We start from the raw sequence: 57444 nt of genomic DNA, 5'->3' as shown, positions 1-57444 counted from the left end.
GACTACCCCCTTGGTGACAATCCTTGATGACGAACCGGCCATCCGCACGATGCTGGAGGATGCCCTGCAGGACGCGGGTTTTCGCACAATGAGTTTTGGCCGCGCGCAGGCCTTTACCGCCGCGCTGGCGCAACAGACGCCGGATGTCTGTCTGGTGGATCTTTCGCTGCCCGATACGGATGGTTTGACGCTGGTACACAAGCTGGCGCTGGAGCAAGGGGCGATCGTGATCATCATCTCCGGGCGGGCGCTGGTGCAGGACAAGGTCACCGGGCTGGAGTTGGGTGCCGATGACTACATCATCAAACCGTTTGATCCCGCAGAGGTGGTCGCCCGCGTCCGCGCACGGTTGCGCACCTCCAAGCCCACACAGACAACAGGTCTGGTCGCGGATTTCGCCGGATGGACAGTGCACTTTGATCAATATGTCCTGGAAGATGACGCAGGTCAGCAGATCCCCTTTTCCCACGCCGAGGGCGAAGTGCTGCGCCTGTTTCTGGAAAACCCCAAGCGGTTGATCAGCCGGGCCCAGATGCAGGATCATCTGGGCGGGGCAGCCAGTGAGAGCTTTGACCGTGCCATGGACGTGCGCATTTCGCGGCTGCGCACCAAGCTGCGCGAAGACCCGAAAAACCCGCAGCTGATCAAGACAATCTACGGCGCTGGTTACATTTTTCTGGGGGATGTCGTCTGGCAATGAGGCCTGCGGCGCGCCTTACGACAGATCGGCCACCGCCTGCGCCAACACCCTCAGGCCACAGACCAAATCGGCCTCGTCGGTGTCTTCCTCAAACGCATGGCTGATCCCGTTGATGGACGGCACAAAGAGCATTGCAACGGGCATCAGCGCCGACACATTTGTCGCGTCATGCAAGGCACCCGATGGCATCTGACGCCACTGGCCCGACACAATCTGCTCTGATGCGGCACGTAATGCGCCCTGCAGGCGCGCGTCCATCGCGACCGGCTCAAACCCAAGCAGAGGGCCGTAGGACAGGGTCATCCCCCGTGCCTCGGCAATTTCCGCCGCGGTTGTCCTGATCACGGTCTCGATCCGCCCAAGCCGCGCCGCATCGGCATCGCGCCATTGCATCGAAAACACCGCCCGGCCCGGCACGATAGAGGATGCGTTCGGGTGCAAACCGACATGGCCAATGGTCCAGACGGTCTGCGGCGTGACCACGTTCTGCAGCCGGTCGTTCATCAGCGCATTGAACGCCGACACGGCTTGAAACGCATCGCGGCGCAGATGCATTGGCGTGGTGCCCGCGTGGTTTTGTTGGCCATCAAAGGTGATCTTCATGTCGCGGATGCCGACGATATCAGTCACAACACCAATTTTTTCCCCCGTTGCATCCAGGGTCGGGCCCTGCTCGATGTGCATTTCGATAAACCCGGTAAACTGCGCGGGATCGACCGGACCTGTCACCATCTCTGCCATGCGGGACCGCGCTGTTGCCAGCGCAACACCGGCATGATCGGTCAGCCCATCCGCGTCCTTTTGGCTGAGGTGACCAGACCAGACCGCGCTGCCCGTGGTGACGCCGAACCGCCCTTCTTCATCCTGAAAAGAGACCACCGATAGGGACGGCCCGCCGGTTTCCTGTGCCGCGCGCGCAATCTCCAGCGCCGCAATGACGCCAAGCGCGCCATCAAGCCATCCCCCTTCGGGCTGGCTGTCGCTGTGGGAACCCAGCAGCAGCGACTTGCCCTCGGCCAGACCGAAAAGATTGCCCATGGGGTCAATTTCAACACGCAATCCGGCATCTGCCATTTGCTGCGCCAGCCATTTGCGCGCCGCGATATCCGCCTCACCATAGGCCGGACGCACGACACCTTTGCCGACACCCGACGCGCCAAAGCTGCGCAGCTTATGCAAATTCGCCAGAAAGCGGTCAGGATCAACCACGCAATTCACCTCCATCGACCCGTCAAAGCCTAAGCTCTGGCCTCAAGAATGAGAAGACAGCAGTTACTCTGCCGCAACGGCCTCTTCGGCTTTTTCAACACGTACCGCGGAGAACTTGAACTCGGGGATCTTGCCGTAAGGGTCGATGGCCGGGTTGGTCAAAATGTTCGCCGCCGCTTCGACATAGGCAAAGGGCACAAACACCATGTCCGGCGCGACGGCACGGTCTTCGCGCGCCATGATCGAAATGCTGCCGCGTTTGGTGGTCAGCTGCACATGCTCTCCGGGCACCACGCCCAGTTTGCGCAGGGTAGAGGGATGCAGCGAACAATTCGCCTCCGGCTCCAGCCCGTCCAGCACGGTGGACCGCCGGGTCATCGACCCGGTGTGCCAGTGCTCCAGCTGTCGACCCGTTGTCAGGATCATCGGGAAATCTTCGTCCGGCACATCATCTGGCGCGATCACGCTGGCAGGGGTAAACCGCGCACGACCTTCAGGGCGCGGGAAACCCTCACCAAAGACAATTGCCTGGCCCGGATCTTCGGGGCTGAGCGAGGGGTAGGTGACCGCGTTCTGTTCGGCCAGCCGGTCCCAGGTGATGTTTTCAAGGCTACGCATGTTCTGCTTCATCTCGGCAAACACATCTGCGGGGCTTCCGTAGGTCCACCCAAGGCCCAGCCGCTTGGCCAGTTCGACCTCGATCCACCAATCCTCGCGCGCATCGCCGGGGGGTGGGACAGCGGGGCGGCCCATTTGCACCTGCCGGTTGGTGTTGGTCACCGTCCCGGATTTTTCGGCAAAGGCACTCGCCGGTAGGATCACGTCAGCGTAATTCGCCGTCTCAGTGATGAAGATATCCTGCACCACGAGATGATCGAGTTTGGCCAATGCGGCCCGCGCGTGCTCCACATCCGGATCCGACATCGCCGGATTCTCGCCCAGCACATACATGCCCTTGATCTTGTCTTCATGCACGGCGTCCATGATCTCCGTCACGGTCAAACCGCGCTCGTTGGAGAAATCGGCGGAGCCCCAGACCTTGGTGAAGGCCGAGCGCACACCGTCATCTGTAACCGGCTGATAGTCTGGCAGGAACATCGGAATGAGCCCCGCATCCGACGCGCCCTGCACGTTGTTCTGACCCCGCAGCGGGTGCAGGCCGGAGCCCGGACGCCCAACCTGACCGGTCATCAAGGCCAGGGAGATCAGGCAGCGCGAGTTATCCGTCCCATGAATGTGCTGGCTGACGCCCATGCCCCAGAAAATCATCGCCGCCTTGGCGCCCGCAAAGGTGCGCGCCACATCGCGCAGCACCTCTGGCTCGATCCCGCAGATCGGCGCCATGGCTTCGGGCGAGAAATCCGCCAGATGCGCTTTCTCCGCCTCCCAGTTCTCAGTGTAGGCGTCGATATACTGCTGATCGTAGAGCCCTTCCTCCACAATGGTGTGCATGATCGCGTTCAGCATCGACACATCGGCGCCGGGGCGGAATTGCAGCATATGGCTGGCGAAGCGTTTCAGGGCCTGACCGCGCGGGTCCATGACAATCAGCTTGCCACCACGCTTGGTGAACTGCTTGAAGAAGGTCGCGGCTACGGGATGGTTTTCAATCGGATTGCACCCGATGGCGATCGCGACATCGGCGTTCTCGATCTCGTTGAAGGTCGCGGTCACAGCGCCCGACCCCACATTCTCCATCAGCGCTGCCACAGAGGACGCATGGCAGAGCCGCGTGCAGTGGTCGACATTGTTGTGGCCAAAGCCCTGGCGGATCATCTTCTGGAACAGATAGGCTTCTTCGTTGGTGCATTTGGCGGAGCCGAAACCAGCGATCTCGCGCCCCCGGCCCTTCATGCCAGCGGCGGCAAAATCCAGCGCCTCGTCCCATGTGGCTTCACGGAAATGCGTCTGCCAATTGCCGGGGTCCACGTTCAGCCCCTTTTCAGGCGCATCTTCACGGCGGATCAGCGGTTTGGTCAGCCGGTGCGGGTGGTGGATATAGTCAAACCCGAAGCGACCCTTGACGCAGAGCCGCCCCTCATTCGCCGGGCCATTGATCCCGTCAACATATTTCACCTTGCCGTCTTTGACTTTAAGCGAGACCTGACAGCCGACGCCGCAGAACGGGCAGATACTTTCGACGGCCTCGTCGAAATCGGCGCTGTCACCGACCTGATTTTCATCCACGACCGTGGCGGGCATCAAGGCTCCCGTCGGGCAGGCCTGCACGCATTCACCGCAGGCCACACAGGTGCTCTCGCCCATCGGGTCGGCCATATCGAACGTCGGGTAGCTGTCATGCCCGCGCCCCGACATGCCGATCACATCATTGACCTGCACCTCACGGCAGGCCCGCACGCAGAGCCCACACTGAATGCAAGCATCCAGGTTCACCGACATCGCCACATGGCTGTCATCCAGAAGCGGAATGCGGCCCTCTTCCAGTTTGGGAAAGCGGCTCTCCTCCACACCATTCAGCGCTGCCATCTCCCACAGATGGCTTGATTTATCATGTGACACGTCCTGCTCCGGCTGATCGGCCAGCAGCATCTCAACCACCATCTTGCGCGCGCCTTCCGCCCGGGCGGAATTGGTCGTGACCACCATGCCTTCGCTGGGTTCGCGGATGCAGGAGGCGGCAAGTGTCCGCTCGCCCTCGATCTCCACCATGCAGGCACGGCAATTTCCGTCCGGACGATAACCAGGGGCCGGTTTGTGGCACAGATGCGGGATCACGAGCCCCCGGCCATTGGCCACTTCCCAGATGGTCATACCGGCATCGGCCTGAACTTCTTGACCGTCCATTGTGAAGGTAATTTTGTCAGACATGCCGGTGCGTCTCCTCAGATTCTCGCGTTACTATAGGCTGCGCGGGGGACTCTCAGGACCCTAATCCCGACACATCGCGCCGGATTTCCGCCAGATATGTTTCCCATTGGAAAGCAGCGTCGCGCATCTACTGCCGCGACCAAATACCGATGATCCGACATGCGCCCGCCCTTTTCTCCGACACGGTGCTCGCCTACTAAGGGGCAAAGCAATCGAAAGCAGCCATGTCTCACATCACTCTCATCCGTCACGGCCAGGCCAATTCCGGTGCCCAGGACGAAGCCAGCTATGACAAGCTGAGCGCGCTTGGCCAGCAGCAATCTGCGTGGCTGGGTGCCCATTTACGCACGCAAAACCAACACCATACACGTCTCTATACCGGCACGCTGAAACGGCACATTGAAACCGCGCATGCGATGGAGACGGAGCTGGAACCGGTCAGAGACGCGCGCCTGAACGAGCTGGAATATCTGACGCTGGCGCGCGCATTGGAGCAGGAACATGGCGTGCCCTTCCCGCATGATCAGGCGGCCTTCACCAGCCATCTGCCGCAGGTTTTTGCGGCATGGCAAAGGGATGAGATAGCAGGCGCGCCGGAACGTTTCGCCGATTTCGAGGCGCGCGTCTGGGATGCCCTGACGGAGATTGCAGCAGGCGATGGCCCCGCCCTCGTGGTGACATCGGGCGGGTTGATCTCGATGGCGATGCGGCACGTGCTGCGGCTTGATATTCAGGCCATGGCGCAGATGGCACTGGCGATTTACAACACGTCGCAACACCGGCTCTTTCCCATTGGCGGCACGCTCTCGCCCACGATGTTCAACGCCATTCCCCATCTGGAAGATCCGGACCGGCACTACGCCCAGACCCACGTTTGAAAGGACACTGACATGCGCCTCTATTATGCTCCGCGCACGATTTCCATCGCCGTTGTGATCGCGCTCGAGGAGGCTGGCTTGCCCTACGACCCGGTCCGGGTTGATTTCCAATCCGGCGAGCAAACCAGCGAAACCTATCTGGCCATCAACCCCAAGGGACGCGTCCCCGCATTGCAGGTGTCTGACGGAACCGTGCTGACAGAAACCGGCGCTCTGCTGGAATACATCGCAACCCAGGCGCCCGAGGCCGGGCTGGTGCCCGAAGATCCGATCAAGGCGGCGCAGATGCGCAGCGTGATGTATTACCTTGCGGCCACGATGCATGTGAACCATGCACATAAAATGCGGGGGCACCGCTGGGCGGATCAGCAGTCGAGCTTTGACGACATGACTGCCAAGGTGCCACAGACTATGACCGCCAGCGCGCAGTATTTCACCGAAAACTGTCTGCAGGGGGATTATGTGCTGGGCGATGCGTTTTCAATGGCCGATCCGCATGCTTACATGATCTGCTCCTGGTTGGCTGGTGATGGCGTCGACCTTGGCGACTTCCCTGAAATTCAGGCGTATCTGGCGCGCATGAACGAACGCGCCTCTGTCAAATCAGCCATCGCCCAGGGGATGCTTTAGGCATGGTCCATATTTGGTTGCGGGCAGAGCAGCGGGATAATGAAACCCGCGTTGGGTTAACCCCCAATGGCGCTGCGGAGTTAATGGCCGCGGGCATGCGCGTCAGCGTCGAAGCGTCACCAACCCGCGTGATCCCTGATGCAGCGTACCAGCAGGCGGGATGCACGATGGTGCCAAGTCACTCCTGGCCCGATGCCCCAAAGGACGCCATCATCTTTGGCCTAAAGGAATTGCCGGAGCACGGCACGCCCCTGCCGCACCGCCACATCATGTTTGGTCACGCGTTCAAGGGCCAGCCCGCCGGTCTGCGCTTGTTGCGTCGGTTCAAGGCCGGGGGTGGCACCTTGCTGGACCTTGAATATCTGACCGATGACAATGGTCGCAGGCTGGCCGCGTTCGGCTATTGGGCCGGATATGCCGGAGCCGCCGTGGCCCTGAAATGCTGGGCGGCACAGCAACATGGCGGGATCGCTAGGCCGATCAGCGCGTATGAAAGCTCCACCCATCTGCTGGCGGACCTGCAATCCGACCTGGTCGCCACGGGCAGCCACCGGCCCGATGCCTTGATCATCGGCGCATTGGGTCGTGTGGGCTCAGGCGTTGCGGATCTGTGCACCGCGATGGGGGTCGCAACCACCAAATGGGACATGGCGGAGACGTCCAGTGGCGGACCTTTTCCGGAAGTTCTGGCGCATGCGCTTTTCTTCAACTGCGTGCTGGCGCGTCCGGGGACGCCGGTCTTTGTGCCCGGCGATACAGGCACACGGGATCGCAGGCTCAGCGTGATCGCCGACATCGCCTGCGACCCGGATAGCGATTTTTCCCCCATCAAGGTCTACGACCAGACCACAACCTGGGAAACGCCTGCCCTGCGTGTGCATGACACCCCCGCTTTGGACGTCACAGCCATCGACAATCTGCCGTCCATGCTGCCGCTGGAAAGCAGCGAGGACTATGCGGAACAGCTCTTGCCAGTGCTGGCGTCGCTGTCCAAACCGGACGCAAGCGTATGGTCTCGTGCGACCGCAATCTATGCGCAGCACATCGCGCGGCTTTAGGAGAAGATGCGGTAATAGAGCCAATCGGGAAGGAACTGGCTGCCACGGAAGACCCAGGAAAACACCCGAGGAAAGCTGACCTTGAACTTGTCGGTGTTCATCTGCTTGAACATCTCTTCGGCGGCCTCTTCCGGGGTCATGATAAAGGGCATCTTGAAGTCATTCTTTTCCGTCAACTGGGTCTTGATGAACCCCGGATTTGACACCTGAACCTGCACGCCGGAGCCGCGCAAATCGGCATACATGCATTCCGCCAGCGACATGGTCCCCGCCTTGGACGCGGTATATCCGATCGAGCCCGGCAACCCGCGAAACCCGCTGAGGCTGCCGGTGATCACGATATGGCCCGCATCGCGCCCCACCATGCCCGGCACAACAGCGCCCATGACCCGCACAAGCCCGGTGAAATTGATGTCCGCCATGGCCGTCGCGTGCTCCGCATGCCATTCCTGCGCCCCGAAGGGCCAATAAACACCCGCCAGGAACACCACACCGTCCAAAGGGCCAATCGCCTCAACGGCGTCCTTGACGCTTTGATCGTCTGACACATCGACGGTTTGATAGGATCCCTCATGCGGCAGGCTCTCCACAAGCGCCTTCAGCTTATCCTCGGACCGGGCGGATACGATCACATGCGCGCCTGCCTGGCTCAGCCTTTTGGCCAGAGCAGCGCCCAGACCGTCACCCGCCCCGACCAGCCAATAGCGCTTTGCCGTCCAGTCTTTCATGCTCCGTCCTTCGGCCGCATCGTCGCCACCAGCTCAGCGACCTTGATCCCGAACTTTCGGAATTGAGAGCGGTTCATGATCGTGCCATTAGGTGCCAGGTACATCCAGTCCACCGTGTTGAGCACATGCCCCCCCGACGCCTCCGGCAGTTTGATCCGGTATTTCAATTGCACCGTCGGTCCGGTCTGTTGCCCAATTCCTGCGCCAATGACATCCCCAGCGGTCGCCCGAATGCGGCCATTCTCGGAGAGCGTCAGGTGCCACTCGCGGTCTTGCGTGCTGCCGTCGTCATAGACGAACCGTTCCTTCAACGACCCGTTGGTGCCATCCCAGTTCCCTTCGAAATCAGCAACAAACCGGCTGCTGACCCGTCCGAATGGCCCGTAGATGACGCCTTCGCATAGGAGCGGTCCATTCAGATGATGACGGACGTCAAATTCCGGTGTCGCATCTTCGTAATCCTCGGGTTTCTGCGCAACGAAACCCATCGACTGCCTCACTACCCACACCACAAGAAGCCCGAGCGCCGCGCCAAGAACGATGTATATCCAAGCATTCATTCGTTCAGACCTCCCTCAGGTTGGTCATCGCCAGAAGGGCGATGGCTATCAGTTTCAGACCGCAGGGCACCGCGGCATAGAGAAACGCGAGCAATCCCAGCGCCTCCGCGGAGTTGTTGGCCGCGGCACCGCTTTCAAACCCCGCACGCTCGAGCAATGGCAGCAAACTGACCGCCGCAAAAGCGAGCGTCAGCTTCGACACAAATGACCACAGGCCAAATCCTTCCGCCGCCGATGGCGAGATGCGCGCCATGCGATTGGCAAAGATGGCGGGCAGCAAGGTTAGATCCGCCCCCAGCGTCGCACCCGAGGCCACGCATATGATAGCAAAGAGCACCCAATCCCCCGGACCAAGGGTTAACGTAAGCCCAAAGGCGCAAATGGCCAAGATCATTGCCAGTATGAGCACGTCTTTGGGTCCGATCCGCTCCGCCAGCTTGCTCCAGAATGGTGCTGCAACGGCTGCCGACAGGAAGAAGAGCAAAAGCAATGGGCCCTCAAAGCCGGGCATGGCCAACCGGCTTTCGACAAAGAACAGGAACAGGGTCGAACTGACGGCAACCGGGGCGGCATTGATCAATGCAATCAGCAGCAGGCGCCGGGCGAGCGGGTCTTTGAGCACCACCCCGAACCCACTTGCGGGTGGCAGACCCACCGTGCTCCACTCACTGCGCATCGCCACCGCTGCGGCGACCGCCAGTATGCAAAACCCAAACGCAAAACCGGCAAAAGGCGCGGAAAACAAAGCCGCAAGTGCCACCGGGGCAACAGCCGCCGCACAGACCCCCAACAATGCGCCGCTTTCCCGCCAGCGCGCCAGTCGCAGGTGGCCCTGGCCAGACATTTGCGTGCCTTTCATGACCCCCTGCGCGTAGAAATTGATGGTCAGAAAGCTGAAGGCGGAAAACACCAGCGTCAGGGTCACTCCGAACCAGATCAAGGGCGGCAGAAGCGGCGGGATGGCAAAAAGACCGAACATGGCCACCGCGATCACGGCGCAGCCGACCGCCACCGCAGTGCTGCGATGGTCCCGCAGGCGTTCAGACAGTTTGCCCAAAAGCGGGTCCTGCACGACATCCAACAAGCGCAGCCCAAAAAGCACGGCCCCTAGTGCGGCCAGCGAGACGCCATATTCGTCGACGTAGAATTTCGGCGCGTGAATGTAGATCGGCAGCCCGGCAGCAGCCAGGAGTGCCGCAAACAGAGAATAGGCCGGAAGACGCTCCGTATTTTGCGTCACCGCGAGACCTCTTTTTTCGGCGGATTGGGGCGTGCGCGGTAGCTGGCACCTTTGAACCACAGCTTGAGGGCCTGCCAGTGGATCAAGGCCAAAACGCGGCGCGCACCAAGGGGCCGGCGCATCGCAGAATTCAGGATGGCCCGGTTTGTCAGCGGTTGGCGTTTGCCCGTCAGGGTCGCGATCAATCCGCCGTCGCCGCGCGCATAGTCGATCCAGATGCCGATGCGCGTGTCCGAGATGTCAAAGCGAAAGGTGTATCCGCCTTCGACGGGCTGGAACGGCGAAACATGGAAAATCTTGGCAGCCTTCAACGTGTCGGTGGGCGCAATCGGACGCAGGTCGGGATGGTGGCACAGATAGCTGTGGCGGTCGCCAAATGTGTTGCTCACCTCGGCGATGACGGTGATCAACGCGCCATCAACACGCCGACAGAGCCAGAAACTGACCGGATTGAAAACATGCCCAAGCATGCGTGGCTGTGCCAGCAGTTCAACCTGATCGACACCGGTGATCTGATGGTGCTCGAGCACATCGCGCACCCAGGGAGCGCCGCGCCCCGCCCCCGGGGCACCGCCGTGATCAGCGTCGTGCAGCGAGGTCAGCCCGCGCCTGTTGCGGCCAAACAACCCGGGGGTTTGCACATCTGCTTCCGCGTCCAGCAGAACGTAGTCGACCGAATAGCGAAACGCATTCTCAACAGACCCCTTGCGCCAGTGATAGGTTTGTCCGGCGATATGATCGACGCGGGGGCTCATTCGGCTGCAACTCTCTCCTGCTCGACGCTGCGAAGGGCACGCACCACGTCAACCGCGCTGCTCAACCCGTCCTCATGAAATCCATTTTTCATCCAGGCGCCGCAGAACCAGGTGTTTTGCGCGCCGTTGAACGATTGGACGTCCTTTTGCGCCTCCAGCGCTGCCAGATCGTAGACCGGATGCCGCAGGGTCACACTGTCATAGATCAACTCTTCCCGGATCCTGCGCTTTGTGTTCAGGGTGACGAAGTGCAGGTCATCCTTGGGGATCGGCTGCAGCGAGTTCATCCAATAGGTCAGGTCGATGCGATCTGACTTTGCATCCTTGTCTTCGGTGTAGACCCAACTGGCCCAGGTCTTGCGCCTTTTGGGCATGAGGGACGTATCGCAGTGTAAGACGATGTCGTTGGGTTGATAGGCAATGGCGCCCAATGCCTTTTTTTCCTGCTCGGATGGGTCGGTCAGCAAGCGCAGGGAATCATCTGAATGCGTGGCAAAGACCACGTGGTCAAAGACCTCCGGCGCGCCGCCCCAGGTGCGTACAGTGACCTGGCCCGGACCACGCGTCACGGAGTGTACCGCAGCACCCGTTCTCAGCTCCGTGCCAGCGGCCCGCAACGCCGTTTCAAGCCGGTCCACATATTGCCGCGACCCACCCTGAACCGTGTGCCATTGATGCTGCCCGTGCACGCCCAGCAGCGCGTGGTTTTTGAAAAACTGCACCATCGCGTGGGCCGGAAAATCCATGATTTTCTCTGTTGGCGTCGACCAGATCGCCCCGGAAAGTGGGAGCATGTAATAGTCGCGAAACCAATCACCGGTGCCCAGCCGCTGCAGAAAAGCGCCCAAACTCAGGCTCCGGTCCTCCGCAACCTTCACCGCGTTTTTGTTGAACCGCAAAATGTCCCGTACCATGCCCAGAAATGCCGGGGTCACGGCATTGCGCCGCTGTGCAAAAAGCGCATCAAGAGAGGTCAGCGCATATTCCAGGCGCCCCCCATCAATGGATGCCCCAAAGCTCATATTCGATTTGACGGTCGGCACATTCAACTGATCGAACAGCGCCGACATGTAGGGGTAGTTTTCGTGATTGAAAACGATGAAGCCGGTGTCCACCGGCTGATTACCGTTCTTGCCCGCCATCACCGTGCGCGCGTGACCGCCCAGTTTGGGTTCGGATTCAAAAAGCGTCACCTGATGGGTTTTGCCCAGCATATAAGCCGCACCCATGCCCGAAATCCCCCCGCCAATCACGGCGATTTTTTGAGTATTTCTGGGAAGCGGGTAGGATGAGAAGGTGCCTGTTGTCAGAGCGTCGAAGGGCATAAAATGCGGATCCAATCTTGGGCGTCGTGATGCGGTGTATACGCTGCGTGCCATAAAATGGATGCATTAGAGCAGAAACAAAGTTTTTTTGATCCGTCTTTGCAGCTGCAGCGTAACTTATTCATGTTAGCGGGTGTTGAAAGCGAGATACAAACGACAAACGTGATGAAGGTCACGTGCGCAGTTCCTGCGCGCCCGCAACGGACGATGAAGGCTAGGCAAGAGCAAGTGAGCGTGAATACCAGTCCTGCAAGGCTGCTTTGGGTGGAGCATGTGAACCGTATCAGGGATCACAAGGACACTCAGGCATTCGCTGAGCTTTTCGATCACTTCGCCCCGCGCGTGAAGGGTTTTTTAATCAAGTCGGGTGCGGACCCGTCACTTGCCGAAGAATGCTCGCAGGATGTGATGGCTGCTTTGTGGCACAAGGCACATCAGTTCGACCCGACGCGGGCCTCCGTCGCAACGTGGATTTTCACGATTGCGCGGAACCGAAAAATTGACCTTCTGCGCCGACAGCGCAGACCAGAGCCAGAGGACCTCACCTGGGGTCCGGAAGAAGAACCAGATCAGACGGATGTTCTGACGCTGCAACAAGAAACGGAAATTCTGGGTGCGGCGCTTGCCAAATTGCCGCCCGCCCAAAGGGAGTTGATCGAAAAGGCGTATTTCGGGGATCTGACCCACAGCGAAATCGCCGCGGAAACCGGTCTGCCACTTGGCACGATCAAGTCTAGAATACGATTGGCGCTGGAACGCTTGCGCCACGCAATGAAGTGAACATCGAGATGACCGAGACAATCAAACACCACCTGAATGACGCCGTGTTGATGGCCTATTCTGCCGGTACCCTGCCGGAGGCTTTCAACCTGATGGTCGCATCCCACCTGTCGCTTTGCGACACCTGCCGCGCGCAGGCCGAAAGCTTTGACGCCCTTGGGGGCGAAGTCCTTGAGCAGATGCACGAGGCCGATGCGGTTGCCCTGCGTCCGGAATGCTTTGGAGCGACGCTTGCATTGATCGCGGGCGGCCCGGTTACGACGCCGAAAGATGTTTCCTCGCAATGCGCCGTCTTGCCAAAGCCGTTGCGTGACTATGTCGGCGGTGATCTGGAAGCGATCCGCTGGAAGCCCATCGGTATGGGCGTCAAACAAGCGATCCTGCCAACATCAAAGGATGCCTCTGCCCGCCTGTTGTTCATTCCCGCTGGCACCGCGATGCCGGATCATGGTCACGAAGGCACGGAAATGACCATGGTGCTGAAGGGCGCATTTCAGGATGAGGACGATTATTTCGCACGGGGTGACGTGGAAATTGCGGACAGCGACATGCACCACACGCCCGTCGCGGACATCCACGAAGATTGCATTTGCCTGGCCGTGGCAGACGCGCCGCTGCGCTTTGACAGCCTGATCCCGAAGATCGCCCAGCGCTTTCTGCGCATCTGAGCGCCGATAGTGTTTCGCGGCTTGTCTGAAAACAGGGCGTTTGCCTTAAGGCGTTGAACCCGGTGGTTTCAGGCGTTTTGATTTGGCGCGGATTTTCAGGACAACGCCTTAGAGACTTACCTCAAAGGGCGTGAGGCTGGGCCAATCAAAGGTCACGCCAATTCCGGGATCGTCAGGTGCGACTGCGTGATGATCCCGGATGACCAACGGGCGTTTGGTGTAACGGTCAATCGGGAAACTGTGCACCTCCAGCCACCCACCATGCGGTTGCGCAGAGACCAGACTGACGTGCAGCTCCTGCATCCCATGACTGCAGACCGGCACCGCGGTGTTGCGGGTGAGGTCGGCGACCTGCAACCACCCGGTGATGCCACCACAATTGGAGGCGTCCGGCTGGACAAAGCCAAGGTCGCATTGCGCCATCGCCATCTCGAATTCGTGGATGGTATGCAGGTTCTCACCCTGCGCGACCGCCATGCCCGTTGCCCGCGTGATCTCGGCATATCCCGCGTAGTGATCGGGCAGGATCGGCTCCTCGAACCACATGATATTCTGGTCCTTCACGGCCTTTGCCAGCGATATCGCCTGCGCCACGGTCATCGAATAATTCGCATCGATCATGAAACCGGCGTCCGGGCCGATCTGTTTGCGGACGGCCCGAATGCGCGCGACGTCCTCTTCTTGCGTCGGTTGGCCGATCTTGATCTTCACCGCGTTCAGCCCGGCATCCAGATAGCCTTGGACATGCGCCAAGAGTTTCGGCAACGGGTAGGCCAGATCGATTCCGCCGCCATAGGCTTTGCAGGTTTTGCCCGCGCCGCCCGCCATTTGCCACAGCGGCTGGCCCGCCGCCTTGCAGCGCAGATCCCACAAAGCGATGTCCACAGCCGAGATGGCAAAACTGACGATCCCGCCGCGCCCGACGTAATGCATATGCCATTGCATCGCGTCGTAGAGCGCTTCGATGTCCTCGCAGTCCCGCCCCACCAGAAAGGGGGCGAGATCATGATTGATCATTGCCGCCGTTGCATGGCCCCCGCGACCACCATTGTAGGTGTATCCGGTTGCCTCACGACCATCTTCCAGCGTCACCGTCGCGGTGATCAGATGGAAATGGCTGTGCTGCCCGTGTTTTGCATCCACCAGCACTTCGTCCAGTGGCACATTGAACAGGCGCGCATGGACGGCGGCAATCCTGGTCATCGCGTCACATATCTGCGCATTCAGGCACCGGACTGATGACCGTGCCATTCTCCAAATGCTGTAGCAGATTGTCGACGGTCAAAGCGCCCATTGCCGCCCGCGTTTCATGTGTCCCGCTGCCGACATGCGGCAACAGCACAACATTGCTCAACTGACGCAGCGCTTCGGGTACCTTTGGTTCCTCTTCGAAGACATCCAGACCGGCCCACCCCAAACGCCCGTCCTGCAGCGCTGAGATCATCGCTGCTTCATCCACAACCGACCCGCGGCTGACGTTGATCAGCGTGCCTTGCGGCCCCAGCGCGTCCATGACCTCACGGTTCACGATCTTGTTGGTCGAGGGTCCCCCGGGCGTGATGCAAATCAGGGTGTCCACCTCTCGCGCCATATCCGTCAGATTGTCATAGTATTTGTAATCGACGTCTTTCTTGCTGCGCGAATGATAAACGATGGTCGTTCCGAAGGGGGCCAGTTTGTCCGCGATGGCCTGACCGATGCGGCCCAGACCCAAAATGCCCACGGTTTGCCCATCCGCCGAGCGCGTGAGAGGCGCGTTGCCTTCGACCTCCCAACGCCCGGAGCGCACATAGGCATCGTCCCGCAACACTTCGCGGTAACAGGCCAGCATGAGCAACACCGCCGTTGTCGCAACCTCGGCGTTCAGAACATTGGGTGTGTGGGTCACAACCACCCCTTTGGCCTTTGCCGCAGTGGTGTCGATGGCGTCATAGCCAACCCCATAACAGCTGATCGCCTTGAGGTTCGGCATCGCCTCCATAAAGGCGGGTTTTACACCGTCATGACCGTTGGTTGCGACATGCGTGATGCTCGCACCATGCTCCGCCAGCCAAGCTTGCGGATCTTCCATGTCCTTGGCTTTGTGGATGGTGAATTTGGCGCCCAGCCGCTCCAGCATGATGTCCGTCGCGCCACCGATTAGAAAAAGTTCAGCCATTTATGCGTCCTCCGTGACGGTTTGGCGCTGATGTCCCAGGCCATCGATGGTCAATTCGATCACATCGCCTTTGTTCAGGTAAATCGGGTGCGGCTTCATGCCCATGCCCACGCCCGGCGGGGTGCCGGTGCTGATCACATCACCGGGCTGCAACGTCATCAGAGACGACAGATGCTCGATGATTTCGGCTACGGTGAAAATCATGGTCTCGGTGTTGCCGGTCTGCATGCGCTTGCCGTTCACATCGAGGCTCATCGACAGGTTTTGCGGATCGCCGACCTCATCCCGCGTCACCAGCCAGGGACCCGTCGGCCCAAAAGTGTCACAGGACTTCCCCTTGGTCCAATTGCCCGACAGGTGGTTCTGGAAATGCCGCTCCGACACGTCGTTGATCACACAATATCCGGCCACATGATCCAGCGCGTTTTCCTTGCTGACGTATTTGGCGGGCTTGCCGATCACCACGCCCAATTCGACCTCCCAATCGGTATTGGTCGAGCCGCGCGGCATGGAGACGTCATCGTTTGGGCCAACCACGGCCGAGGTGGCCTTCATGAACAGAACCGGGTGATCCGGGAACGGGTTGCCGGTTTCAATCGCGTGATCCTTGTAGTTCAGGCCGATGCACATGAACTTGCCGATGTTCCCGACGCAAGCGCCGATGCGCGGGCTTCCCTCCACCGCTGGCAGGCTCGCAGGATCGATGGCACGCAGCTTGTCCAGCCCCGCGTCCGACAGAACGTCGCCCGCAATATCCGTGACATGCGCCGATAAATCGCGCAGCGTACCACTTGCATCCAGCATTCCGGGTTTTTCAGCGCCCGCAGCACCGTATCGTACCAGTTTCATAAATCTTCCTTTAGTAAATTGTCGCGCCAAAGGCGCGCAGTCAGTTGGTATCGCGCCACAGGCGCGTCGTCAGTGGTTGTCGCGCGGCATGAAGCGACGCGCGATGTCTTGGTATTTGTCGGCATCTTCAAGAATCATGCCTTGATCAAAGCGGCCAACTTTCTCGCGGAAATACTGTTGCCAGGGCGATTGGCTTTCGGGCGCGTCATAGCCGCCATTGGCCTCAAAGGCGCGGGCACGTTCGGCCAAAGTGTCCAATGGCACCAGCATATCCGCGGTGCATTTGTTCAGATCGATGCGCACCCGGTCGCCGTTTTGCAGCAACGCAAGGCCACCGCCTGCCGCCGCTTCGGGCGAGGCGTTCAGGATCGACGGACTGCCCGACGTGCCGGATTGACGACCGTCGCCGATGCAAGGCAGTGCCTCTACGCCCTTCTTCAGCAGGTATGACGGCGGGCGCATGTTCACCACTTCCGCCCCGCCGGGATAACCCTTGGGCCCGGCCCCCCGCATGAAGAGCACGCAGTCTTCATCTATGTTCTCTGCCGGATCGTCGATCCGGTGGTGAAAATCTTCCGGCCCGTCGAAGACAACCGCACGCCCTTCAAAGGCATTCATATCCTCCGGGTTGGACAGGTATTTGGCGCGAAAGGCTTTGCTGATCACACTGGTTTTCATGATCGCGCTGTCAAAAAGGTTACCCGTCAGATTGATGAAACCAGCCTGCGCTTTGAGCGGGTCGGATACAGGTCGGATCACTTTGGTGTCCTCACTGCGCAGATGGCCACAATTCTCCGCCATGGTTTTACCGTTTGCGGTGATCACATCCGGATGCGGCAACAGACCCGCCGCAATCAATTCGCCTACAACCGCCGGCACCCCGCCCGCATGCTGATAATCCTCGCCCAGATATTCGCCCGCCGGCTGCAGGTTCACCAGAAGCGGCACATGATGGCCAACCTTCTGCCAGTCATCATTGTCCAGCGGCACATTCAGATGCCGGGCAACGCCGTTGAGATGAATTGGCGCATTGGTCGATCCACCAATCGCTGAATTGATCACGATGGCATTTTCAAAGGCCTCGCGCGTCATGATGTCGGAGGGCCGCAGATCCTCCCAGACCATATCAACGATCCGCCGCCCCGTCTCATAGCTGATCTGCCCCCGCTCGCGATAGGGTGCGGGGATCGCCGCCGCACCCGGCAGTTGCATGCCCAGCGCTTCGGCCAGCGAATTCATCGTCGTCGCCGTTCCCATCGTGTTGCAATACCCAACGGAGGGCGCAGACGAGGCCACCAGTTCCATGAACCCATCGTCATCGATTTCACCCGCCGCCAGCATCTCGCGCGCTTTCCAAACAATGGTGCCAGACCCGGTGCGCTCCCCGCGGAACCACCCGTTCAGCATCGGACCGACCGACAGCGCCACCGCCGGAATGTTCACGGTCGCCGCCGCCATCAGCAGCGCGGGCGTGGTCTTGTCGCAGCCAATGTTCAGGACAATGCCATCCAGCGGATAGCCAAAGAGTGTTTCGACCAGCGACAGATAGGCAAGGTTCCGGTCGAGCATCGCCGTGGGTCGTTTGCCGGTCTCCTGAATGGGGTGCACAGGCACCTCGATACAGGTACCGCCAGCGGCAATGATGCCATCACGCACCCGTTTGGTCAGTTCCAGATGGTGCCGGTTGCAGGGCGACAGGTCACTGCCCGTTTGCGCGATCCCGATGATCGGTTTGCCGGACTGCAGCTCTTCGCGCGTGAGCCCGTAGTTCAGATAGCGCTCCAGATAGAGCGCCGTCATCTCCGGATTGTCCGGGTTCATGAACCATTTGCGTGATCGCAGATCGCTAATGTCGATTTTCTTGGTCATTGGCCTGACCACCCCCCGTCAATGATATGTGGATGCCCGGTGGTGAAACCGCTTTCGTCGCTTGCAAGATACACCACAAGCGCTGCGATCTCTTCTGCCGACGCCACGCGCCCCATCGGCTGACGTGACACGAATTGCTTCATCGCTTCGTCTTTGCTGCCAAGTTGTTCGCCAAGCGCATCGACACGGTCGTGCCAGCTGGGGCTCTCCACGGTGCCCGGGCAAATGGCGTTGCACCTGATGCCTTTGGCGACGTAATCCACCGCAACAGATTTCGTCAGACCAATCACCGCGGCCTTGGTTGTGCCGTAGATAAACCGATTGGGCGCACCAATCACCGACGAGCACGCAGACGACATGTTGATGATCGATCCGCCGCCACGTTCCAGCATGCCCGGCAACGCGGCGCGGATGGTGCGCACCATCGATCGGATGTTCAGGTTCATCGCAAAGTCCCATTCCTCATCGGTCGCATCAAGCACAGACCCATGGTGCACGAAGCCCGCGCAATTGAACAAAACGTCCGGCTGGGCCGCTGCAACACCCGCTTTGACGCTATCATCGTCCAACGCATTTAACTCGAAAATTTCGATATTTTCGTGATTCGCATCCCGAATCGTGGAAAGCGCATCCATGTTAATGTCGGTCGCGAAGACCTCAGCGCCCTCTTTTGCCAGGGCGAGCGCACTCGCACGACCAATCCCCTGACCGGCGGCCGTGACCAACGCCCGCTTACCCTTAAGTCTTTGCCCTGACATAATATTCTCCCCACTCACCAGCGTCCGCTTTCACCGTTGGCCGCAAGCTGAACCAACCAAGGAAGTGCATCAAAATCGCTGACTTCATCAAAAAACCACCGGACGGGCTGGTCCAATGGCTCGTTTTCGTTAGCGTATGACAGGAGCCAGGCTTTGGCTACTGCTTTGAAAACAGAAATCATGGGGCACCGCAGACAATGACACAATCGCGCAAGGTTACGCTGATCGGGACCGGGTTGATGGGGGTTCCCATGTCTCGAAATTTGCTGAAGGCTGGCCACCAGCTAACCGTCTGGAACAGGACCATCGCGCGGGCCGAACCCCTGGCCGAGGATGGCGCGCGGATTGCCACCAGCGAAGTGGATGCTGTCAGCGGCGCCGAGTTCGTGATCACCATGCTGTCTGATGGCTTCGCGTCGGGGGCGTTGATTGAAGACCGCGACATTCAGGCGGCGCTATCGTCTGGGGCGGTCTGGATCGATATGTCGAGCGCCAAGCCTGAACACGCGCGCCAGCAATCGGAGCTGCTAAAGGGTCTGGGCTTTGGGCATCTTGATGCGCCGGTCTCGGGCGGCACCAAAGGGGCGGAAGCCGCATCCCTGGCGATCATGGTGGGCGGCGATGCCGCTGTCTTCGATGCCGCGCGCTCCGTTTTTGAGGCGATGGGGCGACCGGTACATGTCGGACCCTCTGGCGCCGGACAGCTCTCCAAGCTCGCCAATCAAACCATCGTTGCGGTGACCATTTCGGCTGTTGCCGAGGCGATGCTACTTGCAGAACAAGGCGGCGCAAATCCGGCGGCCGTGCGCGCGGCGCTGAAGGGTGGCTTCGCGGATAGCGTGATTTTGCAACAGCACGGCGAACGTATGACCACGGGTAATTTTGAACCCGGCGGATTGACCAAGTTCCAGGTCAAGGACCTCAACAACACGCTGGATGAAGCGGCAGCATTGGGATTGAAACTGCCCGCGACCGAAAGCGTCCGAGACCGGTTTCAGCATTTCATTGACGCGATGGATGGCGGCGAGAAAGACCATTCCGGGCTCTATCTGGAACTCAAGGCACGAAACGGATTACCGGTATGACCAAAATTCTCATCATCGGTGGCGGGGGCATGGTTGGCCAAAAGCTGGCCGCCCGTCTGATCGAAAAGGGCCTGCCGGGCCATGCAGATCTGGACATCACCCTTTTTGACGTAGCCTTCCCGCCAAAGGGCGTCAGTGGCCCGAAACAGAAAACCGGCAACCTGTCGACAGATGGTGTTGCACAAGACCTCGTCGCCAACAAACCGGACATCGTTTTCCACCTTGCGGCCATCGTGTCCGGCGAGGCGGAAACGGATTTTTCCAAAGGCTGGGATGTCAACATGATGTCGATGTGGCACCTCCTCGAGGCATTTCGTAATGCATACGATGCATCGGGCGGCGGATATGTCCCGCGTCTGGTTTTCACCTCCTCCATCGCTGTTTTTGGCGGCCCTTTTCCAGAAAAGATCGACGATGAGTTCCTCTCGGCGCCGCAAACCAGCTACGGCGCGCAGAAAGCGATCAGCGAATTGATGCTCTCCGACTTCAGCCGCAAAGGTTTCCTCGACGGGGTATCGTTGCGGTTGCCCACGATCTGCGTCCGGCCCGGGAAAGCAAACCTGGCGGCATCCTCCTTCTTTTCCGGCATCATCCGCGAACCCCTAAACGGTCAGGAAGCGATCCTGCCGGTCGCGGACAGCGTACGACATTGGCACGCCTCCCCCCGCGCCGCAGCCGGATTTTTGGCGCATGCGGCCACCTTGGATACCAAGTTGCTAGAAGGGCGTCGCGCGCTCAATCTCCCCGGGCTGAGCTGTACTGTCGCAGAACAGATTGAAGCATTGCGGCGTATTGCCGGTCAGGATGCAGTGGATCTGATCAAAGTCGCGCCCGATCCAGCAGTCATCAAGATCGTCGAGGGATGGCCCCGCAATTTCAACCCGAGCCGCGCCATCGCCCTGGGGTTCAAAGCTGAAACCACGTTTGATGAGATCATCCAGACCTATATTGCCGAGGATTTACCCAAAGCGTCCGTGTGATGTTTTTGCGGTAAGGGCCGTATCAGATTGCGCGCCAGATGGTCGTTCACGGTGACCCGCATCAGGTCCTCATTTCGCTCAAGCGCGGCATCCAGAATCGCCTGATGCTCGCGAATGTTTTCCGGGAAATAGCCGTAATTTGTTTCCGCCGAGACGAGCTGCTGCCTGAATTGTTCGTAAATTACTTTATGCGTGCGCTTCAACAGACCGGAACCGCAGGCGTCGATGAGGGTCTCATGAAATTCCTGCTCCGCCCGGCTCCATAGACCCAGAAGTGGAATCACATCGCCGGATGATCGCACGCGGGTTTCGATATGAGAGAGCTTGTGATGCGCGGCGGACAAGCGCGATTCCCACTCGACGCCGCCCAATCGAATGGACAGGCAAGCGCCCTCGGTTTCGAGCAATATCCGCATGTGGGTCAGCTCGTGCTGACGCTCAACTGACTGAAAAGGTGATCTAAATCCGCGCTGCTCCTGAAAGTCGACAAGTCCGACCGTCGACAGGCGGAACAGCACTTCCCGCACTGTGCTGGCGGAACAATTATAATCTTGGCGTAGCTTTTCCGCCCGCAGCTTGCTACCATATCCAAACTCGCCGGTAATCAGGCGGTGCCGCATGTCATCAAAGATGTCGGCGTCTTGAGCAGCCATTTCAGATCTCCCACAGTGTTTCTAGCGATACGCGCATAATTTCGAAAATCAAACAAAATATCGAAATTCGGGAAAAATAAAATATTTTCTTGCTTGAGCAGTCACCATCGGCCTAACGTTTCGGCAGCGTAATCACGAACGGGATATTTCAACCCGACCCATTTGTGCGCTCAACGTCTGGGAGGACAAAATGAAAATCATCAAAAAGGCGGCTTCGGTCGCCGCAGTTGCAGCCCTCGCGGCATCGACGGCGTTCACCGCCGCGGCCGAGACAAGCAATCTGCGCATTCAAACGCACTACGCACCTGAAACGGTGTCCGGCAAGCTCGCCGCACAATATATGCAAGACATTCAGGACATGTCCAACGGCGAGATCGTCGTTGAGATGTTCTATTCGTCGTCGGTTGTGAAATCGGTCGAGACGTTTGACGCCGCATCCACCGGTATTCTGGATTGCGACATGACAGGCGGCGGCTACCAGACCGGTAAGAACTCCGCGTTCCAATTCGTGGGCGACATCATGGGCGGCTATGACACGCCGTACCAACAGCTCAGCTGGCTCTACTTCGGTGGCGGTCGTGAAGCGGCAGCACCGCTCTACAACAAATACGGCATGGAGCTGATCGGCTGGTGGGTTTACGGTCAGGAGAGCTTCGCCTCTTCCAAGCCCATCGCCAAGGTCGAAGACTTCAAGGACTGGAAATTCCGGTCCCCCCCCGGCATGGAGACCAAGATCTTCGAAAAACTGGGTGCCTCGCCCATCGTGATGGATTTCACCGAGATCTTTACCGCGCTGGAAACCGGCATCATCGATGGGGCGGATGCCTCGGGCCTCGCGAACAACGTGGGCCTCGGTCTCTATGACATCGTGAAATATGCCAACTTCCCTGGCTTCCACTCCATGCCGTCGGATCACCTGGCGTGCAACAAGGCCGTGTTTGACGCGATGCCTGCGCACCACCAGAAGATCATGAAGGTGGCGATGGAAGCGCTGGCGCTGCGCACGGCTCTGACGTTCGAGAAGAAGAACGCCGAAGCCGCCGCACAGCTGCGCGAGCAGGGCGTAACCCTGTCGCAGTGGGCACCAGAAGAGCTGGCCAAGTTCCGCGCTGCAGCTCAGGCCACATGGCCTGAATTCGCTGACACGCCGGAAGCTAAGGCGCTGGTTGAGAGCCACCTGGCCTACCTGGAACAGCTTGGCCTCAAGCAATAAGCTGACCTGAAAACTGACCCCGCCGACACCCGGCGGGGTCTTTTTGTCTCGGGCCGGGGCAATCCATAACAATCGGCCACCGTGGTTGGGGAGAGATCATGCAGGAAAAATCCGGAAGCCCTATCGAATGGCTCATACCGCTTGCTTTCATCGTCTGCGCGGCTTGGTTGACCTGGCATCTGCCCGCCTTCACGCTCTCATGGTTCCCGCCCGAAGACCCCTCACAATATGACAAGCTCAGCGCGCTTTTTGGGCGCATCGACGTGACCCCCGGGATGGGTGGGCTGTTTGGCGGATATGCTGACATGGTCGACTGGGGTGCCCTGCTTTTGCTGCCGATCTTTGGCTACATCGGTGTGCGCACGGTCCGCCGCGCCCCCATGGAATTCGAAAGCTGGAAACCGCTGGACCGGTTGGCCGTCTTCATCGGTCGGCTGACCATGATGCTGATCGTCCTGCTCTGCTGCGTGATGATCTACGAGGTGATCCTGCGCTATGTCTTCGAGGCGCCGACGTTATGGGCCAATGAACTCTCGCTCTGGCTGGCGGGCTTTGTGTTCCTCTGCGCCGGGCTTTACGCGATGCAGCAACGCAGCCACATCCGCATTTTCCTGCTCTACGACATGCTGCCCCGCGTGCTGCAGCGCACCTGCGACTGTATTTCAACACTGCTCATCGTCACCTTTGCCTTCTTTCTGGTCTATGGCGGATATGGTGAGGCCTTCGACAAATTTTACCGCTGGGAAACCTTCGGCACTGCTTTCGACCCACCGATCCCCGCGACGCTCAAGCCCATGGTGTTGCTGGTGATCGTGCTGGTGGCCTTTCAGGCGGTGGTCAATCTGGTGTCAGACTGGCACGCCGAACCCGTCATTCACTCCGCTGCCGATGACATCGACCCCGACGAGCTGGAGCGCATCAAGGCCGCCGTAGGATCCGACGGGACCGGCGACCTGGACGTCACACGCGGCAGCATTCAATCAAATACCCCGAGGAACAGCTGATGGATATCGGTACAATTTCGCTGGTCCTGATGCTGGGCCTGATCCTGCTGCTGGCCATCGGCATGCCGCTGGGGTTTGCCTCGGCCATCCTCGCGGTGCTGGTGCTGGTGATGAAGTTCGAGCCAACGCTGCTGATGAACCCGCTCACATTCGGCGATGGCATCCTGACCGGCAGGCCGGGATCGGGGCCGCTGAACATCCTGGCGCAAAAGATATACGGGCTCTTAACGGATTATGTCCTCATATCCATCCCGCTCTTTATTTTCATGGCGGCCCTTCTGGAACGGTCCGGCATCGCCAAGGATATGTATTCCTCGCTGAACGTCTGGCTCAACCGGACCCGCGGCGGCATCGCCATCGTCACCTCGATCATGGCCGTCATTATGGCGGCGATGTCCGGCATCATTGGCGGTGAGGTCGTGTTGCTGGGCCTGATCGCGCTGCCGCAAATGCTGCGACTGGGCTACAGTCAGAACCTCGCCATCGGTACGATCTGCGCCTCCGGCTCGCTGGGCACCATGATCCCGCCCTCCATCGTGCTGATCATCTACGGGCTGATCACCGAGACCTCGATCAAGGCGCTCTTCACCGCCTCCTTCCTGCCGGGTTTCATGCTGGCGAGTTTCATCATCCTCTACATCATCATCCGCACGCAGCTGCGCCCGCAGGACGCGCCGCTGCCCGATCCGGTTGAAGGTGAACCCTACGGCATGGAAAAGGCCAAACTCTTTCTCGCCTTTCTCTGCGTCCTGATAGCAGGCTTCGGCACGGCGCTGTTCCTGCGCGCGCTGTTTTTCGAACTGTCCGGCCAGAATGCGTCGAACACCGGGGCGGCCATCGCCTATGGCACCGCCGACTGGCTGCCATGGTTCGGCGGCGCGGTGCTGCTGTCCTTCGGCATGATGTTCGGCGTCCTGGGCCGTGAGCGCACCGCAACGGGCTGGTCCATGGGCAAGGGCCTCGTCCCGCCCATCGTCGTCATTGGCGTTGTCATGGGATCAATCTATGGCGGCATCACCGGCATTACCGAGGCTGCAGGTATGGGCGCGCTCGCCGTGCTGGTCATCGCCATCTGCCGTGGCGAGGCCTCTTTCGATCTGGTCTGGGACAGCCTGATGCGCACCCTGAAATCCACCGGCACAATCATCTGGGTGACCATCGGGGCCGCGGCCCTCGCAGGCGCCTACACCATCGCAGGTGGCCCGGTTTACGTCGCCGATTTCATCGTGGGGTCAGACCTGCCAACCATGGGAATCATCCTTGCGATGATGCTGATCCTGCTCTTCATGGGCGCCTTCATGGATTGGGTGGGTATCGTTCTGCTGATTATCCCGGTGTTCCTGCCGATCGTGCAGCGCCTGCCGATCGAGGAAATCGGTGTGTTTGGTGAACTCAATCCGCGCCACGTGGCGATCTGGTTCGGGGTGGTCTTCTGTATGAACATGCAGGTGAGTTTCCTCAGCCCGCCCTTTGGACCCGCCGCGTTTTATCTGAAGTCCGTGGCACCGCCGCACATCAGCCTGACCGATATTTTCAAAGGGTTCCTGCCCTTCATCGGCATCCAGCTTTGTGCTCTGTCGGTCTTGCTGATCTGGCCACCCATCGTTTCATTGCTTCTGCCCTAACCACTGGGAATGCCCCATGCTCAGCGCTGCGCAAATCGCCTCTTTCGAACGTCAGGGTTTCCTTGTCGTCGAAGACGTGGTGCCGTCTGAGCTGCGCGCGCAAATCGCAGAGGAATACGAAGCGCTGTTGAACAGTCTCTATGCGACATGGGCCAAACAGGGGCTGTTGCCCGCGCCTGATGACACCATGGATTTCTGGCAAAAATTGCGGTGCGCCTATGAGGCCGGGTGCGATTGGTTTCAGCCGATGGATATTTCGCTGCCGGGCGATATCATCCACGCAGATACGCCGATGCACTTCGGCCCAGCGGTTTTTGATCTGGTCACCTGTCCGCAGATACTGGATGTGGTGCAAAGCCTGATTGGCCCCGAGATCACCTCGAACCCGATCCAGCATCTTCGGATCAAACCCCCCGCGCCCGCATTGAAAGACAATGAGATCCGCGCTCACATCACCCAGACGGATTGGCATCAGGATCGCGGCGTTGGCCATGAGGATGCCGACAGAACCGATATGATCACCGTCTGGATCGCAATGACCGACGCAACCCTTGAAAACGGCTGTTTGCAAGTAGTCCCCAAAGCGCATGATCAGATGCTGCCGCATTGTCCCAAAACACAAACAGCCATCGCCGATGATTTCATTGATGCGGCGCGGGCGAGGCCGCTGCCCGTTCGTGCAGGTGGCATTTTACTTTTACACCCGCTGACCCCGCATGCCTCGCTGCCCAATGGCACAGATGATTTCCGCTGGTCTTTCGATCTGCGCTACAACGTGACGGGCCAGCCTACCGGGCGGGCGCATTTCCCTGAATTCGTGGCGCGCAGCACGGATGATCCCGGCGCGGTCTTGACCGACTGGCGTCTTTGGCGGCAGATGTGGCATGACGCGCGCAACACGCTTGCGCGGCAACCCCATATTCCCATTCATCGCTGGCAAAGCGATGCGCCGTTCTGCGCCTGAGGAGAGACCATGGACACCGTGCGCCTAGACCCCGTCGACAATGTCGTCACCGCCACCCGTGCGCTTGAGGTTGGTGTCGAGATCGAAGAAGCCACCACCCGCGCGCTGATCCCCTCCGGTCACAAGATCGCAACCTGCGCCATCGCGCGCGGCCAACCCATCCGCAAATATGCGCAGATCATCGGATATGCGGCCCAGGACATTGCGGCGGGTGACCATGTGCACACGCAAAACGTTGAATTCCGCAATACGCAAGCCGACTACGAATTCTCCACCGACCTGCGCCCCGTGGCACCCGTGCCAGAGGCGGCACATGATACCTTTATGGGATACCGCCGCGAGAATGGGCAGGTTGGTACCCGTAACTACATTGCCATCGTCACCTCGGTGAACTGTTCGGCCACGGCGGCACGGATGATCGCCAGCCACTTCACACCTGAAGTGCTCGCCGACTATCCGAATGTGGATGGTATCGCGGCCTTTGTGCATGGCACCGGCTGCGGCATGGCCGACAGCGGCGACGGGTTTGAGGCCTTGCAACGGGTCATGTGGGGCTACGCGCGCCATCCCAACCACGCGGGCGTCCTGATGGTGGGTTTGGGCTGCGAAATGAACCAGATCGACTGGCTGCTGGAGGCCTATGGGCTCAGCCAGGGCCCTACGTTTCAGGTGATGAACATCCAGTCCGTCGCCGGTCTGCGCAAAACCGTTGCATTGGGGATCAAGAAGATCGAGGCCATGTTGCCCATCGCCAATGCCGCAACGCGCACGCCCTGCCCGGCCTCGGAATTGAAGGTTGCGCTGCAGTGTGGGGGCTCTGACGCGTGGTCCGGCATCACCGCCAACCCGGCCCTTGGATATGCCTGTGACCTGCTCGCGGCCCAGGGCGGCACCGGTGTTCTGGCCGAAACGCCCGAGATTTATGGCGCGGAACATCTGCTGACACGGCGCGCGACCGATCAGGTCACAGGCGAAAAGCTGGTGGGTCTGATCAGGTGGTGGGAGGATTACACCGCCCGCAACAAGGGATCGATGGACAACAATCCCTCCCCCGGAAACAAGACGGGTGGCCTGACCACCATTCTGGAAAAATCGCTGGGGGCCGCGGCCAAGGGCGGCACCAGCCCGTTGATGGGTGTCTACAAATACGCCGAGCCTGTGACGGCCCGCGGATTCACCTTCATGGACAGCCCCGGCTATGACCCCGCCAGCGTAACGGGGCAGATCGCGGGCGGCTGCAATCTGGTCTGTTTTACCACCGGGCGCGGCTCGGCTTTTGGGTCAAAACCAAGCCCCACGATCAAAGTGGCCACCAATTCGGCCATGGCCAAACGCATGCATGAGGATATGGACGTCGACGCGGGCACGATCCTGACCGAAGGCGTGAGTGTCGAAGAGAAAGGGCGCGAAATCTACGACATGTTCCTGCGCGTCGCCAGCGGTGCTGCCACCAAATCCGAGGCGCAGGGCTTGGGCGATTATGAATTCGTGCCCTGGCAAATCGGGGCGGTGATGTGAAACGCATTCTGGTTGTCGGCGGCGGGCTGATCGGCATCCGCCATGTTGCGGCCATTCAGGCCCATCCGGGCTGCGAACTCGCTGGCCTGGTCGATCCCGATATGTCGATTGCGCCCGATCTGACCCGCTACCGGGACATGTCGGAGGTCGCAGGCGACGTGGATGGGGTGATCATCGCAACGCCAACGGGGCTGCACGCGCAACATGGGATTTATGCGGCGGAACGCGGGTGGCACATGCTGATTGAAAAGCCGGTCGCGACTGATCTCGCTGGTGCCCGCGCGCTTGGTGCCGCGATTGCCAATTCGGGGGTCGGCTCGCTTGTCGGCCATCACCGGCGCTATCACCGCCCGGTCCAGCAGTTGAAAAAACTGATCTCTGACGGTGGCATCGGCACGCCCGTCTGCGCCAATCTGATCTGGGCCATGCGCAAGCCGGATACCTATTTCGAGGGCAATTGGCGCACCGCGGGCGGCAGCCCGGTGATGATCAATCTGGTGCATGACATCGATCTCTTGCGCTTTGTAATCGGAGAGATTGCCACGACAACAGCACTGCGTGGCAGTGGTCTGCGTGGCACCGCGCGGATCGAAAGCGGTGCGATCGCGCTGGCATTTGCCAATGGGGCCACCGGAACCATCAGTTTTGCCGACACCTCCCCCAGCCCCTGGGGATTTGAAGCAGGCACCGGGGAGAACCCCAACATCGGGACCACGCATCAGGACATGATGTGGATCATAGGCACAAAAGGCGCGATCAGCTTTCCCTCCATGACGCTCTGGCAGGGCGAGGATTGGGCGCGACCCGCAGTGCCGATGCCGCTCGACATCCTCGAAAATGACAGGGCACCGCTGGACGCGCAGTTGGATCACTTTATCGACGTGATGGACGGGGCCACCCCGCTGATCGACGTCGCCGATGCGACCCGGACACTGGCCACCGCATTGGAGATCGAAGCGCAGCTGACCCCGCAATTGGAAGGCGTGGCCAATGCCTGAAACGCTCTCAGCAGACCAGATCGCACGCTATGAGGAGCAAGGCTACCTGGTGCTGGAAAACCAGGTGCCTGCGGAATGGCTGTCGCGTATCCACGCGGAAATCGCCCGATTCGAACAGGAAGCGCGCGGCATGACCGCAAGCAATGACCGCCTCGACCTCGAAGACAGCCACACCCCTGATGCGCCACGCCTGCGGCGGATCAAACTGCCGCACACCACGTCGGATGTCATGCGGGAGCTGATGTATTCAGATCACATCCTGGCGCCCGCGCGCGATCTGATCGGGCTGGATTTGCGCCTGCACACAACCAAACTCAACATGAAGTCAGCAGGCTACGGCGCTGCCGTCGAATGGCATCAGGACTACGCGTTTTACCCACATACCAACGACGACATCCTCGCCATCGGCGTTTTGATTGACGATATGGCGGCGGAGAATGGTCCGCTGATGGTCTATCCCGGCTCGCACAGGGGCCCGGTGTTCGATCACCACGTGGATGGTGTGTTTGCCGGTGCCATGCTGCCGGAAGAAAACGGGCTGAACCCGGCGGATGCGGTGCAGCTGACCGGACCGGCGGGATCGATCAGCATCCACCACGGGCGCATCGTGCACGGCTCCGCGCTCAACACTTCCGACCGGCCACGGCGCATTCTGTTTTATGAGATGATGGCGGCGGATGCTTTCCCGATCATGGGGTCGATGACAAAATGGGACGGGATCAAGGACTATGACACGCGGATGCTCTGCGGCAAAAGCACCCTGAACCCGCGCCTCAAAGATATCCCGGTGCGCATTCCACAGCCGCAACCGGACGTGCCGATCTCCATCTATGAAATTCAAAAGGGCCTGAAGAAACGGGCCTTCGATACCATCACATAACCGCGCAGGCGAAAAGGACAGCAAATGACACACCCCACAATCGGATTTATCGGCCTCGGCCTGATGGGCGCAGCCATGGTTGGGCGCCTGCAGGACAAGGGTTACGCGCTGACGGTCACGGCGAACCGCTCGCGCCCGAACGTTGATGCCGCCGTGGCGCGCGGCGCGACCGAAGTGGCCACCGCCCGTGATGTGGCCGCCGCCAGCGATATCGTCATGCTGTGTATGGACACCAGCGACAGCGTCGAGGGACGCATGCGCGGCCCGGACGGCCTCATTGCCGGGCTGCGCGACGGGGCCACGGTCATTGATTTCGGCACCTCCCTGCCCGGCAGCACCCGCAGCCTGAGCGAAGAGGTTGCCGCAGCGGGCGGCAGTTATCTGGATGCGCCCCTGGGCCGCACGCCCTCACACGCCAAGGACGGGCTACTCAACATCATGGCGGCGGGGGACAAAGCCGCCTTTGACGCGGTTGAGCCGGTGCTCAAGGATCTGGGCGAAAACGTCTTTCACCTCGGGGCCTCCGGGTCCGGGCATACTATCAAGCTAATCAACAACTTCTTCGGGATGACCGTTGCAAACGCCATGGCCGAGGCCTTTGCCATGGCGGATGTGGCCGGCATCGACCGCAAACAGCTTTACGATGTGATGTCCGCAGGTCCTCTGCATTCGGGCATGATGGATTTCGTCAAAGGCTACGGGCTGGACGGCGACCCCAACCAATTGGCTTTTGCTATCCGAAACGCGGCAAAGGACGTGGGATACTATGCCCGCATGGCAGATGAGGCAGGCGTCGAAAGCATCATGTCCAAATGCGCGCTCTCTGCCCTGCGCGAAGCAACGGACACTGGGTTCGGCGATCACATGGTCAGCCAGATGATCGATTTCTACGTCCAGAAAATGGGCAAGTAGCATGGCCGTCAGCGCGGGCCTGTTAGAGGACCGCCCTCATTTCGGCATCATGCTCATGCTGGGGGCGTGGCTGCTCTTTGCCTTCGTTGACACCAGTGCAAAATGGCTGGTGATCCTGGGATTTCCGGCCTTCCAACTGGCCTTCATACGCTATGCCGGGCACTTCGTGATCTCGGTCGCCGTGATCGCCAAGGGGGGCATCGCGCGGGATCGCTTTCAGACCGTGCATATGTGGCAGGTGCTGAGCCGTGCGATGCTGCTGGTGATGGCCACACTGTCGAATTTCTATGCGCTGAACTTCCTGCCGCTGACGGTCACAGCCGCCATCATGTTTTCCAGCCCCGTGATCGTCTGCGCGCTGTCCGGGCCGCTGCTGGGCGAGCATGTCGGCCCATGGCGCTGGTTTGCCATTCTGTTGGGGTTTGCCGGTGTGCTCGTCGTGATCCGCCCTTTTGGCGAAGCCTTTCATATCGCGATGATCCTGCCGCTTCTGAACTCGCTGAGCCTCGCGCTCTATTCGATCATGACGCGCAGGCTGGCTGGTGTCGTCGCCACCGAGACAATGCAGTTTTACATGGGTGCGCTGGGGACGGCGGTGATGTTGCCGCTGGCGCTTTGGGCCTGGAAATGGCCGGACACCCCGATGGATTGGATGATCCTGATCGGGCTTGGCGTCTTTGGCTGGGCCGGTCACCAACTGCTGACGAATGCGCATCGGTTCGGCTCGGCCAACACCCTGATGCCTTACACCTATTCATTCATGATTTACCTGTCTGTCCTGAGCTATCTGGTCTTTCAACACCTGCCGGATCAGTGGACGGTCATCGGGGCAATGATCATCGTCATCTCGGGCCTGATCATCTGGAAAAGGGAGCAACGATAATGCGTGTGGCCTGTGTTGGCGAAGCGATGATAGAGCTGTCCATGCAAGGGACAGCGGCGCAAATTGGCGTGGCGGGCGATACGCTCAATACCGCGATTTATCTCAAGCGTGCTGCCCCGGAATTGATGGTCGATTATGTCACCTGCGTCGGCGATGATCCCTTCTCTGCACAGATCACGGAGTTCATCGCGGCGCAGAATATTGGGTGCGGGAACATCAAAGCCATCGCCGGGAAATCACCGGGTCTTTATGCGATCACGACAAATGACACAGGTGAGCGCGCCTTTACTTATTGGCGGAGCGCTTCGGCGGCACGCCAGATGTTTCAGGTGGATGGCACATTCGATTTCTCCCCTCTGGCGGACTACGACGTGGTTTACCTCTCCGGCATCACCATGGCGATCCTGCCCCAGGCGGTGCGGCTGGCGCTGATCGACTGGTTGGCACAGAAAAAGGCGCAGGTGGCATATGACAGCAACTATCGCCCGCGACTTTGGGAAGACGTGCAAGTGGCGCAGGAGGTGACCCGCAGGCTCTGGAGCCAGGCGAATATTGCCCTGCCATCCATCGACGACGAAATGGATCTCTTTGGGGAAACCGAGGATCAGGTTGCAGCCCGTTTTCTGGCACTTTCCACGCAAGGCGCGTTGAAACGCGGTGCGCAGGGGCCATTGTCGCTCGGCGAAGCCGTCGATCAGGCCTACAACCCTGCCGCAAAAGTCGTCGACACAACGGCGGCAGGCGACAGTTTCAACGGCGGATATCTCGGCGCGCTACTGTCTGGCCAATCGCAAGCTGATGCACTGCGCGCGGGTCACGATTGTGCGGCCAGAGTTGTACAGCATCGCGGTGCGATTATTCCAGAATAGGCGTTGCGAGATCCTGCGCGCCCATCAACGCCAACAGCGCGTCGTCCGCGGCGCCTGCGCCAATGATATGGGCAACCTTGTCCCCCATCGGGTCTTGCAACAGACGGCCCGCACCCACCTCATGGCGGCAAAACCGGATCCAGGACCGTACGCCGTCCGACAGGACGGGCGCAGGCTGGCCCATGGATTTCAGGGCGCGAATACTGTCCAGCATCCGGTAGGGCAGCTTTTGCGTCCCATCCATCGCGATCTGCCGCAGGCTGTGGTTGATGTGCGGATTGTCGAAACGCGCAATCAGCGCATCCGCATAATCGGGCGCAATCTCCTGCATTTCCGGTGTCAGCGTTTGCGCGGCTTCCATCATCAGCGCCCGCGCATTTTCGCGCAAGCCGGGATCGACGACCGCCTCATGCACATAGGTGTGACCGGCCAAGGTGCCAGCATAGGCCAGCATCGAATGCGCCGCGTTCAGCATCCTGAGCTTGCGCGTCTCATGCGGGGCCACATCCTGCGCGAACTGCACGTCCGGCCAATCAGGGCGCGGCGCGGCAAAGCGATCCTCGATCACCCATTCGCGAAAGGGCTCCGTGGGCACGGCCATCGCGTCACCCGTCAACGCGCGCAAATCCTGCGTTGTCGCGGGTGTGATACGGTCCACCATGCTGTTGGGAAAGGTGATCTGGGACAGATCCAACGGCAGCCCTGCAGCCTGAGCAAACGCCACGACCGCGGCCTCCAACACATCGCCGTTTGACACGCGATTGTCGCAACTCAAAACAGTCACCGGGGTGTGCCGTGCCGCCAACCCATAGGCCAGAAAGCCAATGACCGTGCGCAGTGTTTTTCCGGCCAGATCGCTTGCAATCAACGGGTCCGCAACGTCAAGTTGGTTGTCCGCCGTGAGATGATAGCCTTTTTCGGTCACCGTGATCGAAATGAGGTAAACATCAGGGGAGGCAATCTGCTTCAAAACCGCCTGCGGGTCTTCGGGAGCCACCAGAACCTCATCAAAGACGGTGATCGGCTTGACGCCCTGGCCCTGGATCGCAAGGCCGTAGTCATAGTGCTGCGCCCGCAACCCATTGCGCACGCCAGCCGACCGCAAGCTGACCCCGGTCACGGACCAGCCGCCCGCATCCTGCGTGTAGTCCGCCAGATGCGCGCGGCAGAAATTGCCAACACCGATGTGCAAAATGCGATGGTTCATGATCCCAACCTATAGGCTTTGCGTGCAAGGTCCGTGGCCAACAAAGGGGCGAGCGTCCGCGCATCCGACAGATCGAAAACACCGCGCCTGACCTGCTGTTCCAGGTGCAGCGCGACCCCACGGCGCCACATATCATGCCGCGCCGGGATAGACAAAAACGCCCGCGTGTCATCGTTGAAACCGGCAAGATTGTGGTACCCTGCCGTCTCCACGACCTGATCGAAATAGCGCGCAATGCCTGCGGCGCTGTCATGAAACCACCAGGGCGGTCCGATGCGCAGACACGGCCAGTGCCCGGCCATCGGGGCCAGTTCGCGCGCATAGGTCGTCTCGTCCAGCGTAAACAGCAAAAGCGTGAAGTCCGGTGTGTTCCCGACCCGGTTCAGCAGCGCTTCCAGCCCGCGCACCCAATCCACCGCAATCGGAATATCGGCCCCTTTGTCGCGACCGAATGCCTCCAGCACCGCGTGATTTGTGTTGCGCCTGCTGCCACCGTGGATCTGCATGACCAGCCCGTCCTCGACGGACATCTGCGCCATTTCGATCAACATGTGCCCGTAAAACGCCTTCGCATCCGCCGGTGATCCCGTGCCCCGTTGCAACCGCTGGAACATCGTGTCGGGATCGTCCAGCCATTCGGTATGGATCTCTTCGATGGCGTGATCTGTCGCCGTCGCCCCCATGGCTTTGAAAAACGCACGGCGCTGGCGCAGGGCGCTCAGGTACCCCGGAAAGCTGCCGGTATCCGTCCCGGTCAGGACGCCGAGTGTCTCGACATTGCGCAGAAAAGCGGGATCGGCAGGGTCAAGCACACCATCTGGCCGGAAGGTTGGAATGACCCGTCCGGACCAATCGCCATCGGCAATGGCTTGATGATGCGCTAGATCATCCAGCGCACCATCTGTTGTCGCCAGAACCTCGATGCCAAAGCGGTCAAACAGGGCTCGGGGGCGAAACGCGGGCTGCGCCAGCTTTTCCGCGATCTGGTCATAGACCCGATCCGCTGTCGCTTCGGACAATTTCGTGTTGATTCCCAATGTCTGTGTGAGCACATAGCGCATCCAGAAATGCGACGGCGTGCCCAGAAACAGATGCCAATGCCGCGCGAAAAGTCGAAAAATGCCGCGCGGCTCGGCAATCTGTCCCGGGACCCCAATGCCCAGATCCGCAAGGGATACGCCCTGCGAGTAGAGCATCCGAAAGACATAGTGATCGGGCACAACCAACAACGCCGCGGGATCCGGAAAAGCGGCATCCGTCGCGAACCAGGCCGGATCACAATGACCATGTGGTGATACGATGGGCAAATCGCGGATGTCGTCGTAAAGCGACCCCGCCGCTCCGGTTAACTCATGCACGGCGACCACTCCTGAATGCCCCTGTTTTGCGGGACGATATCATGATTTTCAAGGCGCGCATCTTTTGCTTGGCCTGACGTGCGTTTCCTGTAAATCTCCGCCCAAATTGGGGGTGGATATGAAAATTGCATTGATCGGTTTGGGCATGGTTGCGGATACGCATCTTGCGGCGATCAAACACTCCGAAATGGGTCTGCACCTGGCCGGTGTGATGGGCCGGGATCGGCAGCGTACCGCCGAATTCGCCGCCAAGGCGTCGGATATGATGGGGCATCGCGTACCCGTTTTCGCCTCAGTCGAAGAGATCGCCGCAAAGGATGATATTGATTTCGCCCTCATCGCGACGCCACCCGATGCACGGAAATCGCTGGTAGATGTTCTGACGGCAGCAAAGAAGCCGATCCTGATGGAAAAACCCATCGAACGAACCCTGCCCGCCGCCCGCGCAATTGTTGAACAATGCGCCGCGCGTGACGTCCCCCTGGGCATCGTTTTTCAGCACCGCGTCCGAGAAGCCTCCCGCGCGCTGAAAAAGGTGTTGAATGCCGAAGCGCTCGGGCAAATCGCAACGGTGGAGATTCGCGTGCCGTGGTGGCGCGACCAGTCCTACTACGCGGCACCCGGACGCGGCACCTATGCGCGCGATGGTGGCGGTGTGATGATCAATCAAGCCATACATACGTTGGATCTTGCCCTCTGGCTGTTGGGACCGATTCGAACGGTTCAGGCGATGATGCGCACGACCCCACTGCACCAGTTGGAAGCCGAAGACTGGACCGGTGCGGTGTTTGAAATGGAAAACGGCGCGGTGGGCACGCTGATGGCAACCACCGCGGCCTTTCCCGGAGACGCTGAAAGCATCAGCATCCAAGGCAGCCAAGCCGCCGTCCATCTGGCATCCGGTGTTCTGACACTCACCCATCTGGACGGGCGGGCCGAGACCTTTGGCGCAACGGCCAGCACCGGCGGCGGAGCCGACCCGATGGCCTTCACCCATGAATGGCATCAGTCGGTGATCGAGGATTTCGCACAAGCACTCACAACCAATCGCCCGCCGCTCGCAACCGGGGCCAGCGCCCTGATGGCGCATTGCGTGATCGATGCCATGGAACGCGCCAATAGATCCGGTTCCGCAACACAGGTAGCCTCCGCATGACCCTCTCTTTTGTCGCCCTCGGCCTCGATCACCGACACATCTATGGCATGACGCAGAACATGCTGGACACCGGCGCGACATGTCTGGGTTACTGGACCGATGGCACGCCGGAAACGCTGGCGGGATTCGCCAAGCGCTTTCCCGGCCTTAAACGCTTTGACCGTCTGGAAGATGCACTGGCCTGCGGTGCGCGGCTCGCGCTTGTCTCTGCTATCCCGGCGGACCGCGCCGATCTCGCGACCCGCGCCATGCGGCAAGGCATGGACGTCATGACTGACAAACCCGGCTGCACCACCCGCACGCAACTGGAGGAAATCAAACGCTGCGTGGCGGACACCGGGCGGATCTGGTCAATCAACTTCTCCGAAAGGTTCGAGGTGCCAGCGGTCACGCGCGCGTCCGATCTGGTGGCCGATGGTGCCATTGGCCGGGTCGTACACACCGCCGGGTTGGGCCCCCATCGTCTGAACCGGGAGACAAGGCCCAAGTGGTTTTTTGAACGGGAACGGTATGGCGGCATTCTGACCGACATCGCGTCGCACCAGATTGACCAGTTCCTGCATTTCACGGGGTCGGACACTGCGGATGTCACCAACGCCTTTGTGGCCAATCACGCGAACCCGCAGGATATGGGGCTGCAGGATTTCGGCGAATTGTCCCTGCGCAGCGCCCAGGCTACGGGCTATATCCGGGTCGATTGGTACACACCGGATGGCCTGCCGACCTGGGGCGATGGGCGCCTGACAATCCTCGGGACCGAAGGATATATCGAGCTGCGTAAATACGTGGATGTGGGCGGGGCGGCGGGCACCGACCATCTGGTGCTGGTCAACGGCGACAGATGCGAGAAGATCGACGCGAGCGATGCGGGCCTGCCCTACTTTGAGCGGCTCGCTTATGACATCGAGCATCGGGCGGAGACCGCGATGACGCAGGAACACTGCTTCACCGTGATGGGGCTGGCTTTGCGGGCACAAGAGATCGCAGAACAGGGTGCTGCATGATCCGCGTGGCGATCCTGGGCGCAGGGATCGGGCGCGAGCATCTTGCTGCGTATCGCAGGCTGCCAGATGCGTTCCAAGTCGCCATGATCGTGGATCAGGATCGCACGCGTGCCGAAAATCTGCGCGACACAGATGACTTTGTGGTTGCGCCGGACGTGCAGGCGGCGCTGGACAACCCGGAAATCGATATCATCGATATCTGCCTGCCACCGCATCTGCACGTGCCAGTGACGCTCGAGGCGCTAGCAGCGGGCAAACATGTGATTTGCGAAAAACCACTCGCCACGTCGATGTCGGACGTCGACAAGATCAGGCAGGCCGCGGCGCAGAACAGCAAAGAGGTGTTCCCGGTTTTTCAGTATCGGTGGGGCCCGGCGCTGGCACAGTTGCGGGGTCTGATCGCCGCAGGTCTTGCTGGCAAACCGCAGGTAGCGGCGATTGAAACGCACTGGTCCCGGGGCGCGGACTACTACGCGGTCCCCTGGCGCGGGACCTGGGCGGGTGAACAAGGCGGCGCGGTCTTGGGGCACGCCATCCACAATCACGATCTGATGACGCATTTCATGGGACCTGTCGCCGCGCTTTCGGCGATGGTTGCGACACGTGTGAACCCCATCGAAACCGAAGATTGCGCCGCGATCAGCTTTCAGATGACGAATGGCGCGCTCTGCACCAGCGGCATCACCCTGGGGGCGGCGACAGATGAAACGCGCATCCGTCTGGTTTTTGAGAAGCTCACCGCGACCTCTGCATCCGAGCCCTATGCTCCCGGTGCCGGGCATTGGACCTTCACCGCGCGGGACGCGGCAGATCAGCCAAGAGTTGATACGCTGCTTGCCCAGCTGGCCGATGAACCTATCGGTTTTGAAGGGTTTTTGGCGGCCATTTCTGACACACTGGCAGGGCAGGAAAGCAATGCAGTCACACTTGAGGAAGGCGCCGCCTCTGTTGAACTGGTCACAGCGATTTATGAAGCCGCCCGCAGCGGTCACCGCGTGCATCTGCCGCTGGCAAAAACGCACCCACTCTATGAAGGATGGCAGCCATGAAACAATGTTGGCGCTGGTTCGGACCACATGACAAAGTGGCCCTGGAGGACCTGCATCAGGTGGGTGTCGAAGGGATCGTCAGCGCCCTGCATCACATCCTGCCGGGTGACGTCTGGTCCGATGAGGAGATCGAACGCCGCCAATCCCTGCTGACAGACGCGGGTTTCAACTGGGACGTGGTGGAGAGCCTGCCGGTATCCGAGGTCATAAAGACCCAAAGCGCGGGGATGGCGGAGCATCTGGGTGCCTATAAAGCCAGTCTGGAAGCGCTGGCGCGACATGGTATCAAAACGGTCTGCTATAATTTCATGCCAATTCTCGACTGGACGCGCACCAGCCTGCGCGCGCCACAACCGCATGGCGGCACCGCGATGCTGTTTAGCCTGATGGATTTCGCCGCCTTTGATTTGCACATCCTGGCACGCCCAAACGCCCACGACGATTACTCGGCAGATCAGCGCCAGACGGCACGCGCACTATACCAAAACATGAGCGATGACGAGCGCCTGGCGCTGCAACAGAACATCATCGCGGGACTGCCCGGCGCCAATGACACATGGTCTCTAGCCGATATCTCTGCGCTGCTGAAGACCTACGATGGCATTAACCCGGACAGGCTGCGCGCCAATCTGATCGATTTCCTGTCTGAGGTTGCGCCCGTTGCCGAACGCCTTGGTATGCGGCTCTGCTGCCACCCGGATGATCCACCCTTCGGCTTGTTGGGGTTGCCGCGCGTGATGTCCAACACACAAGACTATGTGCATGTGCTGGACGCCGTGGACCTGCCCGCCAATGGCGCCACGCTCTGCACCGGATCATTGGGCGTCAGCGCGGATTTCGATGCGGCAGGTTTTGTGGACCAGCTCGGGCCGCGCATTCACTTTGCCCATCTGCGCAATACGAAACGGCTGACCAACGGCGACCCGACCCGCCCGGACTTTTTCGAGGCCGCCCATCTGGAAGGGGATACCGATATGGTGGCTACCATCCGGGCACTGATCGCAGAGGAAAAGCGCCGCGCGGCGGAGGGTCGGACCGACTGGCAAATTCCCATGCGGCCCGATCACGGTCAGGAGCTGCTCTATGACCGGGAGGCAGACAGCATGCCAGGATACCCACTGATTGGTCGGATGCGCGGTCTGGCCGAGTTGCGCGGTATCATGGCCGCCTGCGCCTGAGGTCGGGTCGCCCCGACCTAGGCTAACTCTCTGGTTTTGCGAGCGGAACGACGTTACCCGCCTCATCGGGCGACAGTTCTTCAAAATCAAAGTTATCCAGCCGATGTGCCCGTTTACCCGCCTTGTCGGCGCTGATCTTGATCTCTTCGATGTCTTTTGAGGCCTGCGAAAAATGGCGGTCCAGATTGCCGACACGGGTGCCCAGACGATCCACATCTGCGACCAGTTTTGACAGCTCTGACCGGATGGCGCCCGCCTGTTCCCGCATGCGCGCATCTTTGAGGATCGCGCGCATCGTATTGAGCGTCGCCATGCAGGTCGTCGGCGACACAATCCAGACCCGCGCGTCAAACCCTTTGCGCACCAGATCCGGGAAATTCGCGTGTAACTCCGCATAGACCGCTTCCGAGGGCAAAAACATCAGCGCCCCATCCGCCGTTTCCCCATCAATGATGTACTTATCAGAGATGTCATTGATGTGTTTGGTGACAGCGATCTTCATCTTTGCCACCGCCTCTTTCAGCTCCCAATCCGTGTCGGCAACCCGGAGCGCTTCATAGGCCTCCAACGGAAATTTGCTGTCGATGACAATCGGCCCCGGTGGGTTTGGCAGGTGGATCAGACAATCCGCGCGTTTGCCGTTGCTCAGCGTGTGCTGCAGCGCAAAACTGTCCTTTGGCAGGGCCTTGGACACGATGTCATGCAGCTGGATTTCCCCGAAAGCGCCGCGTGTCTGCTTGTTGCTCAGGATGTCCTGCAGCGACAACACATCGCCGGAAAGTTTGGTGATGTTGTCCTGCGCCTTGTCAATCGCGGCCAGCCGTTCCTGCAATTGCGTGAGCGATGTGGTGGTTTGCTTGGAAGAGCCATGCAGCGTTTCCTTCATACGCTCCTGCAAATCAGAGAGCGATCTGGCCGACCGCAGCGCGTTATCAGCGAGACGGTCCTGCATTTGCTGCTGTACCGTCGCCAGCCGGGCTTCAACGGTCTGGATCACCTGTGTCTGCGCGGTCGCCTGTGTGTCCGAAACGGTCTGCAGACCCCCACGTAGTTGTTCCTGACCCGCCCCCAGTTGCTGAACGTGCTGGCCCAACACGCCGATCTGCTGCGCCAGTGGCGCGGTTACCTGGGCACTGCGCGCAGTCGCACGCACCGCTATGATCAGTAGGCAGATGATTACCAGCAACGCGAGGGCCGCAGCGACGGTCACCATCACCAGCGGGTCGTCCAGCGCATAGAGTTGTCCAGCAATTTCAATCATTTGCGGCCAAACAGCCTTTCAATGTCGCTTAGCTTCAGATCGACATAGGTGGGGCGCCCGTGGTTGCACTGACCAGAATGCGGCGTTGCCTCCATCTCGCGCAGCAATGCGTTCATTTCCTCCGCGCGCATCCGACGACCGGACCGGATGGAGCCATGGCAGGCGACCCGACTGAGGATCGCCTCGACACGGGCCTGTACCATGGTGCTGCTACTCTGATCCGCAAGCTCATCCAGGATATCAAGCACCATGGCTTTGGCATCAACCTGACCCAGAATCGCCGGAGTTTCGCGTACGGCAATGGCTCTCCCACCAAATGGTTCAATCCCTAAACCAAATTTTTCAAGGTCCTGCGCAATATCCATCACGCGCGCACAATCCCCCGCAGAAAGCTCGACAATCTCGGGGATCAGCAGCACCTGACGGGCGACGCCATTTTTCGCCATTTGTTGTTTCAGTTTCTCATAAACCAGGCGTTCATGTGCGGCATGCTGGTCAACGATGACCATGCCATTGGCGGTCTGCGCGATGATGTAATTCTCATGCACCTGCCCGCGTGCTGTGCCCAAGGGATAATCCTGGTCCTCAACAGGTTCGGGCGCATCCTGAGATTCGGCAGCTTCAACCCGCCCCCAAACCGGCTTTGTTTCCTGAAAACTCGCAGTTGTCGGCGGCGCCGGGCGACGGTCCATCTGATACACGCGCGCGCCGGTTGGTTCAGGGATCATCGCGCCCAATGTGGCGTTGGCAACTGTCGTCGACGCCCGGTGTCCGGCCTCAGCCAGCGCATGGCGCAGCGCCGAGACAATCAGCCCGCGTGCAAGACCCGGATCCCGAAACCGCACTTCGGATTTTGCCGGGTGCACGTTCACATCCACAAGGGTCGGATCGCAATCTATAAAAAGGGCGGCGGCGGGATGCCGGTCCCGGCTCAGGAAATCAAAGTAAGCGCCACGCAACGCGCCGACCAGCAGTTTATCCCGAACCGGACGCCCGTTCACAAAGAGATATTGCGCCACGGCGGACCCGCGCGAGTAGGTCGGCAGCGCCGCGTAGCCCGTCAAATGCAGGCCTTCGCGTTCAGCGTCAATCGCCAGCGCATTCTCCGCAAACTCACGGCCCAGAACCCGCGCCAACCGACCGTGCAGTGCGCTGAACAGATCGCCCTGTTCGGCATCCGCCCGGAACACCTCGCGCCCCTGATCGCCACCCGACACGTCGCGCAGGATGAACTGCACAAAAGGTTCCGCCATGGCGAGGCGTTTCACCACATCTCCGATGGCCTGAGCCTCGGCACGGTCCGTGCGCAGAAATTTTAACCGCGCAGGTGTGGCGTAAAAGAGATCTCGTAAAGTGACCGTTGTGCCCTTGTTCAGCGCTGCGGGTTTGCTGGCCGACACCTTGCCGCCTGTGACGGAAATTTCCACGCCCTGCGCACCTTCCGCTCGGCTGGCAATCGTCAGTCGCCCGACCGCCCCAAGCGATGGCAAAGCCTCTCCTCGGAAACCAAAGGTGTGGATGTTCAACAGGTCCGATCCGTCGATCTTGGAGGTTGCGTGACGGGACAGGGCGAGCGGCAGATCATCCTCTGTCATGCCGCAGCCGTCGTCCTCGACGCGGATCAAGGTCTTGCCGCCGTCGGCATAATCTATGGCGACGCGATGTGCGCCGGCGTCGAGAGCGTTTTCAATCAGCTCCTTCACAGCGGATGCGGGCCGTTCGACCACTTCTCCAGCGGCAATGCGGTTGATCGCCCCTTCGTCCAACTGACGGATGATCGGGCGCGTATCGCTTATATTGGGGTCGAGAGATGCCATACCGCTAAGTCTAGCATGCTCACGACCGATTCTGAAACCGGATTTGCATATCAGGATGCTTTGAAATGCCCACTGCCCGATGGCATCCGCCGTCTCATACCTCAGGCGCGGTTTAGCTTATGAACCCGTTGCGGCACGGTACCACGCCACAATCAAGGCGCGCTCGTCCTCTTCGATATAGGACAGGTTTGCAGGCGGCATGGCATGGCTTATGCCCGCCTGCAGATAGATATCCCGCGCCTGCCGCGCGATCTGATATTCCGTTTCCAGCCGCACGCCCTTCGGCGCCCAATGCAGCCCGTCCCAAACCGGTTCCGCAGCGTGGCACATCGAGCACCGGCCCAGAACGATGTCCTGAACCTCCTCAAACCCTTCCGCCTGGACGAAACGCAGATCCGCGCCCTGCGCCGTCTCCGGTTCCTCCCCCTGGTGCAGCGGCGCTGTCGACAACCACATGATCAGGATAAAAATCAGCGCGGTCACCGCCCATGTCCAATGCGGATTTCCGGTGCGCGCGTGCAGTGAGTTGAAGTAATGCCGGATCGTGACGCCCATCAGAAACACCAGACTGGCAATAAGCCATGTATTTTCCGTCGCGAAGGACAGCGGATAATGGTTGCTGAGCATCAGGAAAATGACGGGTAGCGTCAGGTAATTGTTGTGTGTGCTGCGCTGCTTGGCGATCTTGCCGTATTTTGCATCCGGGGTGCGGCCCGCGATCAGATCGGCAACAACGATCTTCTGGTTGGGGATGATGATCCTGAAGACATTCGCCGACATGATCGTCGCCGTGAAGGCACCCAGATGCAGCATGGCCGCGCGCCCGGAAAAAACAGCCGTATAAAACCATGACATGCCAACCAAAACACCAAACAGCGCCACCATCAGCGCGGTCTGGTTCGCGTCCACAAACACCCGACACAGCAGGTTGTAAGCGACCCAGCCAAAGGCCAGTGACGCCAGCGAGATCCCCACCGCTTGCCACACGGCCAGATCGGCCACCGTGGGGTCAATCAGGTAGAATTCCGCGCCCAGGTAGTAGACGAGAACCAGCAGAGCAAAGCCGCTGAGCCAGGTGGCATAGCTTTCCCATTTGAACCACACGAGATCACCGGGCATCTGATCAGGCGCGACGAGGTATTTCTGGATGTGGTAGAAACCGCCCCCGTGGACCTGCCATTCCTCACCATCGGCACCGCTGGCCAGATTGCGATCCCGGTGCAGCCCCAGATCCAACGCGATGAAATAGAAAGAAGAGCCGATCCAGGCGATGCCCGTGATCACATGCAGCCACCTGACCGCAAATTCGATCCACGCGCCCATCACGGCAAAATCATACATCTTTCAGGTCCTGCGTTGGGTCCAACATAGGGACAGAACGGCCATGGCGACCGTCGCGCCACAGCCCATAAATCTGCGCTCGCGGTGATCAGACTTCGTCTGGCAGGGCCAGGTTGAGAACAATCGCCACCAATGCGGTGGGCGCAACGGCCGACGTAGCGAGCGTTTTGACCACACCCGGCAGGTATTGCACCGCCGTCGGCACCAAGTTCAAGCCCAAACCGGCGGCGAGGGACACGGCGATGATCACCATGTTCCGCCGGTTCATCTCAATCTCGCTGAGCACGTTGAGCCCTGCGGCGGCCACCATCCCGAACATCACAATCACACCGCCCCCCAGAACGGGCAGCGGCATGGAGGCGATCACGGCGCCAATTTTTGGCACCAGCCCGCAGAGGATCAGAACAATGGCGCCAATCGTCACCACATGGCGGCTCATGATCCCGGTCATGCCGACAATGCCGACGTTCTGGCTGAAGGATGTGTTGGGCAGACCGCCGAAGACGCCCGCGATGGCCGTGCCCAGACCGTCCGCATAGGTGGCGCCGGAGATTTCCTCATCCGTCGCTTCGCGCCCCGCGCCTGCCTTGGTCGTGGCCGAGGTATCGCCGACGGTCTCAATCGCGGACACGACAGATACCAGGGTGACCGCGATCACAGCGCCCAGAGAGAATTCAAACCCGTAGGGCAGCGGTGTGATGACCGTGAACCAGCTTGCATTGGCGACCGCTGAGAAATTGACCATGCCGAGCATCAAAGCCAGCAGATATCCCACCACAAGACCAACAAGAATGGCGGCGTTCGACAGTGTGCCCTTTGTGAAGAACTTCAGCACCAGCGCAACGATCACAACCGACAAGGCCACCGACCAATGCATCAGGGACCCGAAGCTTTCCGCCTCCATCTGAAATGGGGCGGCTCCGCCCGCTGCATATTTGATCGCAACCGGGATGAGGTAGAGACCAATCGCAAGGATCACCAGCCCGGTGACCAGCGGCGGAAAGAGCCACCGCAGATGTCTGATGAAGGCGCCCAGCACGAAGTGGATGCAGCCGCCGATGATACAGGCACTGAGCGCCACGCTGAGACCCTGCGTTGCTGCCACCCCGGCCAGAACCCCGACAAAGGCAAAGCTGGTGCCCTGCATGATCGGCAAGCGTGCACCAACAGGCCCAAGGCCCACCGTTTGAAACAGCGTCGCGATGCCAGCAAACAGCATGGCCATCTGAATGAGATAAACCTGTTCGGCTCCACCAAAGGCGAGACCCGCCGCCCCGGCCACGATGATCGATGGCGTTACGTTCGAGGCAAACATCGCCAGCACATGCTGCAGGCCGAGTGGCACAGCCTGCGCCAGTGGCGGCGTTTGATCTGGGTCGCTGTAGGTGCCCGTGGTTATATCCGTCATGTCATGTCCCCGTGGTTCTTGGCCCGATTTTCTCGGCTCCAAGGTTTATGGAACCACTACATATGGCGGATCAAGCAAAACTTCTTCCAGATTGGGTGTATCGCCAATTCGGTCGATGACTGCAAAAATTCCGGGCGCCGCCAAGGGGGTCAGCACGCCATGCCAGATCCTTCGATGAAAATTGATCCCTTGGTGTGGCGCGGTCAGAAACGCGCGGGGCACGCCTGGCGCCCCGTTCTGATCTTCGGCGACGATCACCAGAAACGGGTTTTCAGTCATCGGAATGAACGCCTGGCTGCCCTCCGGATGGCGTTCCATCAGAGATAGCGTGTAGGGCAGGCTGCGGGGTTCGGCATCAAAGAGGCTGATGCCCGCGCGACCGTCCGCGCCAAAATCCAGCGCCGCCTGGTCATGATATCGCCCGCATAGCCCCGCATTAATCATCTTGTCGGGGGAGCCTGCGCACTCCAGAACATCCCCGAACGGCGCAAAAGCCTCTTTGGTCAGGTCTTCGCAGCGGATTTGGGAGCTCATAGCCGCACGTGACGGTTCACGTCCTTGTAAAGCAGATAGCGGAACGGCGCGTCGCCCGTTGCAATACAGGCCTGCGGACAGAAGGCGCGCAACCAAATGAAATCGCCCGGTCCGACGCTGACCCAATCGGTGTTCAACAGGTATTCCGCAGTGCCCTGCAGCACGTAAAGCCCGTGCTCCATCACGTGGGTTTCGGCAAATGGAATACGCCCGCCGGGTTGGAAGGTCACGATGTTCACATGGCAATCATGCGACAGGTCTTCGGGATCAACAAACCGCGTGGTCGACCAGACCTCATCGCAATCGGGCATCGGGGTTGCGGCCACGGCAGCGTCGGAGGTCACAAAGGCGCGGGGCACCTCGATACCCGGCACGGGCTGATAGGATTTGCGTATCCAATGAGCCTGAAAGGGCGCATCGCCACGGTTCCACAGCGTCCAGTGATCCCCGGGCGGGATATAGGCATAGCTGCCGGGCGACAGCAGATGGATCACGCCATCGATGGTCAGCTCCGCAGTCCCACTCGCCACAAAAAGGATCGCTTGCGCGGAGATGTCCGGTTCCGGTGCATCAGACCCACCACCCGGGGCGACTTCCAACGCATATTGCGCAAAGGTCTCGGCAAAGCCGCTGAGAGGTCGCGCCAGTATCCAGGCCCTTGTCTGCTGCCAGCCCGGCAAGAAACTGGTGACGATGTCGCGCTGCGTTACCGCAGGCAGAACCGCGTAACTGGAGGTAAAAACGGCGGTGCTTTGGGGATCTTCCGATTGATCCGGCAGGCCGCCGGGCGGGAATGCGTAGCTCATAAGATGGCCTCCAGACGTATCTCTGCAATGCGTTCAACCTGACGGCAAGCTTCGTCGAACTCCGTGTCGGTTTCATGATCCAGCCGCCGCTGGAACGCGCGCAGAATGCTGGCCTTGTCATGGTCTTTCACCGCGATGATGAAGGGGAAGCCATGCTTTTTCACATAGGCCTTGTTCAGTTTTTCAAAACTGGCGCGTTCTTTATCTGTCAGCGCATCCAGCCCGGCGCTCGCCTGTTCTTTTGTGCTTTCCGCGGTCAGTCGTTTCGCCGCCGCAAGCTTTCCCGCCAGATCGGGGTGCGTGCGCAAGACGCCCATGCGTTCGTCAAGCGTCGCACTGCGGAACATCCGCGCCAACGCGGAGTGCAAGCCAATTGCGGTATCATGCGCAGGCCCAAGTTCCAGATCAAAGGCGCGTTCGGCGATCCACTCGGAATGCTCAAAAATACCACCGAACCTCTCCAGAAAATCGGCCTTTTTCAGCGCGGAGGGGCGCAGGCGTTTCCGGGGCGGGTGAACCTTGCGCCAATGCTCCGCGATTTCGATGCGACGCGGGCACCAGACCCCCTCAAAGCCCTGAATATAATCAATGAACCGTTTCAGCGCCTGCACGCGCCCGGGTCGGCCAATGAGCCGACAGTGCAGGCCAACCGACATCATCTTGGCCGCACCAGCTGCGCCCTCTGCATAAAGCGCGTCAAACGTATCCCGCAGATAGGTGTAGAACTGATCGCCCGCATTGAACCCCTGCGGCGTGGCAAAGCGCATGTCGTTGCAATCCAGTGTGTAGGGGATGATCAGCTGGTTGCGCCGCCCGATTTTGCTCCAATAGGGCAGATCGTCGTCATAGGTGTCCGAGATATATTCGAACTGGCCGGTTTTGGCCGCCAACGCCACGGTGTTGACCGAACACCGACCTGTGTACCATCCCCGCGGGCTTTCACCTGTGACCTCACCGTGCAGACGAATGGCCTCCATCATGTCGGCGGCTTCATCCGCCTCGGTATGATCCTTGTAGTCGATCCACTTCAACCCGTGGCTGGCAATTTCCCATCCGGCCGATTGCATGGCCCGGACCTGTTCGGGTGCCCGTGCAAGCGCGGAAGCCACGCCATAGACCGTGACCGGCACGCCCGCGCCGGTAAACAGCCGGTGCAATCGCCAGAAACCGGCGCGGGCACCGTAGTCATAGATCGATTCCATGTTCCAATGCCGCTGACCGGGCCAGGGCTGCGCGCCAACAATCTCCGACAAAAAGGCTTCGGAGGCTGCGTCTCCGTGCAGCAGGCAGTTTTCCCCACCCTCTTCAAAATTCAGAACAAATTGCACCGCGATACGCGCGCCACCTGGCCATGCAGCGTCGGGGGGATTGGCGCCATATCCTGAAAAATCACGGGGGTAACGCGTCACTCTTGATCTCCTGCGGCAGTGCAGCACCATTCAATACCGGCTGGCAGCGCGTTGCAATTCGTATCTGGGCCGGGCAGGTTGACCGCGACATTCCGCAAAGGAGCGCCCGATGGCCGAAGGATACCTGACCACACATGTTCTGGACACCGCGCGCGGCTGCCCGGCGGCAGGCATCCGCATTCTGCTCTACCGTGTCTCAGGCAACAGCCACCGCAAAATCGCGGAGGCCGTGACGAATGCCGATGGCCGGACGGATCAACCGATCCTGGACAAGGCGGCTTTCAAGACCGGCACCTATGAGCTGATTTTTGAGGCCGGGCCCTATCTGACGGCCAGCGGGGTTGCAGCCGAGGACCCGCGGTTTCTGGACAGTATCCCGATCCGCTTTGGGATGTCGGAGGCGGACAGTCACTATCACGTGCCGTTGTTGCTGTCGCCGTTCGGGTATTCGACCTATCGCGGCAGCTAGGCTTCTTTTGCGGCGCCGCCACGGTGTCGGTGCGGACCACAGATGGCGGTGACGGCGAGGATCACGCCGGAAACGGTTGCAATCATCCCCGCTGCTGAGACGGACGAAGCGTACCCCAGCCACAGGGGGCCATAGCCTGCGATAACGTAGCCGAAAATGGCCGCAAGGGCCGCAAAGAGCACCGACCACGCCACCTGATGTTCCAACCGGTTGGTCATCAGCCGTGCGGCGGCGGGTGGGCAAATGAACATCGCGATCACGATGATGCTGCCCACGGCGTCAAAGGCAGCGACTGCCGCGATGGCGGACACGATCACCAGCGCCAGACCCAGGGGCTGTGTGCGCATGCCCATGGTTTGCGCAAACCCTTCATCGAAGGTGGAGATTTTCAGGGGCCGCCAGAACAGTGCGATGAATACCGCCACGGCCAGCAGCGCCGCCGCCATGCGCGGCAATTCCACCGGCAGGCCCGCCAATGCCACAGGGTCCAGGAGAGAGGCCCAGCCCGTCGCATCCAGCCAGATCAGGCTTTCGAGATTACCAAAGAGCGCATGCTCGACGTCCAGATGCACCGATGAGGTGTCCGATTGCTCCAACAGCAACACGCCCCCTGCAAACATGGTGGTAAAGACGACCCCCATCGCCGCCCCCGGCTCGATCTTCCCCAACCGGCGGATCGCCTCAATCGCGGCAACCGCGATGATCGCGGCACCAGCAGCCCCAAGAAGCATGGGCCAGGTGGCAACCACCCCGGTCAGCAAAAACGCCACAACGATCCCGGGTAAGACCACATGGCTGATTGCGTCGCCGATCAGAGCCTGGCGGCGCAGGACCAGAAAATTGCCCGGCAAGGCGCAGGCAACCGCGACACAGATGCCGATCAACAGCGGTGTCAGCGAGAGGGGGACGAATTCTGCACCCATCATGCGCCGACCCCTTGTGGGGCGGGAATACGGCTGTCGATCTCGGCGATCTGATCGGGCGTCAAGACGCGCTCAATCGGTGTCAGCCCGTCATAGTGCGCGGCGGCGGCCTCGAAACTCGGGTCGCGCCGGATCAACTGCCAGCGCATTTCATCCAGCAATGCCTTGCCTGCGCGCCCCCGACCTTCCTCGGTTGGCACACCGTCCGGCAGCGCCCAACCCGCGCGGCGCAACAGACGCAGCGTCAGGTTTTCATAGATCGGTTGGCCCTGCGCCAGCGCCAACAAGCCTTGCCGCAAGTGCACCCGGCGCTGGAATTTCCGGTGCCGAAGCACGGCGGCCAGAACGCCGCGTTGCGGTGCCAGCAACAGCGAGACAAGGAAGATCGCAAACCCCACCAATACGATGATCGGCCCGGTCGGCAGATCCGGCAAGGCTGCCGAAAGCGCGGCCCCGATATAGGCGGACACGCCACCCAGGAAGCCCGAAATCAGTACCACGTGATCGGTGCGTTCCGTCCAGAAGCGCGCGGTCACGGGGGGGATGATCAGTAGCGCCACGATCAGGATGAGCCCGACAATCTTGAGCCCCACAACCGTCACGGCAAGCACAATTCCCATCATCGCCAGATCGGTACGCGCCACATTCTGCCCGCTCGCCGTCGCATATTCCGGATCAAAAGAGGCCAGCGTCAACGGGCGACGCAAGAGCATCACCAGCGCAAGCGTCAACGCTGCGGAAACGGCAATGATCAGGGCGTCAGACCGCAACATGCCCGCGGTAGAGCCCAGCAGGAACCCCTCCAGCCCGGCCTGTTGGCCTGATTTCATGGTCTGAATCACCGTCAAACCCACAATGCCCATGCCAAAGAAAACCGACAGCACGGCGCCTATGGCGGCGTCTTCTGCCAACCGTGTCCGTGTGCTTAGCCAACTGACGCAGAGCAGACCAATCGCGGCTGAGGCCGCAGCCCCTGCGAGCAGCCCCACAAGATTGCGGCCATCACCGCCAAAGGCGACCATCAGCATGAAGGCCATGGCCACACCGGGCAGCGTTGCATGGGAAATCGCATCGCTCACCAGCGCGCGTTTGCGTAGAAAGAGAAAGGTGCCGCCGACCCCCGCCGCCATGCCCAGCAGCATCGCACCCAATGTGACCAGGGTCGCATTGTACCCCAGTTGCAGTGACAACGCGTCGACGATCATGGCCTAGCCTAGCGTTCCGCTCAACTGGTCCATCTGTGCCCCTGCCAAACGGCCGCCGTAGGCGGCCTGCAGGTGTTCCGCGGTGAAAACGTCCTCTACCCGCCCTTCGGCCACGCGGCGTGTGTTGATCAGGAAGACATGGTCGAAGTATTCAGCGACCGTGCTGAGATCATGATGCACGGCGACAACGGTCTTACCCGCATCCCGCAGCGATTTCAAAACGGCAATGATGGCCTTTTCGGTCGCGGCATCCACACCGGCAAAGGGCTCATCCAGCAAATACAGATCCGCGTCCTGCGCCAGAGCACGGGCCAGAAAGACGCGTTGTTGCTGGCCGCCCGAGAGTTGACCGATCTGGCGCGTGGCGAAATCTTCCATGCCCACGCGGGACAGGCATTCCAGCGCCTTTTCCCTATGCGCACCACGGACCCGGCCCAGCAGACCCAGCTGCCGGTAGAGCCCCATCAATACCACATCGATCACCCGGGTCGGGAAATCCCAATCCACGCTGGCGCGTTGCGGCACATAGGCGATCCGGTCACGACAGGCGGCAACCGGCTGGCCGAACACGGTGGTCTGGCCCGCCAGAGGCGTGAGAATGCCCAAAGCAGCCTTGAGCAAGGTTGATTTACCCGCACCATTGGGTCCGATGATCGCGGTCATGGCCCCCGGCTCCACAGTCATGTCGACCGAAAAAACCGCAGGTTTCTGCCCGTAGGAAACGGTGAGGCCCCGCACGGCCAGAGGGCTGGAGGACCGGGTGTCCTCCGCCGCTTTAAATCCGTCACGGGTTGCAAGTGTCAGGTTCATTTCAGCTGCCCGCCGCCAGTTTGCCCAGACGCCCGCCTTCCGGCACGTCGGCGCCCAATGCCCGCGCGATGGTGGTCACGTTGTGATCGATCATGCCCAGATAAGTGCCTTCGTAAGACCCCTCAGGCCCCATCGCGTCACTGAAAAGCGCGCCGCCAATCGCAACGGTATGCCCGCGCGCCGCGGCACCTTCGACCAGCGCCCGCATGTTGCGGTCAGAGACGGAGGTTTCGACAAAAACCGCGCCGATGTCACGCGCCACAAGCGTTTCCACCAAATCAGAGATGCGGTTCAATCCCGCTTCGCTCTCGGTCGAAATGCCCTGAATGCCGATGACTTCAAACCCATAGGCCTGCCCGAAGTAGCCAAAGGCATCATGCGCAGTCAGCAAAACGCGTTGGTCGGCGGGCACCTTCGTCAGGGAGGTCTGCGCGTAGTCCGCCAATGCGTCCAGCTCCGTCAGGAAACTGTCGGCATTGGCCTGGAAAACCGCGGCGTCCTGAGGGCGCAGGGCGCTCAACTCCTCAGCGACCGCAGTGACCACGTCGCGCCACAGGATCGGGTCCATCCAGACGTGTGGATCGTACCGCCCCTCGTAATCCTCATGGGACAGCAGCACATCTTTGGGCAAGCCTTCGGCGACGGGCACAACGCGTGCTTTACGGTTGAGATCTTCGAAGAACTGTTCCATTTGCGCTTCGAGATAAAGCCCGTGCCACAAGACCAGATCGGCGCGGGTCATGGCCACGATATCACTCCGCGTCTGGCGATAAGCATGCGGGTCGACGCCCGGTCCCATCAGTGCCGTTACGGTCACCAGATCGCCGCCGACCCGGCGCGCCGCATCCGCGATCATGCCCGTGGTCGCAACAATGTTGATTTCCCCGGCGGCCTCCAAACGAGTGGTCTGCGTGCTCAGAACGACGGCGGCGCCAAGACCCGCAAGCAGGCTGCGGCGTGAAAGATGATATGAAGCGGTTTTATATTCCATGCGAATGAATATGCGAGTCATTCGCAAGAAGTCAATGAGTTTGCGAATAATTCGCAAAAGCAAACTCGATACTCACGTCATTTTGACTAAAAATAGGTCATTCGGACCTGTTGGGTCGCCTGAAATGGGCCATTCTTCTCCTCCGGGGATGCCAATAACTCCCGCTGAAGCGCACCGGTGACGTCGCGGGCCCCTGCTTGCCAAGGCGTCCGGGCCATGCGATTTTGCAGCCAGCCCGATAAGGACACCCCAATGCTCAGCCAGACCAACCAGACTGTTTCGACCGCGACCGCGCACCAATTGCCGCAGATCACCGAACCCAGAAATCCTGGCATGGCACTGGATATGGATTGGGTGCGCAGCCTGCAGGCAAACACCTCCGCAATTGAGCGGCGCGCCGCCAATCTGCCCGCCCGCAGGTCGGTCAAGAAACAGCATCAGGCGGCCTGGTTGCTGCGGGCCGTGACCTGCATTGATCTGACCACCCTGTCCGGCGATGACACCGAAGACCGCGTTGCGCGGCTTTGTGCCAAGGCCCGCCAGCCCGTTGCGCAATCCTTGCTCGATGCGCTTGAGATGGGGCCGATCACCACCGGCGCGGTCTGTGTGTATCACGACATGATCCCGGCGGCCGTGCGGGCGTTGGAGGGCTCCGGCATCCCGGTGGCCGCGGTGAGCACCGGCTTCCCCGCGGGCCTGTCGCCCTTTCATCTGCGGCTGGCCGAGATTGAGGAAAGCGTCAAAGCCGGGGCCGCCGAGATCGACATTGTCATCTCCCGCCGCCATGTCTTGTCCGGCAACTGGCAAGCGCTTTACGATGAGATGTGCGCATTCCGCCGGGCCTGTGGTGACGCCCATGTCAAGGCGATCCTGGCTACGGGCGAACTGGGGTCCCTGCGCAATGTGGCGCGTGCCTCGCTGGTCTGCATGATGGCGGGGGCGGATTTCATCAAGACATCGACTGGCAAGGAAAGCGTCAATGCCACCCTGCCCGTGACGCTGGTGATGATCCGCGCGATCCGTGACTACTACGCGCGCACCGGTTTTCGTGTCGGCTACAAACCCGCGGGCGGCATCTCCAAGGCCAAGGATGCCATCACCTACCTGGCGATGATGAAAGAAGAGCTTGGTGATCGCTGGTTGCAAAACGATCTTTTTCGTTTTGGCGCCTCCTCGCTGCTCAATGACATCGAACGGCAGCTCGAACATCACGTCACCGGCAGCTATTCCGCCAGCTACCGCCACCCGACCAGCTGACACGATTTGAAAGGGCCAAGGGCCATGACCGTCTCCGAGATTTTTGAAACGATGGACTATGGGGTCGCCCCGGAAAGCGCGGCGGAGGCACTGGCATGGCTGGTGGATCAGGGCGACCGGTTTGGTCACTTCATCGATGGCACCTTCACCGACCCGGGCGCCGGTTTTGACAGCCGCAACCCCGCAAATGGCGAGGTCCTTGCCACCCTCACCCAGGCAACGCAGGCAGATGTGGATGCCGCCGTCCGCGCCGCCCGCAAGGCACAGGGCAAATGGGAAGGGCTCGGGGGTCCTGGCCGTGCGCGTTACCTCTACGCGCTGGCGCGTCTTCTGCAAAAACACAGCCGCCTTTTTGCGGTTCTGGAATCGCTCGACAACGGCAAACCGATCCGCGAAAGCCGTGATATCGACGTGCCACTGGCACAGCGTCATTTCTATTTCCACGCGGGCATGGCGCAGCTGATGGAGGACGAACTGCCAGACCGCGCAGCGCTTGGCGTCTGTGGTCAGGTGATCCCGTGGAACTTCCCGCTGCTGATGCTGGCATGGAAAATCGCGCCCGCCCTGGCCATGGGCAACACCGTTGTGCTGAAACCGGCCGAATACACATCGCTCACCACCTTGCTCTTTGCCGATATCTGCCGGCAGGCCGGATTGCCGAAAGGGGTGGTCAACATCGTGACCGGTGACGGCGCCGTGGGCGAGATGATTGTCGCTGCCGATGTGGACAAGGTGGCCTTCACCGGTTCGACCGCCGTGGGACGCCGCATTCGCGAGGCCACCGCGGGCAGCGGCAAGGCGCTCACGTTGGAGCTGGGTGGTAAATCCCCCTACATCGTGTTCGATGACGCTGATCTGGATTCAGCCGTCGAAGGGCTGGTGGATGCGATCTGGTTCAACCAGGGTCAGGTCTGTTGCGCCGGGTCCCGCCTGCTGGTGCACGAACCGGTGGCCGAAATATTCTATGCGAAACTGCGCGCGCGGATGGACAAGCTGCGTGTTGGCGACCCCCTCGACAAAAGCATTGATGTCGGTGCCATCGTCGATCCGGTTCAGCTGAAAAACATCGCTGAGCTGGTCGCGGCCAACGCCGCCGGGCACACCCATACGGCTGCCACAGAATTACCCGCCCAAGGCAGTTTCTACCCACCCACCCTGATCACCGGTCTGAACCCCGCCGACACGCTGATGCAGGAAGAGATCTTTGGCCCGGTGCTAGTCTCAACCACTTTCCGCACACCGGCGGATGCCGTGGCCTTGGCCAATAACACCCGCTACGGGCTGGCCGCGACGGTCTGGAGCGAGAACATCAACCTTGCACTCGACATTGCGCCGAAACTGGCCAGCGGCATTGTCTGGATCAATGGCACCAATCTGATGGACGCCGCCGCCGGGTTTGGTGGTGTGCGGGAAAGCGGCTTTGGGCGTGAGGGCGGATGGGAAGGTCTGTCAGGATATACCCGCCCCAAAGAGGCCGGGAAGTCCCTGAAAGAAATCAAGGCTTTCTCCGGCGAAGGCGCACCAGCCGATCCCATCGACCGTACGGCAAAGCTCTACATTGGTGGGAAGCAATCACGGCCTGACAGCGGCTACTCCGCACCCGTTTGGGGTAAGTCAGGGGCGCTGCTGGGACACGTGTCGCTGGCAAATCGCAAGGATCTGCGCAACGCGGTCGAAGCGGCACAAGCTGCCAAAGGATGGTCCAAAACCACTGGGCATCTGCGCGCGCAAATCCTCTACTACATCGCGGAAAACCTCTCCGCCCGCGCGGATGAATTCGCCAAAAGGCTTGATGATATGCAGGGCGGCAAGGGGGGCCATAAGGAAGTGGATGCCGCCGTTAAACGCCTTTTCACCTATGCCGCCTGGGCCGACAAATACGATGGCCAGGTGCACGGCGTGCCCATCCGCGGCGTAGCCCTCGCCATGAAAGAGCCCGTTGGCGTTATCGGCGCCATCTGCCCGAACGAAGCACCCTTGCTGGGTCTCATTTCCTGCATGGCACCTGCGATGGCGATGGGCAACCGGGTTGTCCTGAGCGCGTCTGAACCCTTCCCGCTCGCAGCGACCGATTTTGTCCAAATCCTCGAAACCTCGGATGTGCCCGCAGGGGTCGTGAATATCCTCACCGGATCACACGCTGATATCGCGCCCCATATGGCCGCTCACATGGACATCGACGCGGTTTGGTCGTTTGGTGACAAAGGGTTGAGCGGTCAGATCGAGAAGGCCAGCGCCAGCAACCTCAAGCGCACCTGGGTCAACAACGGCATTGGCCGCGACTGGATAGGTGCAGCGGGTCAGGGCAAAGAGTTTCTCGAAGCCGCAACAGAAGTCAAAAACATCTGGGTGCCTTACGGCGAGTAAGGCCAGATACTTGCACCAACACTCGGCCCGCCCGGGCCGAGGACATGTCGTGGCGCGTCAGCGCCGCCTTTTGACAATATGAACCGGTCAGTTTGCCGGTGTGCTTTCCAGACCCGCAGGTTGGCCAACCACCACGAAGTGCAACCCGTCGGGATCAAGCAATTCCCCCGCAACGCGCTTCACATCCTCCAGCGTCACCGCCTCAACCCGGTCATTGCGCGTTGCAATATAGTCAATCGGCAAGCCGGACATCTGCATGCCCACCATGATTTGCGCGATGGGGCCGTTGCCATCAAAACGTAGCGGATAGGCGCCGGTCATATAGGTCTTTGCGTCATCCAGTTCCGCCTGTGTTACCCCTTCGGCTGCCGCCTTCGACCATTCTGCGCGGATCACCTCTATCGCCTGAGCGATCCGGTCATTTGCGGAGCTCACCGACCCCAAATAGGTCGCGGCAAGGTCCTTTGGCACCAGGTAGGAATATACACCGTAGGTCAGGCCGCGCTTTTCCCGCACCTCTTCCATCAGGCGGCTCTCAAAACCGCCGCCTCCGAGAATCTGGTTCAGCAGGGTCGCCGCGAAATAGTCCGGGTGCTCCAGCGGGATGCCCACGTGACCGAACAAGGCAACGGACTGGGGGGTGTCGAAAGGCACAACCGTGACGCCACCCGGAATGGTGATCTCCGCCATGGGCGGCATTGGCGCGCCCTGCTCCGGCAGCCCGCTCAGCAACTCATCCATCAGTACGGCGAGTTCTTCCGGGGTGATATCGCCCACGGCACCAATATAGATCCGGTCCTGCGCCAACACCGCCTTATGGGCGTCCAGCAGATCATCGCGGGTCAGAGCCGTCACGCTTTCCTCGGTCCCGCTCAAGGACGACGCATAGGGGTGATCCCCAAAGGCGATCTGGTCAAAACTGCGCCCGGCAATATCATTGGGATCCTTGGCCTCTGACCTGATGCCGGACAACACCTGCTGGCGCACCCGTGCGATGGCTTGCGCATCAAATCGCGGCTCTTGCAGGGCGGCCCGCAGCAATTCAATCGACGCATCGCGATTTTCTGTCAGAAACCGGGCGGAGACCGAAAGAGAATCGTCGCTTACGTCAAACCCGAAACTTGTCGCCAGCGCTTCGGTCTCGCGCGCAAAAGCCCGCGCATCCATCTCCCCCGTCCCTTCTTCCAGCAGGCCGGTCATCAGGTTGATCGCGCCACGTTTGCCGGGTGCATCCAGCGACGCGCCCCCCCGAAACCGAATTTCCAACGCGACAAAGGGAATCGAATGGTCTTCGACCAACCACGCGGTCAACCCCG

General features: G+C 60.3%; 52 protein-coding genes and 1 pseudogene (3 of these 53 only partly in view). 26 read left to right on the top strand and 27 right to left on the bottom strand.

The window, feature by feature from the left end; genetic code table 11:
* A protein-coding gene (locus Q1A20_RS06400; protein WP_299916427.1) for a PAS-domain containing protein crosses the window boundary here: on the top strand, positions 1–2 show a 2-nt sliver of it. 1912 nt of this gene lie to the left of the window's left edge; a 2-nt sliver of its 1914-nt coding sequence is all that appears in the window; its start codon lies off the left edge, out of view; only part of the stop codon is in view: it crosses the left edge, with 2 bases visible at positions 1–2.
* Positions 1–700, top strand: partial view of a response regulator transcription factor gene (locus Q1A20_RS06395; RefSeq protein ID WP_299400804.1) — the 3' portion only. It extends 2 nt beyond the left edge of the window; the window shows 700 of its 702 coding nt (coding positions 3–702); its start codon straddles the left edge of the window (only 1 of its three bases is visible, at position 1); the stop codon is at positions 698–700. The genes Q1A20_RS06400 and Q1A20_RS06395 overlap by 4 nt, the downstream gene beginning before the upstream one ends.
* Before the next feature lie 15 nt (positions 701–715).
* Here Q1A20_RS06395 and Q1A20_RS06390 read toward each other — a convergent pair whose 3' ends face one another.
* On the bottom strand, positions 716–1924 hold the full coding sequence (locus tag Q1A20_RS06390; RefSeq protein WP_299916424.1) for a Zn-dependent hydrolase: 1209 nt from the start codon (positions 1922–1924) through the stop codon (positions 716–718).
* A gap of 48 nt (positions 1925–1972) precedes the next feature.
* Positions 1973–4738, bottom strand: coding sequence for a formate dehydrogenase subunit alpha (gene fdhF, locus Q1A20_RS06385; protein WP_299400808.1), 2766 nt, complete (start codon positions 4736–4738; stop codon positions 1973–1975).
* Between the two features lie 224 nt (positions 4739–4962).
* On the opposite strand from fdhF, the gene Q1A20_RS06380 reads away from it, so the two are divergent.
* Genes Q1A20_RS06380 through Q1A20_RS06370 form a run of 3 tightly spaced genes read left to right on the top strand, consistent with a single transcriptional unit; the run spans position 4963 to position 7304 of the window.
* Entirely contained in the window at positions 4963–5616 is a 654-nt protein-coding gene (locus Q1A20_RS06380; RefSeq protein WP_299400810.1) for a histidine phosphatase family protein, read from the top strand.
* Between the two features lie 12 nt (positions 5617–5628).
* Entirely contained in the window at positions 5629–6246 is a 618-nt protein-coding gene (locus Q1A20_RS06375; RefSeq protein WP_299400812.1) for a glutathione S-transferase family protein, read from the top strand.
* Positions 6247–6248: 2 nt separating this feature from the next.
* Positions 6249–7304 carry a saccharopine dehydrogenase gene (locus tag Q1A20_RS06370; RefSeq protein WP_299400814.1) on the top strand — a complete coding sequence of 352 codons (1056 nt, stop codon included), beginning with the start codon at positions 6249–6251 and terminating at the stop codon, positions 7302–7304.
* Here the strand turns inward: Q1A20_RS06370 and Q1A20_RS06365 are convergent.
* From Q1A20_RS06365 to Q1A20_RS06345, 5 genes are read right to left on the bottom strand one after another with little or no spacing between them, the layout of a single operon-like run.
* Positions 7301–8032: an SDR family oxidoreductase gene (locus tag Q1A20_RS06365; protein ID WP_299916422.1), complete on the bottom strand. Its 732-nt coding sequence runs from the start codon at positions 8030–8032 to the stop codon at positions 7301–7303. The genes Q1A20_RS06370 and Q1A20_RS06365 overlap by 4 nt on opposite strands.
* Positions 8029–8592: a DUF3833 domain-containing protein gene (locus tag Q1A20_RS06360; RefSeq protein WP_299500945.1), complete on the bottom strand. Its 564-nt coding sequence runs from the start codon at positions 8590–8592 to the stop codon at positions 8029–8031. The genes Q1A20_RS06365 and Q1A20_RS06360 overlap by 4 nt, the downstream gene beginning before the upstream one ends.
* A gap of 4 nt (positions 8593–8596) precedes the next feature.
* A complete protein-coding gene (locus Q1A20_RS06355) occupies positions 8597–9832 on the bottom strand; it encodes an MFS transporter (RefSeq protein WP_299916419.1) in 1236 nt (411 codons plus the stop codon).
* On the bottom strand, positions 9829–10587 hold the full coding sequence (locus Q1A20_RS06350) for a DUF1365 domain-containing protein (RefSeq protein ID WP_299916417.1): 759 nt from the start codon (positions 10585–10587) through the stop codon (positions 9829–9831). The genes Q1A20_RS06355 and Q1A20_RS06350 overlap by 4 nt, the downstream gene beginning before the upstream one ends.
* Entirely contained in the window at positions 10584–11912 is a 1329-nt protein-coding gene (locus Q1A20_RS06345; RefSeq protein WP_299916415.1) for an FAD-dependent oxidoreductase, read from the bottom strand. The genes Q1A20_RS06350 and Q1A20_RS06345 overlap by 4 nt, the downstream gene beginning before the upstream one ends.
* 207 nt (positions 11913–12119) lie before the next feature.
* Here Q1A20_RS06345 and Q1A20_RS06340 point away from each other — a divergent pair, with 207 nt between their 5' ends.
* Both Q1A20_RS06340 and Q1A20_RS06335 read left to right on the top strand, forming a co-directional pair.
* Positions 12120–12692, top strand: coding sequence for a sigma-70 family RNA polymerase sigma factor (locus Q1A20_RS06340; protein ID WP_298968366.1), 573 nt, complete (start codon positions 12120–12122; stop codon positions 12690–12692).
* A gap of 8 nt (positions 12693–12700) precedes the next feature.
* Positions 12701–13360, top strand: coding sequence for a ChrR family anti-sigma-E factor (locus Q1A20_RS06335; RefSeq protein WP_299916413.1), 660 nt, complete (start codon positions 12701–12703; stop codon positions 13358–13360).
* Between the two features lie 108 nt (positions 13361–13468).
* On the opposite strand, the gene Q1A20_RS06330 is transcribed toward Q1A20_RS06335, so the two are convergent.
* The 5 genes from Q1A20_RS06330 to Q1A20_RS06310 form a co-directional block, all read right to left on the bottom strand.
* Positions 13469–14611 carry a mandelate racemase/muconate lactonizing enzyme family protein gene (locus Q1A20_RS06330; protein ID WP_367180872.1) on the bottom strand — a complete coding sequence of 381 codons (1143 nt, stop codon included), beginning with the start codon at positions 14609–14611 and terminating at the stop codon, positions 13469–13471.
* Entirely contained in the window at positions 14568–15518 is a 951-nt protein-coding gene (locus tag Q1A20_RS06325; protein WP_299916411.1) for a 2-hydroxyacid dehydrogenase, read from the bottom strand. The genes Q1A20_RS06330 and Q1A20_RS06325 overlap by 44 nt, the downstream gene beginning before the upstream one ends.
* Positions 15519–16367: a fumarylacetoacetate hydrolase family protein gene (locus Q1A20_RS06320; protein WP_299400838.1), complete on the bottom strand. Its 849-nt coding sequence runs from the start codon at positions 16365–16367 to the stop codon at positions 15519–15521.
* A gap of 69 nt (positions 16368–16436) precedes the next feature.
* Positions 16437–18236 carry an IlvD/Edd family dehydratase gene (locus tag Q1A20_RS06315; protein ID WP_299400840.1) on the bottom strand — a complete coding sequence of 600 codons (1800 nt, stop codon included), beginning with the start codon at positions 18234–18236 and terminating at the stop codon, positions 16437–16439.
* On the bottom strand, positions 18233–18994 hold the full coding sequence (locus tag Q1A20_RS06310) for an SDR family oxidoreductase (RefSeq protein ID WP_299400842.1): 762 nt from the start codon (positions 18992–18994) through the stop codon (positions 18233–18235). Before Q1A20_RS06310 ends, Q1A20_RS06315 begins: the two co-directional genes overlap by 4 nt.
* Positions 18995–19191: 197 nt before the next feature.
* On the opposite strand from Q1A20_RS06310, the gene Q1A20_RS06305 reads away from it, so the two are divergent.
* The gene (locus tag Q1A20_RS06305; RefSeq protein WP_299916409.1) at positions 19192–20079 is read left to right on the top strand and encodes an NAD(P)-dependent oxidoreductase; all 888 of its coding nucleotides are present in this window, start codon (positions 19192–19194) and stop codon (positions 20077–20079) included.
* The gene (denD, locus tag Q1A20_RS06300; protein WP_299400845.1) at positions 20076–21059 is read left to right on the top strand and encodes a D-erythronate dehydrogenase; all 984 of its coding nucleotides are present in this window, start codon (positions 20076–20078) and stop codon (positions 21057–21059) included. Before Q1A20_RS06305 ends, denD begins: the two co-directional genes overlap by 4 nt.
* On the opposite strand, the gene Q1A20_RS06295 is transcribed toward denD, so the two are convergent.
* Positions 21023–21712 (bottom strand): GntR family transcriptional regulator, encoded by a 690-nt coding sequence (locus Q1A20_RS06295; protein WP_298968382.1) that lies wholly within the window; start codon positions 21710–21712, stop codon positions 21023–21025. The two genes, denD and Q1A20_RS06295, sit on opposite strands and share 37 nt — an antisense overlap.
* Before the next feature lie 190 nt (positions 21713–21902).
* Between Q1A20_RS06295 and Q1A20_RS06290 the strand changes: the two genes are divergently transcribed.
* From Q1A20_RS06290 to Q1A20_RS06245, 10 genes and pseudogenes are all read left to right on the top strand, one after another.
* Positions 21903–22925: a TRAP transporter substrate-binding protein gene (locus Q1A20_RS06290; RefSeq protein ID WP_298968384.1), complete on the top strand. Its 1023-nt coding sequence runs from the start codon at positions 21903–21905 to the stop codon at positions 22923–22925.
* Between the two features lie 98 nt (positions 22926–23023).
* Positions 23024–23929 (top strand): TRAP transporter small permease subunit, encoded by a 906-nt coding sequence (locus Q1A20_RS06285; RefSeq protein WP_299400848.1) that lies wholly within the window; start codon positions 23024–23026, stop codon positions 23927–23929.
* Positions 23929–25554: a TRAP transporter large permease subunit gene (locus tag Q1A20_RS06280; protein WP_298968387.1), complete on the top strand. Its 1626-nt coding sequence runs from the start codon at positions 23929–23931 to the stop codon at positions 25552–25554. Before Q1A20_RS06285 ends, Q1A20_RS06280 begins: the two co-directional genes overlap by 1 nt.
* Positions 25555–25570: 16 nt before the next feature.
* Complete coding sequence (locus Q1A20_RS06275) at positions 25571–26518, top strand: phytanoyl-CoA dioxygenase family protein (protein ID WP_299916406.1); 948 nt, start codon at positions 25571–25573, stop codon at positions 26516–26518.
* A gap of 9 nt (positions 26519–26527) precedes the next feature.
* Entirely contained in the window at positions 26528–28036 is a 1509-nt protein-coding gene (locus Q1A20_RS06270) for a UxaA family hydrolase (RefSeq protein WP_299916404.1), read from the top strand.
* The gene (locus Q1A20_RS06265; RefSeq protein WP_299916402.1) at positions 28033–29034 is read left to right on the top strand and encodes a Gfo/Idh/MocA family oxidoreductase; all 1002 of its coding nucleotides are present in this window, start codon (positions 28033–28035) and stop codon (positions 29032–29034) included. Before Q1A20_RS06270 ends, Q1A20_RS06265 begins: the two co-directional genes overlap by 4 nt.
* Positions 29027–29914: a phytanoyl-CoA dioxygenase family protein gene (locus Q1A20_RS06260; protein ID WP_299400857.1), complete on the top strand. Its 888-nt coding sequence runs from the start codon at positions 29027–29029 to the stop codon at positions 29912–29914. The genes Q1A20_RS06265 and Q1A20_RS06260 overlap by 8 nt, the downstream gene beginning before the upstream one ends.
* Positions 29915–29932: 18 nt before the next feature.
* Positions 29933–30826, top strand: a pseudogene (locus Q1A20_RS06255) (NAD(P)-dependent oxidoreductase); the annotation flags it as partial.
* Between the two features lies 1 nt (position 30827).
* Positions 30828–31709 carry a DMT family transporter gene (locus Q1A20_RS06250; protein WP_299916400.1) on the top strand — a complete coding sequence of 294 codons (882 nt, stop codon included), beginning with the start codon at positions 30828–30830 and terminating at the stop codon, positions 31707–31709.
* Positions 31709–32578, top strand: coding sequence for a sugar kinase (locus Q1A20_RS06245; protein WP_299400861.1), 870 nt, complete (start codon positions 31709–31711; stop codon positions 32576–32578). The genes Q1A20_RS06250 and Q1A20_RS06245 overlap by 1 nt, the downstream gene beginning before the upstream one ends.
* Here the strand turns inward: Q1A20_RS06245 and Q1A20_RS06240 are convergent.
* Both Q1A20_RS06240 and uxaC read right to left on the bottom strand, forming a co-directional pair.
* On the bottom strand, positions 32565–33785 hold the full coding sequence (locus Q1A20_RS06240) for a mannitol dehydrogenase family protein (protein ID WP_299400863.1): 1221 nt from the start codon (positions 33783–33785) through the stop codon (positions 32565–32567). The genes Q1A20_RS06245 and Q1A20_RS06240 overlap by 14 nt on opposite strands.
* Entirely contained in the window at positions 33782–35143 is a 1362-nt protein-coding gene (gene uxaC, locus Q1A20_RS06235) for a glucuronate isomerase (protein WP_299916398.1), read from the bottom strand. The genes Q1A20_RS06240 and uxaC overlap by 4 nt, the downstream gene beginning before the upstream one ends.
* Positions 35144–35261: 118 nt before the next feature.
* Between uxaC and Q1A20_RS06230 the strand changes: the two genes are divergently transcribed.
* Genes Q1A20_RS06230 through uxuA form a run of 4 tightly spaced genes read left to right on the top strand, consistent with a single transcriptional unit; the run spans position 35262 to position 39530 of the window.
* A complete protein-coding gene (locus tag Q1A20_RS06230) occupies positions 35262–36299 on the top strand; it encodes a Gfo/Idh/MocA family oxidoreductase (protein ID WP_299916396.1) in 1038 nt (345 codons plus the stop codon).
* Positions 36296–37303 carry a Gfo/Idh/MocA family oxidoreductase gene (locus Q1A20_RS06225; protein ID WP_299916394.1) on the top strand — a complete coding sequence of 336 codons (1008 nt, stop codon included), beginning with the start codon at positions 36296–36298 and terminating at the stop codon, positions 37301–37303. The genes Q1A20_RS06230 and Q1A20_RS06225 overlap by 4 nt, the downstream gene beginning before the upstream one ends.
* On the top strand, positions 37300–38352 hold the full coding sequence (locus tag Q1A20_RS06220; RefSeq protein ID WP_299916392.1) for a Gfo/Idh/MocA family oxidoreductase: 1053 nt from the start codon (positions 37300–37302) through the stop codon (positions 38350–38352). Before Q1A20_RS06225 ends, Q1A20_RS06220 begins: the two co-directional genes overlap by 4 nt.
* A complete protein-coding gene (gene uxuA / locus Q1A20_RS06215; RefSeq protein WP_299916390.1) occupies positions 38349–39530 on the top strand; it encodes a mannonate dehydratase in 1182 nt (393 codons plus the stop codon). The genes Q1A20_RS06220 and uxuA overlap by 4 nt, the downstream gene beginning before the upstream one ends.
* A gap of 22 nt (positions 39531–39552) precedes the next feature.
* On the opposite strand, the gene Q1A20_RS06210 is transcribed toward uxuA, so the two are convergent.
* The 7 genes from Q1A20_RS06210 to puuE all read right to left on the bottom strand — a co-directional run bounded on the left by Q1A20_RS06210 (position 39553) and on the right by puuE (position 48106).
* The gene (locus tag Q1A20_RS06210; protein WP_299916388.1) at positions 39553–40791 is read right to left on the bottom strand and encodes a DNA recombination protein RmuC; all 1239 of its coding nucleotides are present in this window, start codon (positions 40789–40791) and stop codon (positions 39553–39555) included.
* Positions 40788–42608: a DNA mismatch repair endonuclease MutL gene (mutL, locus tag Q1A20_RS06205; RefSeq protein ID WP_299400881.1), complete on the bottom strand. Its 1821-nt coding sequence runs from the start codon at positions 42606–42608 to the stop codon at positions 40788–40790. The genes Q1A20_RS06210 and mutL overlap by 4 nt, the downstream gene beginning before the upstream one ends.
* A gap of 117 nt (positions 42609–42725) precedes the next feature.
* Positions 42726–43949, bottom strand: coding sequence for a urate hydroxylase PuuD (locus tag Q1A20_RS06200; RefSeq protein ID WP_299400883.1), 1224 nt, complete (start codon positions 43947–43949; stop codon positions 42726–42728).
* Between the two features lie 88 nt (positions 43950–44037).
* Positions 44038–45357 carry a nucleobase:cation symporter-2 family protein gene (locus Q1A20_RS06195; protein ID WP_299916386.1) on the bottom strand — a complete coding sequence of 440 codons (1320 nt, stop codon included), beginning with the start codon at positions 45355–45357 and terminating at the stop codon, positions 44038–44040.
* A 45-nt stretch (positions 45358–45402) separates the two neighbouring features.
* Positions 45403–45891 carry an ureidoglycolate lyase gene (locus tag Q1A20_RS06190; protein ID WP_299400888.1) on the bottom strand — a complete coding sequence of 163 codons (489 nt, stop codon included), beginning with the start codon at positions 45889–45891 and terminating at the stop codon, positions 45403–45405.
* Entirely contained in the window at positions 45888–46697 is an 810-nt protein-coding gene (locus tag Q1A20_RS06185; protein WP_299400890.1) for a bifunctional allantoicase/(S)-ureidoglycine aminohydrolase, read from the bottom strand. Before Q1A20_RS06185 ends, Q1A20_RS06190 begins: the two co-directional genes overlap by 4 nt.
* Positions 46694–48106: an allantoinase PuuE gene (gene puuE, locus Q1A20_RS06180; RefSeq protein ID WP_299400893.1), complete on the bottom strand. Its 1413-nt coding sequence runs from the start codon at positions 48104–48106 to the stop codon at positions 46694–46696. Before puuE ends, Q1A20_RS06185 begins: the two co-directional genes overlap by 4 nt.
* Positions 48107–48215: 109 nt before the next feature.
* On the opposite strand from puuE, the gene uraH reads away from it, so the two are divergent.
* The gene (uraH, locus tag Q1A20_RS06175) at positions 48216–48575 is read left to right on the top strand and encodes a hydroxyisourate hydrolase (RefSeq protein ID WP_299400895.1); all 360 of its coding nucleotides are present in this window, start codon (positions 48216–48218) and stop codon (positions 48573–48575) included.
* Here uraH and Q1A20_RS06170 read toward each other — a convergent pair.
* Genes Q1A20_RS06170 through Q1A20_RS06155 form a run of 4 tightly spaced genes read right to left on the bottom strand, consistent with a single transcriptional unit; the run spans position 48572 to position 52504 of the window.
* Entirely contained in the window at positions 48572–49501 is a 930-nt protein-coding gene (locus Q1A20_RS06170; RefSeq protein WP_299400897.1) for a metal ABC transporter permease, read from the bottom strand. The two genes, uraH and Q1A20_RS06170, sit on opposite strands and share 4 nt — an antisense overlap.
* Positions 49498–50703, bottom strand: coding sequence for a metal ABC transporter permease (locus Q1A20_RS06165; RefSeq protein ID WP_299400900.1), 1206 nt, complete (start codon positions 50701–50703; stop codon positions 49498–49500). Before Q1A20_RS06165 ends, Q1A20_RS06170 begins: the two co-directional genes overlap by 4 nt.
* Before the next feature lie 3 nt (positions 50704–50706).
* Positions 50707–51513, bottom strand: a complete 807-nt coding sequence (locus Q1A20_RS06160; protein WP_299400903.1) for a metal ABC transporter ATP-binding protein — start codon at positions 51511–51513, stop codon at positions 50707–50709.
* 1 nt (position 51514) lies between these two features.
* Positions 51515–52504 (bottom strand): zinc ABC transporter substrate-binding protein, encoded by a 990-nt coding sequence (locus Q1A20_RS06155; RefSeq protein ID WP_299916382.1) that lies wholly within the window; start codon positions 52502–52504, stop codon positions 51515–51517.
* Positions 52505–52756: 252 nt separating this feature from the next.
* Between Q1A20_RS06155 and deoC the strand changes: the two genes are divergently transcribed.
* Positions 52757–53761, top strand: a complete 1005-nt coding sequence (gene deoC / locus Q1A20_RS06150; protein WP_299916380.1) for a deoxyribose-phosphate aldolase — start codon at positions 52757–52759, stop codon at positions 53759–53761.
* A 24-nt stretch (positions 53762–53785) separates the two neighbouring features.
* Positions 53786–56128, top strand: a complete 2343-nt coding sequence (locus Q1A20_RS06145; protein ID WP_299916378.1) for an aldehyde dehydrogenase family protein — start codon at positions 53786–53788, stop codon at positions 56126–56128.
* An 87-nt stretch (positions 56129–56215) separates the two neighbouring features.
* Here the strand turns inward: Q1A20_RS06145 and Q1A20_RS06140 are convergent, their stop codons facing one another.
* A protein-coding gene (locus Q1A20_RS06140) for a pitrilysin family protein (protein ID WP_299916376.1) crosses the window boundary here: on the bottom strand, positions 56216–57444 show its 3' portion. The gene runs 91 nt beyond the window's last position; 1229 of the gene's 1320 nt are visible here — the last part of the coding sequence; its start codon lies beyond the right edge, outside the window — the gene reads right to left on this strand; its stop codon occupies positions 56216–56218.

Origin of the sequence: uncultured Roseobacter sp., assembly GCF_947501835.1 — a bacterium.
Taxonomy (GTDB): Bacteria; Pseudomonadota; Alphaproteobacteria; order Rhodobacterales; family Rhodobacteraceae; genus Roseobacter.
Note: the sequence above shows the minus strand (reverse complement) of the source record. Positions and strands in the feature narration are given on the sequence as shown.

Excerpts from the sequence above, each read along its gene's own strand:
- Q1A20_RS06345 (WP_299916415.1), bottom strand. The coding sequence starts at position 11,912 with ATGCCCTTCGACGCTCTGACAACAGGCACCTTCTCATCCTACCCGCTT.
- Q1A20_RS06295 (WP_298968382.1), bottom strand. The coding sequence starts at position 21,712 with ATGGCTGCTCAAGACGCCGACATCTTTGATGACATGCGGCACCGCCTG.
- Q1A20_RS06145 (WP_299916378.1), top strand. The coding sequence starts at position 53,786 with ATGACCGTCTCCGAGATTTTTGAAACGATGGACTATGGGGTCGCCCCG.
- Q1A20_RS06275 (WP_299916406.1), top strand. The coding sequence starts at position 25,571 with ATGCTCAGCGCTGCGCAAATCGCCTCTTTCGAACGTCAGGGTTTCCTT.
- Q1A20_RS06245 (WP_299400861.1), top strand. The coding sequence starts at position 31,709 with ATGCGTGTGGCCTGTGTTGGCGAAGCGATGATAGAGCTGTCCATGCAA.
- Q1A20_RS06250 (WP_299916400.1), top strand. The coding sequence starts at position 30,828 with ATGGCCGTCAGCGCGGGCCTGTTAGAGGACCGCCCTCATTTCGGCATC.
- Q1A20_RS06225 (WP_299916394.1), top strand. The coding sequence starts at position 36,296 with ATGACCCTCTCTTTTGTCGCCCTCGGCCTCGATCACCGACACATCTAT.
- Q1A20_RS06190 (WP_299400888.1), bottom strand. The coding sequence starts at position 45,891 with ATGAGCTCCCAAATCCGCTGCGAAGACCTGACCAAAGAGGCTTTTGCG.
- Q1A20_RS06325 (WP_299916411.1), bottom strand. The coding sequence starts at position 15,518 with ATGGCTGAACTTTTTCTAATCGGTGGCGCGACGGACATCATGCTGGAG.
- deoC (WP_299916380.1), top strand. The coding sequence starts at position 52,757 with ATGCTCAGCCAGACCAACCAGACTGTTTCGACCGCGACCGCGCACCAA.
- Q1A20_RS06360 (WP_299500945.1), bottom strand. The coding sequence starts at position 8,592 with ATGAATGCTTGGATATACATCGTTCTTGGCGCGGCGCTCGGGCTTCTT.
- Q1A20_RS06195 (WP_299916386.1), bottom strand. The coding sequence starts at position 45,357 with ATGACGGATATAACCACGGGCACCTACAGCGACCCAGATCAAACGCCG.
- uxuA (WP_299916390.1), top strand. The coding sequence starts at position 38,349 with ATGAAACAATGTTGGCGCTGGTTCGGACCACATGACAAAGTGGCCCTG.
- Q1A20_RS06375 (WP_299400812.1), top strand. The coding sequence starts at position 5,629 with ATGCGCCTCTATTATGCTCCGCGCACGATTTCCATCGCCGTTGTGATC.
- Q1A20_RS06170 (WP_299400897.1), bottom strand. The coding sequence starts at position 49,501 with ATGATGGGTGCAGAATTCGTCCCCCTCTCGCTGACACCGCTGTTGATC.
- Q1A20_RS06285 (WP_299400848.1), top strand. The coding sequence starts at position 23,024 with ATGCAGGAAAAATCCGGAAGCCCTATCGAATGGCTCATACCGCTTGCT.
- Q1A20_RS06335 (WP_299916413.1), top strand. The coding sequence starts at position 12,701 with ATGACCGAGACAATCAAACACCACCTGAATGACGCCGTGTTGATGGCC.
- Q1A20_RS06260 (WP_299400857.1), top strand. The coding sequence starts at position 29,027 with ATGCCTGAAACGCTCTCAGCAGACCAGATCGCACGCTATGAGGAGCAA.
- Q1A20_RS06155 (WP_299916382.1), bottom strand. The coding sequence starts at position 52,504 with ATGGAATATAAAACCGCTTCATATCATCTTTCACGCCGCAGCCTGCTT.
- Q1A20_RS06340 (WP_298968366.1), top strand. The coding sequence starts at position 12,120 with ATGAAGGCTAGGCAAGAGCAAGTGAGCGTGAATACCAGTCCTGCAAGG.
- Q1A20_RS06320 (WP_299400838.1), bottom strand. The coding sequence starts at position 16,367 with ATGAAACTGGTACGATACGGTGCTGCGGGCGCTGAAAAACCCGGAATG.
- Q1A20_RS06280 (WP_298968387.1), top strand. The coding sequence starts at position 23,929 with ATGGATATCGGTACAATTTCGCTGGTCCTGATGCTGGGCCTGATCCTG.
- Q1A20_RS06290 (WP_298968384.1), top strand. The coding sequence starts at position 21,903 with ATGAAAATCATCAAAAAGGCGGCTTCGGTCGCCGCAGTTGCAGCCCTC.
- Q1A20_RS06165 (WP_299400900.1), bottom strand. The coding sequence starts at position 50,703 with ATGATCGTCGACGCGTTGTCACTGCAACTGGGGTACAATGCGACCCTG.
- Q1A20_RS06230 (WP_299916396.1), top strand. The coding sequence starts at position 35,262 with ATGAAAATTGCATTGATCGGTTTGGGCATGGTTGCGGATACGCATCTT.
- Q1A20_RS06390 (WP_299916424.1), bottom strand. The coding sequence starts at position 1,924 with ATGGAGGTGAATTGCGTGGTTGATCCTGACCGCTTTCTGGCGAATTTG.
- fdhF (WP_299400808.1), bottom strand. The coding sequence starts at position 4,738 with ATGTCTGACAAAATTACCTTCACAATGGACGGTCAAGAAGTTCAGGCC.
- Q1A20_RS06185 (WP_299400890.1), bottom strand. The coding sequence starts at position 46,697 with ATGAGCTACGCATTCCCGCCCGGCGGCCTGCCGGATCAATCGGAAGAT.
- Q1A20_RS06200 (WP_299400883.1), bottom strand. The coding sequence starts at position 43,949 with ATGTATGATTTTGCCGTGATGGGCGCGTGGATCGAATTTGCGGTCAGG.
- Q1A20_RS06370 (WP_299400814.1), top strand. The coding sequence starts at position 6,249 with ATGGTCCATATTTGGTTGCGGGCAGAGCAGCGGGATAATGAAACCCGC.
- Q1A20_RS06210 (WP_299916388.1), bottom strand. The coding sequence starts at position 40,791 with ATGATTGAAATTGCTGGACAACTCTATGCGCTGGACGACCCGCTGGTG.
- uraH (WP_299400895.1), top strand. The coding sequence starts at position 48,216 with ATGGCCGAAGGATACCTGACCACACATGTTCTGGACACCGCGCGCGGC.
- mutL (WP_299400881.1), bottom strand. The coding sequence starts at position 42,608 with ATGGCATCTCTCGACCCCAATATAAGCGATACGCGCCCGATCATCCGT.
- Q1A20_RS06305 (WP_299916409.1), top strand. The coding sequence starts at position 19,192 with ATGACACAATCGCGCAAGGTTACGCTGATCGGGACCGGGTTGATGGGG.
- Q1A20_RS06160 (WP_299400903.1), bottom strand. The coding sequence starts at position 51,513 with ATGAACCTGACACTTGCAACCCGTGACGGATTTAAAGCGGCGGAGGAC.
- Q1A20_RS06270 (WP_299916404.1), top strand. The coding sequence starts at position 26,528 with ATGGACACCGTGCGCCTAGACCCCGTCGACAATGTCGTCACCGCCACC.
- Q1A20_RS06220 (WP_299916392.1), top strand. The coding sequence starts at position 37,300 with ATGATCCGCGTGGCGATCCTGGGCGCAGGGATCGGGCGCGAGCATCTT.
- Q1A20_RS06380 (WP_299400810.1), top strand. The coding sequence starts at position 4,963 with ATGTCTCACATCACTCTCATCCGTCACGGCCAGGCCAATTCCGGTGCC.
- Q1A20_RS06310 (WP_299400842.1), bottom strand. The coding sequence starts at position 18,994 with ATGTCAGGGCAAAGACTTAAGGGTAAGCGGGCGTTGGTCACGGCCGCC.
- denD (WP_299400845.1), top strand. The coding sequence starts at position 20,076 with ATGACCAAAATTCTCATCATCGGTGGCGGGGGCATGGTTGGCCAAAAG.
- Q1A20_RS06240 (WP_299400863.1), bottom strand. The coding sequence starts at position 33,785 with ATGAACCATCGCATTTTGCACATCGGTGTTGGCAATTTCTGCCGCGCG.
- Q1A20_RS06315 (WP_299400840.1), bottom strand. The coding sequence starts at position 18,236 with ATGACCAAGAAAATCGACATTAGCGATCTGCGATCACGCAAATGGTTC.
- Q1A20_RS06330 (WP_367180872.1), bottom strand. The coding sequence starts at position 14,611 with ATGGCACGGTCATCAGTCCGGTGCCTGAATGCGCAGATATGTGACGCG.
- Q1A20_RS06365 (WP_299916422.1), bottom strand. The coding sequence starts at position 8,032 with ATGAAAGACTGGACGGCAAAGCGCTATTGGCTGGTCGGGGCGGGTGAC.
- Q1A20_RS06350 (WP_299916417.1), bottom strand. The coding sequence starts at position 10,587 with ATGAGCCCCCGCGTCGATCATATCGCCGGACAAACCTATCACTGGCGC.